General features: G+C 39.2%; 59 protein-coding genes and 2 riboswitches (1 of these 61 running past the window's edge). Of the genes, 49 read left to right on the top strand and 10 right to left on the bottom strand.

The genetic code is table 11. The features are described from left to right. The first annotated feature begins 113 nt into the window (after nt 1-113). Genes LJY09_RS13310 through LJY09_RS13300 form a run of 3 tightly spaced genes read left to right on the top strand, consistent with a single transcriptional unit; the run spans nt 114 to nt 1,732 of the window. Nucleotides 114-644 carry an ankyrin repeat domain-containing protein gene (locus tag LJY09_RS13310; protein WP_154973006.1) on the top strand — a complete coding sequence of 177 codons (531 nt, stop codon included), beginning with the start codon at nt 114-116 and terminating at the stop codon, nt 642-644. 53 nt (nt 645-697) lie between these two features. Continuing rightward, nucleotides 698-1,192 (top strand): hypothetical protein, encoded by a 495-nt coding sequence (locus tag LJY09_RS13305; RefSeq protein ID WP_029322197.1) that lies wholly within the window; start codon nt 698-700, stop codon nt 1,190-1,192. A gap of 27 nt (nt 1,193-1,219) precedes the next feature. Further along, nucleotides 1,220-1,732 carry a hypothetical protein gene (locus LJY09_RS13300; RefSeq protein WP_033579200.1) on the top strand — a complete coding sequence of 171 codons (513 nt, stop codon included), beginning with the start codon at nt 1,220-1,222 and terminating at the stop codon, nt 1,730-1,732. Between the two features lie 34 nt (nt 1,733-1,766). Here LJY09_RS13300 and LJY09_RS13295 read toward each other — a convergent pair whose 3' ends face one another. Then, a complete protein-coding gene (locus LJY09_RS13295; protein WP_045291777.1) occupies nt 1,767-2,642 on the bottom strand; it encodes a glycerophosphodiester phosphodiesterase in 876 nt (291 codons plus the stop codon). A gap of 268 nt (nt 2,643-2,910) precedes the next feature. Here LJY09_RS13295 and LJY09_RS13290 point away from each other — a divergent pair, with 268 nt between their 5' ends. The 4 genes from LJY09_RS13290 to LJY09_RS13275 all read left to right on the top strand — a co-directional run bounded on the left by LJY09_RS13290 (nt 2,911) and on the right by LJY09_RS13275 (nt 5,747). Continuing rightward, nucleotides 2,911-3,630, top strand: coding sequence for an endonuclease V (locus LJY09_RS13290; protein WP_154973005.1), 720 nt, complete (start codon nt 2,911-2,913; stop codon nt 3,628-3,630). Between the two features lie 94 nt (nt 3,631-3,724). After that, nucleotides 3,725-4,318 carry an undecaprenyl phosphate transporter UptA gene (locus LJY09_RS13285; protein ID WP_098249550.1) on the top strand — a complete coding sequence of 198 codons (594 nt, stop codon included), beginning with the start codon at nt 3,725-3,727 and terminating at the stop codon, nt 4,316-4,318. Nucleotides 4,319-4,452: 134 nt separating this feature from the next. Next, nucleotides 4,453-4,737, top strand: a complete 285-nt coding sequence (locus LJY09_RS13280) for a DUF3219 family protein (RefSeq protein WP_014459792.1) — start codon at nt 4,453-4,455, stop codon at nt 4,735-4,737. 14 nt (nt 4,738-4,751) lie between these two features. Continuing rightward, nucleotides 4,752-5,747, top strand: a complete 996-nt coding sequence (locus tag LJY09_RS13275; RefSeq protein ID WP_033579198.1) for an LLM class flavin-dependent oxidoreductase — start codon at nt 4,752-4,754, stop codon at nt 5,745-5,747. A gap of 17 nt (nt 5,748-5,764) precedes the next feature. Here the strand turns inward: LJY09_RS13275 and LJY09_RS13270 are convergent, their stop codons facing one another. Then, entirely contained in the window at nt 5,765-6,682 is a 918-nt protein-coding gene (locus tag LJY09_RS13270) for an aminoglycoside phosphotransferase family protein (protein ID WP_033579553.1), read from the bottom strand. 92 nt (nt 6,683-6,774) lie between these two features. On the opposite strand from LJY09_RS13270, the gene LJY09_RS13265 reads away from it, so the two are divergent. After that, the gene (locus LJY09_RS13265; protein WP_034269118.1) at nt 6,775-6,972 is read left to right on the top strand and encodes a hypothetical protein; all 198 of its coding nucleotides are present in this window, start codon (nt 6,775-6,777) and stop codon (nt 6,970-6,972) included. Between the two features lie 131 nt (nt 6,973-7,103). After that, nucleotides 7,104-7,517: a GNAT family N-acetyltransferase gene (locus tag LJY09_RS13260; protein ID WP_033579196.1), complete on the top strand. Its 414-nt coding sequence runs from the start codon at nt 7,104-7,106 to the stop codon at nt 7,515-7,517. Between the two features lie 40 nt (nt 7,518-7,557). Here the strand turns inward: LJY09_RS13260 and LJY09_RS13255 are convergent, their stop codons facing one another. Further along, on the bottom strand, nt 7,558-9,144 hold the full coding sequence (locus tag LJY09_RS13255; RefSeq protein ID WP_228307228.1) for an MptA/MptB family glycosyltransferase: 1,587 nt from the start codon (nt 9,142-9,144) through the stop codon (nt 7,558-7,560). Nucleotides 9,145-9,298: 154 nt separating this feature from the next. Next, on the bottom strand, nt 9,299-9,835 hold the full coding sequence (locus LJY09_RS13250) for an IseA DL-endopeptidase inhibitor family protein (RefSeq protein WP_014459798.1): 537 nt from the start codon (nt 9,833-9,835) through the stop codon (nt 9,299-9,301). A gap of 292 nt (nt 9,836-10,127) precedes the next feature. Between LJY09_RS13250 and LJY09_RS27650 the strand changes: the two genes are divergently transcribed. The 14 genes from LJY09_RS27650 to LJY09_RS13185 all read left to right on the top strand — a co-directional run bounded on the left by LJY09_RS27650 (nt 10,128) and on the right by LJY09_RS13185 (nt 25,213). Then, on the top strand, nt 10,128-10,250 hold the full coding sequence (locus LJY09_RS27650) for a hypothetical protein (RefSeq protein WP_013057357.1): 123 nt from the start codon (nt 10,128-10,130) through the stop codon (nt 10,248-10,250). 299 nt (nt 10,251-10,549) lie between these two features. After that, entirely contained in the window at nt 10,550-11,785 is a 1,236-nt protein-coding gene (locus LJY09_RS13245) for a Zn-dependent hydrolase (protein WP_033579195.1), read from the top strand. A 167-nt stretch (nt 11,786-11,952) separates the two neighbouring features. After that, nucleotides 11,953-12,591: a response regulator gene (locus tag LJY09_RS13240; RefSeq protein ID WP_028408271.1), complete on the top strand. Its 639-nt coding sequence runs from the start codon at nt 11,953-11,955 to the stop codon at nt 12,589-12,591. Nucleotides 12,592-12,595: 4 nt separating this feature from the next. After that, the gene (locus tag LJY09_RS13235) at nt 12,596-13,717 is read left to right on the top strand and encodes a sensor histidine kinase (protein WP_154973004.1); all 1,122 of its coding nucleotides are present in this window, start codon (nt 12,596-12,598) and stop codon (nt 13,715-13,717) included. A gap of 101 nt (nt 13,718-13,818) precedes the next feature. Next, a complete protein-coding gene (locus LJY09_RS13230) occupies nt 13,819-14,757 on the top strand; it encodes an ABC transporter ATP-binding protein (protein ID WP_028413090.1) in 939 nt (312 codons plus the stop codon). A 19-nt stretch (nt 14,758-14,776) separates the two neighbouring features. Beyond that, the gene (locus LJY09_RS13225) at nt 14,777-15,883 is read left to right on the top strand and encodes an ABC transporter permease (RefSeq protein WP_028413091.1); all 1,107 of its coding nucleotides are present in this window, start codon (nt 14,777-14,779) and stop codon (nt 15,881-15,883) included. Nucleotide 15,884: 1 nt separating this feature from the next. Further along, the gene (locus LJY09_RS13220) at nt 15,885-17,033 is read left to right on the top strand and encodes an ABC transporter permease (protein WP_154973003.1); all 1,149 of its coding nucleotides are present in this window, start codon (nt 15,885-15,887) and stop codon (nt 17,031-17,033) included. Between the two features lie 245 nt (nt 17,034-17,278). Continuing rightward, nucleotides 17,279-18,469, top strand: coding sequence for an iron-containing alcohol dehydrogenase (locus LJY09_RS13215; protein WP_099331073.1), 1,191 nt, complete (start codon nt 17,279-17,281; stop codon nt 18,467-18,469). 34 nt (nt 18,470-18,503) lie between these two features. After that, entirely contained in the window at nt 18,504-19,937 is a 1,434-nt protein-coding gene (locus LJY09_RS13210) for a GntP family permease (protein ID WP_013083445.1), read from the top strand. A 213-nt stretch (nt 19,938-20,150) separates the two neighbouring features. Next, on the top strand, nt 20,151-20,477 hold the full coding sequence (locus LJY09_RS13205) for an IDEAL domain-containing protein (RefSeq protein WP_028413094.1): 327 nt from the start codon (nt 20,151-20,153) through the stop codon (nt 20,475-20,477). 119 nt (nt 20,478-20,596) lie between these two features. Then, on the top strand, nt 20,597-21,169 hold the full coding sequence (locus tag LJY09_RS13200) for a DJ-1/PfpI family protein (RefSeq protein WP_013057347.1): 573 nt from the start codon (nt 20,597-20,599) through the stop codon (nt 21,167-21,169). A 71-nt stretch (nt 21,170-21,240) separates the two neighbouring features. Next, the gene (locus LJY09_RS13195; RefSeq protein ID WP_098113060.1) at nt 21,241-22,353 is read left to right on the top strand and encodes a CdaR family transcriptional regulator; all 1,113 of its coding nucleotides are present in this window, start codon (nt 21,241-21,243) and stop codon (nt 22,351-22,353) included. A gap of 131 nt (nt 22,354-22,484) precedes the next feature. Continuing rightward, entirely contained in the window at nt 22,485-23,897 is a 1,413-nt protein-coding gene (gene glcD / locus LJY09_RS13190) for a glycolate oxidase subunit GlcD (RefSeq protein WP_154973001.1), read from the top strand. Next, nucleotides 23,894-25,213 carry a (Fe-S)-binding protein gene (locus tag LJY09_RS13185; protein WP_099331072.1) on the top strand — a complete coding sequence of 440 codons (1,320 nt, stop codon included), beginning with the start codon at nt 23,894-23,896 and terminating at the stop codon, nt 25,211-25,213. Before glcD ends, LJY09_RS13185 begins: the two co-directional genes overlap by 4 nt. A gap of 27 nt (nt 25,214-25,240) precedes the next feature. On the opposite strand, the gene LJY09_RS13180 is transcribed toward LJY09_RS13185, so the two are convergent. Further along, complete coding sequence (locus LJY09_RS13180) at nt 25,241-26,245, bottom strand: LLM class flavin-dependent oxidoreductase (protein ID WP_074680799.1); 1,005 nt, start codon at nt 26,243-26,245, stop codon at nt 25,241-25,243. Nucleotides 26,246-26,472: 227 nt separating this feature from the next. Between LJY09_RS13180 and LJY09_RS13175 the strand changes: the two genes are divergently transcribed. From LJY09_RS13175 to LJY09_RS13160, 4 genes are all read left to right on the top strand, one after another. Continuing rightward, a complete protein-coding gene (locus LJY09_RS13175; protein WP_224980201.1) occupies nt 26,473-27,114 on the top strand; it encodes a DUF1796 family putative cysteine peptidase in 642 nt (213 codons plus the stop codon). An 88-nt stretch (nt 27,115-27,202) separates the two neighbouring features. Continuing rightward, a complete protein-coding gene (locus LJY09_RS13170; RefSeq protein WP_013083437.1) occupies nt 27,203-27,484 on the top strand; it encodes a hypothetical protein in 282 nt (93 codons plus the stop codon). A gap of 99 nt (nt 27,485-27,583) precedes the next feature. After that, nucleotides 27,584-27,988: a YkvA family protein gene (locus tag LJY09_RS13165; protein WP_013057340.1), complete on the top strand. Its 405-nt coding sequence runs from the start codon at nt 27,584-27,586 to the stop codon at nt 27,986-27,988. A gap of 706 nt (nt 27,989-28,694) precedes the next feature. Next, a complete protein-coding gene (locus tag LJY09_RS13160) occupies nt 28,695-29,651 on the top strand; it encodes an AEC family transporter (protein WP_025751675.1) in 957 nt (318 codons plus the stop codon). Nucleotides 29,652-29,719: 68 nt separating this feature from the next. Here LJY09_RS13160 and LJY09_RS13155 read toward each other — a convergent pair whose 3' ends face one another. After that, a complete protein-coding gene (locus tag LJY09_RS13155; protein WP_154972999.1) occupies nt 29,720-30,589 on the bottom strand; it encodes a LysR family transcriptional regulator in 870 nt (289 codons plus the stop codon). Between the two features lie 113 nt (nt 30,590-30,702). Here LJY09_RS13155 and LJY09_RS13150 point away from each other — a divergent pair, with 113 nt between their 5' ends. The 4 genes from LJY09_RS13150 to LJY09_RS13135 are packed head-to-tail and all read left to right on the top strand — an operon-like array spanning nt 30,703 to nt 33,441. Next, nucleotides 30,703-31,272: a non-oxidative hydroxyarylic acid decarboxylases subunit B gene (locus LJY09_RS13150; protein WP_154972998.1), complete on the top strand. Its 570-nt coding sequence runs from the start codon at nt 30,703-30,705 to the stop codon at nt 31,270-31,272. A 14-nt stretch (nt 31,273-31,286) separates the two neighbouring features. Further along, nucleotides 31,287-32,708 carry a non-oxidative hydroxyarylic acid decarboxylases subunit C gene (locus tag LJY09_RS13145; protein ID WP_028413103.1) on the top strand — a complete coding sequence of 474 codons (1,422 nt, stop codon included), beginning with the start codon at nt 31,287-31,289 and terminating at the stop codon, nt 32,706-32,708. Nucleotides 32,709-32,724: 16 nt separating this feature from the next. Next, the gene (locus tag LJY09_RS13140) at nt 32,725-32,949 is read left to right on the top strand and encodes a non-oxidative hydroxyarylic acid decarboxylases subunit D (protein WP_028413104.1); all 225 of its coding nucleotides are present in this window, start codon (nt 32,725-32,727) and stop codon (nt 32,947-32,949) included. Between the two features lie 21 nt (nt 32,950-32,970). After that, nucleotides 32,971-33,441, top strand: a complete 471-nt coding sequence (locus LJY09_RS13135; protein WP_154972997.1) for a hypothetical protein — start codon at nt 32,971-32,973, stop codon at nt 33,439-33,441. Between the two features lie 17 nt (nt 33,442-33,458). Here the strand turns inward: LJY09_RS13135 and LJY09_RS13130 are convergent, their stop codons facing one another. Then, nucleotides 33,459-35,537 carry a helix-turn-helix domain-containing protein gene (locus tag LJY09_RS13130; protein ID WP_154972996.1) on the bottom strand — a complete coding sequence of 693 codons (2,079 nt, stop codon included), beginning with the start codon at nt 35,535-35,537 and terminating at the stop codon, nt 33,459-33,461. A 169-nt stretch (nt 35,538-35,706) separates the two neighbouring features. Between LJY09_RS13130 and LJY09_RS13125 the strand changes: the two genes are divergently transcribed. From LJY09_RS13125 to LJY09_RS13110, 4 genes are all read left to right on the top strand, one after another. Next, a complete protein-coding gene (locus LJY09_RS13125; protein WP_028413107.1) occupies nt 35,707-36,930 on the top strand; it encodes an MFS transporter in 1,224 nt (407 codons plus the stop codon). Nucleotides 36,931-36,953: 23 nt separating this feature from the next. Continuing rightward, nucleotides 36,954-38,405 (top strand): M20 family metallopeptidase, encoded by a 1,452-nt coding sequence (locus tag LJY09_RS13120; RefSeq protein WP_028413108.1) that lies wholly within the window; start codon nt 36,954-36,956, stop codon nt 38,403-38,405. Nucleotides 38,406-38,628: 223 nt separating this feature from the next. After that, nucleotides 38,629-40,332, top strand: coding sequence for an NAD-dependent malic enzyme (locus LJY09_RS13115; RefSeq protein ID WP_154972995.1), 1,704 nt, complete (start codon nt 38,629-38,631; stop codon nt 40,330-40,332). 12 nt (nt 40,333-40,344) lie between these two features. Further along, complete coding sequence (locus LJY09_RS13110; RefSeq protein ID WP_028413110.1) at nt 40,345-41,301, top strand: AEC family transporter; 957 nt, start codon at nt 40,345-40,347, stop codon at nt 41,299-41,301. A gap of 47 nt (nt 41,302-41,348) precedes the next feature. Here the strand turns inward: LJY09_RS13110 and LJY09_RS13105 are convergent, their stop codons facing one another. Together LJY09_RS13105 and LJY09_RS13100 are read right to left on the bottom strand one after the other, a co-directional pair. After that, nucleotides 41,349-42,527 (bottom strand): NAD(P)/FAD-dependent oxidoreductase, encoded by a 1,179-nt coding sequence (locus LJY09_RS13105; protein ID WP_013057328.1) that lies wholly within the window; start codon nt 42,525-42,527, stop codon nt 41,349-41,351. Nucleotides 42,528-42,560: 33 nt separating this feature from the next. Then, nucleotides 42,561-43,013, bottom strand: coding sequence for a DUF1641 domain-containing protein (locus LJY09_RS13100; RefSeq protein ID WP_013057327.1), 453 nt, complete (start codon nt 43,011-43,013; stop codon nt 42,561-42,563). A 429-nt stretch (nt 43,014-43,442) separates the two neighbouring features. On the opposite strand from LJY09_RS13100, the gene LJY09_RS13095 reads away from it, so the two are divergent. From LJY09_RS13095 to LJY09_RS13080, 4 genes are all read left to right on the top strand, one after another. Continuing rightward, entirely contained in the window at nt 43,443-43,859 is a 417-nt protein-coding gene (locus LJY09_RS13095) for a hypothetical protein (protein WP_028413111.1), read from the top strand. Continuing rightward, nucleotides 43,856-45,139 carry an ammonium transporter gene (locus tag LJY09_RS13090; protein WP_033579177.1) on the top strand — a complete coding sequence of 428 codons (1,284 nt, stop codon included), beginning with the start codon at nt 43,856-43,858 and terminating at the stop codon, nt 45,137-45,139. The genes LJY09_RS13095 and LJY09_RS13090 overlap by 4 nt, the downstream gene beginning before the upstream one ends. Nucleotides 45,140-45,273: 134 nt before the next feature. Beyond that, nucleotides 45,274-45,471 carry an IDEAL domain-containing protein gene (locus LJY09_RS13085; RefSeq protein WP_013057324.1) on the top strand — a complete coding sequence of 66 codons (198 nt, stop codon included), beginning with the start codon at nt 45,274-45,276 and terminating at the stop codon, nt 45,469-45,471. A 296-nt stretch (nt 45,472-45,767) separates the two neighbouring features. Next, nucleotides 45,768-46,145 carry a hypothetical protein gene (locus LJY09_RS13080; RefSeq protein ID WP_154972994.1) on the top strand — a complete coding sequence of 126 codons (378 nt, stop codon included), beginning with the start codon at nt 45,768-45,770 and terminating at the stop codon, nt 46,143-46,145. Between the two features lie 39 nt (nt 46,146-46,184). Here the strand turns inward: LJY09_RS13080 and brnQ are convergent, their stop codons facing one another. Next, nucleotides 46,185-47,540, bottom strand: coding sequence for a branched-chain amino acid transport system II carrier protein (gene brnQ / locus LJY09_RS13075; protein WP_049164898.1), 1,356 nt, complete (start codon nt 47,538-47,540; stop codon nt 46,185-46,187). 387 nt (nt 47,541-47,927) lie between these two features. On the opposite strand from brnQ, the gene LJY09_RS13070 reads away from it, so the two are divergent. The 10 genes from LJY09_RS13070 to cbiE all read left to right on the top strand — a co-directional run. Continuing rightward, a complete protein-coding gene (locus LJY09_RS13070) occupies nt 47,928-49,199 on the top strand; it encodes a cation:dicarboxylate symporter family transporter (protein ID WP_048019195.1) in 1,272 nt (423 codons plus the stop codon). A 107-nt stretch (nt 49,200-49,306) separates the two neighbouring features. Then, nucleotides 49,307-50,344, top strand: coding sequence for a M42 family metallopeptidase (locus tag LJY09_RS13065; protein WP_047750842.1), 1,038 nt, complete (start codon nt 49,307-49,309; stop codon nt 50,342-50,344). Nucleotides 50,345-50,696: 352 nt separating this feature from the next. Beyond that, a complete protein-coding gene (locus LJY09_RS13060) occupies nt 50,697-50,855 on the top strand; it encodes a hypothetical protein (RefSeq protein ID WP_014459832.1) in 159 nt (52 codons plus the stop codon). A gap of 146 nt (nt 50,856-51,001) precedes the next feature. Beyond that, nucleotides 51,002-51,181: riboswitch (cobalamin riboswitch) on the top strand. Nucleotides 51,182-51,298: 117 nt separating this feature from the next. Further along, a riboswitch (cobalamin riboswitch) is annotated at nt 51,299-51,479 on the top strand. Nucleotides 51,480-51,579: 100 nt separating this feature from the next. Next, nucleotides 51,580-51,960, top strand: a complete 381-nt coding sequence (locus LJY09_RS13055) for a (2Fe-2S) ferredoxin domain-containing protein (RefSeq protein ID WP_033579174.1) — start codon at nt 51,580-51,582, stop codon at nt 51,958-51,960. A gap of 13 nt (nt 51,961-51,973) precedes the next feature. Beyond that, complete coding sequence (cobJ, locus tag LJY09_RS13050) at nt 51,974-53,596, top strand: precorrin-3B C(17)-methyltransferase (protein ID WP_228307227.1); 1,623 nt, start codon at nt 51,974-51,976, stop codon at nt 53,594-53,596. A 17-nt stretch (nt 53,597-53,613) separates the two neighbouring features. Continuing rightward, nucleotides 53,614-54,519, top strand: coding sequence for a sirohydrochlorin chelatase (locus LJY09_RS13045; protein WP_228307226.1), 906 nt, complete (start codon nt 53,614-53,616; stop codon nt 54,517-54,519). Further along, nucleotides 54,516-55,283: a precorrin-6A reductase gene (gene cobK, locus LJY09_RS13040; RefSeq protein WP_033579172.1), complete on the top strand. Its 768-nt coding sequence runs from the start codon at nt 54,516-54,518 to the stop codon at nt 55,281-55,283. Before LJY09_RS13045 ends, cobK begins: the two co-directional genes overlap by 4 nt. Nucleotides 55,284-55,288: 5 nt before the next feature. Further along, the gene (locus LJY09_RS13035; RefSeq protein WP_013083415.1) at nt 55,289-55,936 is read left to right on the top strand and encodes a precorrin-8X methylmutase; all 648 of its coding nucleotides are present in this window, start codon (nt 55,289-55,291) and stop codon (nt 55,934-55,936) included. Between the two features lie 3 nt (nt 55,937-55,939). After that, nucleotides 55,940-57,043, top strand: a complete 1,104-nt coding sequence (locus tag LJY09_RS13030) for a cobalt-precorrin-5B (C(1))-methyltransferase (protein WP_228307225.1) — start codon at nt 55,940-55,942, stop codon at nt 57,041-57,043. After that, nucleotides 57,033-57,671, top strand: partial view of a precorrin-6y C5,15-methyltransferase (decarboxylating) subunit CbiE gene (gene cbiE, locus LJY09_RS13025; RefSeq protein ID WP_099331065.1) — the 5' portion only. 558 nt of this gene lie beyond the right edge of the window; 639 of the gene's 1,197 nt are visible here — the first part of the coding sequence; its start codon is at nt 57,033-57,035; its stop codon lies beyond the right edge, outside the window. Before LJY09_RS13030 ends, cbiE begins: the two co-directional genes overlap by 11 nt.

Here is a 57,671-nt window from a genome sequence, read left to right as displayed (position 1 = left end):
CGAGTCTTGCTATAGACAATAAGCTCCCGACACTACAGCGCATTACACCAAGCAGAGAGACGATATATTTTGGAGAGAATTCTACAAGGTAGAAAGTAGAGGGAAAACGAAAAATGGAAATAACTCAAATGACAAAAGCTATTAGAGACGCTATAAAAGGTGGTCACTTAAATAAGGTAAGAGACTTATTTGAGAAAAATCCAGAAATGTTAACATGGATCACACCTTTTGGCACATGGCTACATGTAGCAACAGCTCATAGTCATTTAGAAATCGTACAATACCTTATTCGTGCTGGAATAGATGTTAATGCACAAGGAGGAACTTTTTCTACCAATGCCTTAGAAAGAGCGGCTGCAAAAGGACATATAGATATTGCTAAGTATCTTATTAACCATAATATTGAAATTGATATCAGTGAACCAGATAGAAATCCGCTGTTTGCTGCCATATATAACGGTCATTTTGAGATGGTTAAACTGTTAGTTGAGAATCATATTAATATATCGATTACATACTCTGGTGAAAATATGAAAGAGATGGATGCTTACGCATTTGCGATTGAACGAGGACAAATAGAAATTGCTGAATATTTAAAACGAAAGCTGAATGAAAAAGTACAAAAGAGAGTGCTTAAAGATTAATTAAATCGTATATAACAGGTCACAAAGCTAATAAAAGCAAGGAGGTCCATCTCATGCTAGAACCCATATATGCTGAAAACGTAATTGTCGGAGTAGTACATAAAAAGCAGTTTCAATGGTATGTGACCGATCGAGAGCTATGGTATTTGGATTATGTAAAGTTTGCACAAGCTTTTGAAAATGAAGGTGATTCAGCGGTTAATGAATACATCGAACCTGAACGAAAAGGGATCGAAGTTCTCAGCAATGAAAATGCTGAGCTTTTTTTAAAACGTATAGAGTCGTATCAAGCAGATACAACTACTCTTTTAAAGCTGTTTGAAGATAAAATAGAAAGCGTAGATGAAGAAGACGTATTAGATTTTAGCCCTTCATTTTTGGTGGATTTTGATCAAAAGACGTTTTACTCACTGTTTCCTGAGCCGGCTTCATTTGAAGAATATGTTCCAAGCGATTGGAAAGGAACGTATAAAGACTTTACAGGTTTGATTCCAAAAATAGAAAAGTATTGGGTAAATAAGGACGGAGAAAATTTATTTGAGCTGTGAAAGCAAACAGGGCATGGAGGGATAATGTTGTTTCGTGTTCAAACATTCATTAAGCGTCCAGGTATTTTGATTACGGATTTATCATCTCTATATGAAAAGGAATCGCACTATTTTATCGATATATCGAACGAAGAAGAACTCATTCGTTACGGTAATCAGTTTGATTTTACTTGCCTTGAAGGAGCTATTAAGCTTGAATACTACGGTGAGCCGCTTCTTGATGCATCTGCATGGGATGTTATAGATGGGATGTGGCTTTATTTGTTGGATGCAATGGAGAGTTTAAAAGAGACCGGATATGGAGAGATGAATTTTCCAGATCAACCGTTAGTATTAACCTTAAAATCGGCTTCTGAACAGTTTGTACTGTATACCTTGCATACATCTCCTCCCGTAAAAGCAGTGCTTCCAAAACAAGACTTTTTTATGGTGGTGTTAGGAGGAGCGGAGCAGTTTTTTAAAACGATGGAGAGATGTTTTAAAGGGAACTTTCGGTATTTCAGTGAAATCAAACGTATTGAAGCGTTAAAAAGGCAGTAAGGAAGACGAGGTTACTAGTAAAAGATTACAGGAACTATGGCCACATTGTGACGGCAAGTGTAATTACTCGGCGTGCGCTTCCTTTTTCGAGCTGTTGTCCGATAGCACTTGATGTTTGCACCCAATTCACTTCATCAGGATAATTTGTAATCACTCCGTCACTTTTTGTTTTCCACAAAAATGAAGCGGGAAGCCGCTTGGTTCCAGACCACGGTGATATTTTCATTCCGGCAGAATGGACTTGGTGGATAAGAGCAGGCGTTAGGATGTCATAAGACGGGTTAAAGTAAGTGGCAAAAGCGGCGAATTGCTGGATTGAATTTGGGCTTGCGTCTCGCTGTGAAGAAGTTAGTATGCCTATAGGAACGTTTGGGAGAAGCTCATGCATTTTTTTCATGGATGAAACGTTAAAAGACTGAATGATAACGTGATCGAGCTGTCGCTTGTTGATTTCAAAAGCTACTTTTTTTTCAATTCCAGGATAAAGTTCCGGCGCTTTTAACTCTATTAATATACCGATTTTTCCTTGAAATTCATCTAATACTTGCGAAAGAGTTGGAATTTTTTCATTCGTAAAAGAATCCCCTTTCCAGCTTCCTGCGTCCAAGCGCTGAAGCTCCGCGTACGTTAACTCTCGAATGTGTCCGCTTCCGTTTGTCGTTCGGTCTACGGTACGGTCATGCATAATAACGAGTACACCGTCTTTGCTTTGCTGCACGTCAAGTTCAATGTAATCTGCATTCATTTCTAGCGCTTGGTGAAAAGCAGCCATTGTATTTTCAGGTGCGTAAGCGGAGGCTCCTCGGTGCGCAATATTTGTGAGTTTTTCTTCCGTGCGTGCAAAAGCAGAAGAGGCGATTGAACAACATAACAAGGCGACGGCGCTTAGACCAGCTAAATATTTTTTCATCACGTTTCTCTCCTATGCGTTGGTATAGAAACAGCATAACGAAAAAATGTGATGCTGATATAGAGAAAGTGTGTAGAAAGCGTTGACATTTCGTAAAGAAAAATAGGGATTTTTTCATGGTGATGTTTACAAAAAATGCGTAAACGAATAGGAATTTTAATCAAACGTTAAGGAAACAGCGCTATAATAAAAGGTGTGAAAAAAAGAATAGGAATTTCTTAGAAAATAGTTGTATAATAGGTGAGTCAGTCAATGAAAGGAATGGAACATGGATATTCAGTACATACATACGTTTACGATGCAAACGAAAGAGGAGTGCCGGACGCTTCAGCAAAAGCTAAAAGCACAAATTGATTTAACATCACGCGTCAAAATGACGCATATACATAACTGTGCTGGTGTTGATGTTGCGTACTGGGAAGAAAACGGCATATCTTACGGAGCGTGCAGCATTGTAGTGGTTGATTATCAGACGAAAAGCATTGTGGAAAAAGTGCACAGTGTAGGAGAAGTAACGGTTCCTTATCTTCCTGGGTTTCTAGCTTTTCGAGAGCTTCCTTTAATTCTTGAAGCGGCTAAAAAACTTCAAATAGAGCCCGATGTGTTTTTATTTGATGGCAACGGATATTTGCACTACGAGCACATGGGAGTAGCCACACATGCTTCGTTTTTTCTCAATAAACCTACCGTTGGAATTGGGAAAAGCTATTTAAAGATCAAGGGACATGATTACGTTATGCCTGAAGATACAGCAGGCGCTTATGAAGATATTGTGATTGATGGCGAAGTTTATGGTAGAGTAGTAAGGACAGCCAAAGGGGTAAAGCCTATTTTTCTGTCGTGCGGAAACTATATTGATTTGGACATGTCATATCAGCTTATGATGCATTTTATTTCAAAAGAAAGCAAGCTTCCGATTCCGGTCCGCCTAGCGGATCTGCATACGCATGAGCTGCGGAAAAGGTACCGGCAGTCAACGGGGAAGTAAGCTGTTCATAGTGAGTTCATAGTTTCCTTTTATACTGATGGTTGGAATATAGTAGTAGTGTAAAATTATTAAAGAATGAGTAAGGTGATTAAAGGTGAGTTCATTTATTACGAGTATTTTGGATTTTTTAACGAGCCTTGGCTATTTAGGTATTGCGCTCGGCTTAATGATTGAAATCATTCCAAGTGAAATTGTACTAGCCTACGGGGGGTATATGATTTCTAAAGGCATGATTAGTTTTCCTGGAGCAGTCATTGCCGGAATTATTGGCGGAACGATTGCACAGTGGTTTTTATATTGGATTGGAGCCTACGGAGGACGTCCGTTTCTTCAAAAATACGGCAAGTACTTATTTATTCATGATAAGCATATCGACCTTGCGGAAAACTGGTTTAATAAATACGGCGCGGGCGTGGTTTTCTCCGCTCGTTTTGTCCCGGTTGTTCGACATGCGATTTCGATCCCTGCAGGTATTGCTAAAATGCCGTTTTGGAAGTTTACGTCTTTAACCGTGTTAGCGATGATTCCTTGGTCGATTTTATTTATTTACTTAGGCGGAAAGCTAGGCGAGAACTGGGCGAACATTGAAGACGTAGCAAGCAAATATACGCTTCCGTTTGTAGTTGCGGCATTTGTGATTATTGTTCTTTATTTCGTATTCAAACGCACGCGTACAAAGCGCGTATAAGATCGTTTTTGAACTACAAGCATGGCGAAAAGCCATGCTTTTTTTGCATGCGCAACCAGAAGCTCTTTTATTTGCTCATGACTTCTTCAAGTGCTATTATTTTTCATACGCACTAAAAAAGGAGACGATTTAACGTGGTACAAGAAATTGTATTAAATGATACGCCTATTCAAATTTACAGCTATGAACAAGAAATTGTAAAAGGCAAAACAAAAGTTTCAGTTGATTTTAAGGTAACAAGTGAGGAATATCATGATATTACTACACTTTTATATAAAGGTACTTTTCATGTAAATGTCCCAGAAGAAGATCTGGATTTCCAAGGAACGATTCATCAGTACTCTACGTCTTTTACAAATTTATATGAAAAAGGCCAGGTAGGGGATTTTTCATTAAGTTTAATTGAAGTGAACGAATAAGGAGCAGATGTGTGATGAAAGTAAGTATACTTGACCAATCGCCCGTTTCATCCCATCAGACCCCAGCGGAAGCGTTAGAAGCATCGATGCAGCTGGCCAAGGCTGGTGACAAGCTTGGCTATGAGCGCTACTGGATTGCAGAGCACCATGATTTGTCTGGACTTGCCTGTTCGGCTCCTGAAGTGATGCTTGGCTATATCGGCGCACAAACTAATAGAATTCGAATTGGATCGGGAGCGGTGCTGCTGCCTCACTACAAGCCGTATAAAGTAGCGGAAACGTATAACATGCTCGCAACGCTGTTTCCAGGGCGCGTTGATTTAGGGATTGGGCGCGCGCCGGGTGGATCGGCTGAAGCAACAAATGCGCTGTCGGATAACTTCTTGCAGCAAGTATTTAAAATGCCTGAACTTGTTGAAGAGCTTCTGCAGTTTTTAGACGATAAATTTCCGGCTGAACATGAATACGCCAAGCTTTCAGCTTCGCCGCTTCCGCCTGTCTCTCCAGAACCGTGGCTGCTTGGCACAAGTAAAAAAAGTGCCGAGCTCGCTGCTAGAAACGGAATGGCCTATACGTTTGGACAGTTTATGAGTGAACAAGACGGTTCAGCTATTATTGATCAGTACAAGCAGGCTTTTCAGCCAAGACAGAGCGGGAATCAGCCCTATGCGATTGTCACTGTATCGGTCATTTGCGCTGAAACAACCGAGCAAGCGCATCGCATCGCAACGAGCTCACTCGTATGGAAAATTCAACAGGATAAAATGGAAGCAAAAGGTGTGCCTTCTATTAAAGAAGCGGCCAGCTATCCGCTTACAGAAGAAGAAGAGAAAAAAATGAAGAAGATGAAAGAAGCTATGATTATCGGAAACCCGGAAGAAGTACACGTCCGTCTTCAAGAAGTTCAAGCACGCTACGGAGCGGATGAACTCATGCTTGTCACCATTACGCACGATCCGGCTGACCGATTAAAATCATATGAGCTTGTCGCAGAGAAATGCAAAAAATAAGAGCCAAATGTCGGCTCTTATTTTTTATGCCCGTAATAGTACTCAAATAAGTGCTGAAATGCTTCTATAGCACGTAAAAAAGAAGCGGCGTCTTGGCGGTCTTCTATTAACCAGCACGTGGCTAATACAGAATGAGCGTATCCCCACAGTAAAATGCGTTTTTTACTTACGTTCAGTTCTTTTACAAATATATTGATTCGATGGTCAATTGCCTCTGCTACGTTTGTCTTAGGCAGATGATTTAAAAGAAAAGGGATAATTTCGTACTCTTTTTCTCCAATCAACCCTTTTGGATCAATTATTTTCCACGCTTCACCAGACTGTAAGATGTTATCATGATGCAAGTCTCCGTGAAGCAAAAAAAGCTGCTGAGAAGTCCGGTTTAATTCAGAGAAAACGGCTAGCGCGTGTTGAAGCGTTTCGGAAGAAAGAAAATCAATGCCGCTTGGATACATTTGTGTATACTCTCGAAGCTGCTTCTCTCTTTTAACGGCTGTTTCTTCGATAGTGGAGTCTGATTGAGGCATGCGCCACAGAGATTTCATGAGCCGAGCAGCGATTAACGCAGCCTCTTCTTTAGTTGATAAAGAGGAAAGCGGGCATCCGGGAGACAGCTTTTCAAGCAGTAGAATGCCTTTTTCAGCATCGCTGTCCACTATTTTTACCGTGTTCTCACCAGCTATTGCTGTCAGTGCTTCTTGCTCATGAAGCAGCTCTGAAGGCTCTACAAAGAGTTTTACAACTAGTTCGCTTCCATCTGCTTTGCGCGCAGGAGCAACAAAGTGGTAAGAAAGAGGGAAGTGACTGTGAATGGTGATATGCCATCGCTGTTCGCAGTAGCGAATCAGCTGAGGAAAGTCAGTTAGCCACTTTTGGCCTTTATGAGAGTGAAGGTGAGTAATTGTATCACAAAATGTTTGAGGCAACGTATGCATGCGTTTATCTCCTTTGTCGTTTCCAATTTTTTCTGATAAACTCATCATATACAGCCTACATAGAATCTGTAAAGAAGGAGGAGATCCTATATATGAAGACAAAGAAGGTGAAATCCCCTTGGGCTCTCGTTGGGTTTCCGGTTTATATCATTGGATTTTCACTTTTACTTGCTGAAGGTGCACCGGAATGGGTAGAAACAGTGAGTAAAATCATGATCGCTCTTGGAATCATTTTGCTTATTATTGCAGGAATTGATCTTAAAAAACGAAAAAAATCAGCACAAGCCTAAAAAACTGCCGTTTGGCAGTTTTTTTATTTGGAGAAAGGGTAACAGGATAACTAGATAAAAATGTTGAATTATTATTCTTTTTGATGTATAAATATAATATAGAAAGCAACGGTATTGAGAGGAGAATGAACGTGTCTTACGTAATAAAAAAAGAGGTTCCGTTATTTGAGCAGTTTGCTGCTTTGCATGAAGCGAGCGGATTACATAAAAGTAAAAAAGGCAATTATACAAAAGAACAGCTGTTTGAAGCGGCAGCCAACAGCTGGTTTAGAGTCGGTATTTATGATAATGAACAATTGATTGCATTCGGTCGTATGATTTCAGACGGAATTTACCAAGCGCTTATTTGCGACGTGATGGTTGATCCCTCGTACCAAAACAAAGGACTTGGAAAGCAAATTATTCAAGAGCTGTTGACGAAATGCCAAGAAAGCGGAATTGAATCGATTCAGCTGTTTGCAGCAAAAGGAAAGCATCATTTTTATAAAAAATTAGGATTTCAAGAAAGAGAAGAAGACGCGCCAGGCATGTCGCTTGTTATGTAAAAAAGCTCAGTGATCAATCATACTCACTGAGCTTTTTGTATTATGCCGTTTTTAAAACCGTACTTTTTTGGACTAAATTCCAAGCAACTTTTACTAAATAAACAACAAGCAAGACGTTTAGCATCGACGTAGCAAACATAGAAAACGGGTATGACGTGCTGTTTTGCATATTACTGTCGCCGTATAAAACAAAAAAAGTGTTCATAAAAATACTGATGCTAAATCCAAGGGATAAGTAAAGCAAGTTTTTGTCTTTTAAATAAATATAAGCCACTAAAGCAAGCGCTGCTGCTGGAAATAAGTAGCGTTCATGCATGCTTGAAGAAAACGTAAATACCCCTGAAATTTGAATAAGCGCTGCAAGAGCGGCGTATTTAAAGCTCCGTCCTTTTATATAAATAAGCCAAGAAAAAATAGTTGTCGCGACGATAAAAATAAGTCCCCACGTATGATAGCTGAAAAACAGCAGCGTTGCAGAGCTGTCTTTATAGTTTGCGCCTATTAAACTATAAAAGTTGTAGGCGTTAACAGAAGCATACGGGTACTCTCCGATGGTGGATGAAAATAAATCAATAATCCACGTTGGACTTTTTCCGACTGAAAAAGGCAATAAAATCACCCCAGCAGTGAAAGCCGCCGTTAAAGCAATGCCGAAGAAATGCTTCACTTGCTTCAGGCGAATGAGCTCGAAAAACAAAATAGGCAGGATAATAATCGCCTGCGGCTTCATTAAGACCGCTGCTGTAAAAATAACGGCCGACGCGTAAATTCGTTTTTCCGTAATCATTACAATGGCTAGGACAATAAGTAAAGTGAAAAATGAATCCACTTGTCCCCAAAACGTTGAATTAACTAAAATGGCCGGATTAAATAAATACCCAATTGCTAACAGGTATGCAAAAGAAGGTGCCAAGTATTTACGAGCTAAACGATAGAGTAAATAAGATGTGACAACATCTGCTAAAATAGGCGGAATTTTAATCAACAGCGAAAAATACTGCTGAAAATCCGGTAAACTACCAACTTTCCCAACGATAAACAAGATATAAATATAAAACGGCGGATAATCGCTTCCGCTTTTAGCGTAGAAATTTGAAAAATGATTAGCCGCAACCGATGCCCAGTTTTTGAAAAGCGACGCATCCATATGAGAGCCTATCCACGGAATCAGCGCAATCCGAATAAATAAACCAGTACCAAGTAATGACCATAAAATAACGCGAGAATGCCCTATCGAATGATGCCATTTCTTTTTCTTTACTAATCCGTAAACGAAAGCTGCTGCTATAAAAAAGCCCACCGTATAAAGAGCTAGCGGCGTTTCATAGTCTTTATTAGCTCCTTGACTTCCGGCACCGTTATCCATAGATAGATTATGAAAAGGCGTTACGTGTTCTCCGGAATTGCTGGGTGAAGCAGGACCGTTTCCTGAAGGAAGACGATGATCTCTTGAGTTATTATCAAGAGCAGATATACCATTCGTAATCTTTTTTAACTGATGACTTTCTTGAATTGAAAATAAATGTTCTTCTCCTTTATAGTGTGATAGTGAAACGATACTGAAAACAAATGCTAAAAGAAAAGCTGCCGTTACGATAAAAGCCGTTCTTTTTTGTAGTATGTTCATATAAAATCCTCCGATGACAATGTATCGAATAAGTAGTAGTGTGTCTCCATACTATAAGGAGAGTTGGTGAAAATAAAGTGAAACTTCTTTAATAAAGAGCGGAAGAGAGAGCATAAAAAAACAAGGCCTTAGAAGACCTTGTTTTTTATATTGCTTATAGTACAGCATCAAACTTATTTACTTTCCACTGTGAACCAGATTTATAAAATGTAACGGTGCGTTTTACACTTCCTCCGTCAACTGTTGGAACCGTAAATTGATAAGAGCGAACATCGGCGCGCTGATAAGTTAGTTTTGCTTTTGCTTTGTTCCACTCTAGCATGCTGAATCCGTCACCGACAGGACGAGCAAGCTTTCCGTTATATGTGATGTAGCGATAATTTGTTAATCCTTTTTGAATAGCACTGTTTGTAAACGTTTCAGATAAGTAGCTTACTAGTTTGCTTTTTGTATTAAAATCTTGACAAAGATATGAGTACTGAGTGCCTTTATAATTAAATGTTTTTTGAGTACATAAATTACCTTTAGATCCATGAAGTGCATTCCAGAAATGGTTGCTTGCGTTTGCTGCAATTTTTACCGCATTAGTCGTTGATAGATTTTGTGATGCTGCTTGAGCTGTAACTCCTGTGCTTAGTGAAAAGAAAAGAGCAAGTGATGCTAAGATTATTCCAAATTTTTTCATTTCCATTTCCCTCCTACTCATTCATTGAAATATATGTAACATTCATGCTGTTAATATTACAATTGTTACATTTATATTACAATACTTCTTTAAAGAAATAAAGAGTATTTCTTATATATGTTTGAATTATTCCCGTATTTTCTTAAATAAAACGTAGAATTAAAAGAAAACATATAAACAGTATGTCAATTATGTGTCACATATTTCGTCGCTTTACAAGTTCGTATATAATAGGAATAAATCGATCAATATGCTGATTTAGATAAATAGGTCAGGCACAAAAGGAGAACGTAAACTAATGGGTGTTTCAGAAGTGACATCAGGAATTATTATTACCACTGCCGTAATTGCTATTGTGATTATTACAGTTGGTGTTTTGGCTACAATGATTGCGATTGCGAAGAAAGCAAATAAAAAGTAAGTGTGTAGAGGAGAGTTAGTATAATAACTAATTCTCTTTTTTTTGAAAAAAACCTATCGCTATTTTTATAATAAAAATGCATAAATAACGCGTGCATTATTCATAGAAAAAAGCAGGAAATTTACGTTTTGAAGCTAATAGATACATAAGGCAAGCTGCGCACTTTCATTACAAAAACAATGGAAGGGGTTCTAACAGACTTCAAGTGATATCGCCTATTTTATGTCATAATGAATGATATTCATTAACACAGCATCTTAGACGCACTTTATAACCAAATAATGAGGAGAGTGGTTGAGTTGCAACGACAAAAAGTAGCAGTGAATGGAGAAAGGTTAAAAAATACGCTTGAACGATTTGCCGATTATGGACGAACACCTAATAACGGTGTAACCCGCCTAGCGCTGTCAGAAGAAGATCGCCTAGCACGAGATTATTTTTGCTCATGCTGCCGGGATCTTGGAATGGATATTAAAATCGATGACCTTGGATGTATTTACGCCACGCTTGAAGGACTAGAAGATAAGCCGCCTGTTGTGATTGGCTCACACATGGACAGCGTAAAAAAAGGCGGAAGGTTTGATGGAATCCTCGGTGTAGTTGCAGGGTTAGAGTTAGTAAGGACGCTGGTTGAACATAATATTAAGCCGAAGGTGCCGATTATGATTGTTAACTTTACGAATGAAGAAGGAGCGCGTTTTGAGCCTTCTATGATGGCTTCAGGTATTTTATCGGGCAAGTTTCAAAAAGACGTTATGATGAAGAAGACAGATGTTGACGGCGTGACGTTTAAGCAAGCCCTTCAATCATGCGGATATGAAGGCGATAGAAGTAACCGTCTTACTGAAGCATCGGCATTTGTAGAATTACATATTGAGCAAGGGCCTATTTTAGAAAGAGAAGCCAAATCAATTGGTGTAGTCGAGTGCGTGCTCGGAATGGTATGCTATGAAATTGAAGTTACGGGGGAGTCAGATCACGCCGGGACGACGCCGATGGATATGCGGAAAGATGCGCTATTTGCAACTAATAACCTGATTGCTGAAGCTCGTCATGAGCTCGGCAGATTGGATTCAAATTTAGTCTATACAATGGGTCGTATGAACGTACTGCCTAATATTCATACCGTTATTCCAAATAAAGTGATTTTTTCGCTTGAAGCGAGACATACGGATGAAGATGTCATTGCATCCGTGGAAAAAATTATTCAATCACTGCCTGATCAAGCGGAGCTGTTAGAAGGGTGCGAAGTGCGGGTGACCAAGCTTTGGGGACGCGATACCGTGTGGTTTGATAAAACGGTTTGTGATGAAGTGGAAGAGTCGGTTCGTTCGCTAGGGTATTCCTACAAGCGAATGGTCAGCGGAGCTGGACATGACGCACAGTTTTTAGCTAGCTATATTCCGACGGCTATGATTTTTATTCCGAGCGTAAACGGAAAAAGTCATTGTGAAGAAGAGTTCACTCCTTGGGAAGAATGCGAAAAAGGTGTAAACGTACTTTTAGAGACGGTGATTAAGTTAGCTCAGAAGTAACAGGACGAAAGAGTAAACCTGCGGAGGTTTGCTCTTTTTTAGTGCTTAGAAAGACTGCAAACTATCGCATTGAACTTTTGGTTTATTATGGCTACAATAAATGAGAAGCATCCAGATGGATGTGAAAAAAGGATGTGAAAAAAAGTGAGATCTTCTCACTTGCAGAAATGAAAATTACTATTATTATTGCAGATGATAATTCGTTTATTCGAGAAGGAATGAAAATTATATTAAATACATACGAGGAATTCGACGTTGTCGCTACTTTAAAAGATGGTCAAGAAGCCGTTCAATATTGCAAGAATCACTCCGTCGATATTGCATTGTTAGATGTAAGAATGCCTGTTATGGACGGTGTAGAGGCTACAAAGCTTATTTCAGAGTCAACGAAAGCAAAGCCGCTTATTTTAACTACGTTTGATGACGATGAATATATTATTGATGCTGTAAAAAACGGAGCTAAAGGCTACTTGTTAAAAAATACAGAGCCAGAGCGCATTCGAGACGCAATCAAAAGTGTGTTCAACGGACATACGGTGCTGCAAGATGTTGTGCTTGATAAAATTAAATCAAGTTTAAACGCTGCAACTGAGCGCGAGTCCAAAGCGGATATGACACAGTTTACCGAGCGTGAAACGAGCATTATGACGCTGATTGCCAAGGGGCTTTCAAATAAAGAAATTTCTAAAACGCTTTTTATTTCAGAAGGTACCGTAGCAAACTATATTAGTTCGATTTTAAGTAAAACGGGACTTGAGCACCGTACTCAAATTGCTATTTACTATTTAACCGGTAAAGGGAAGTAGGACTATGGAAGTCGGATTAATGATGACCAAGCTCATCCTCATGCTGTTTTTGGCTATTACGTACATTCAGTTTAATTATGTACACTCGATTTCAGCTATTGTGTTAGCACTGCTTCTTTACAGCTGTGTTAATATCGCCGCGTCTATTGTGAAAAAGAGCGCGTTCAAGCGCATGCTTATTGCTTTTTCAATTGTCCTTATTCTATATTGTGCGTATGAACTTCATCCTTTGTTTTTTCTTCTTTTGCCGCTAAACCTTTGTGAGCTTATTGGAGAATTAGTCATAAAAAAATGGATGCTGCTCCTTGTTGTTTTGCTTCCAGTGATGCTTGTTCCCTCTGATAGTAGCGCTCTGTATGTGTTAGTTGCTGCGTTTACTTTCTTTATTTATACAGGAGCAGCTATCTATCAAAAGCGGACAAACAATTATGAACAAAAGCTTGATGAAATGAGAGTAAGTATGCAAAAGCTGCAAAAGCACGTGAATGAAAATAAAGAGTATGTGAGACAGTCTCAATATGCTTCAAAATTAGAAGAGCGAAATCGACTATCGCAGGAAATTCATGATAAGATTGGTCATTCAATGACAGGAGCGCTTATTCAAATGGAGGCAGCAAAGCACGTAATGAAGCATGATCAAGAAAAATCGCTGTCTCTTCTTCAAAATGCGATTACGATTTCGAAAGAAGGCATTGAAGAAATTAGGTTAACATTAAAAAGTATAAAGCCTCCCGCTGAGCAAATAGGAATCAGCCGTCTTAAATTATTTATTGGTGAATTTGAGGCTAAGCATAGTATCGCAATGCCTCTTGTATACAAAGGGAATTTAGATCTTATCACGCCTCTTCAGTGGAAAATTATTCATGAAAATATAACAGAAGCTATTACAAACGCTTTAAAATATGCAGAAGCAACGATGATTTCTATTGAGCTTCACGTACTAAATAAAATGGTTAAAGTAGAAGTGAAAGACAATGGAAAAGGCGCTCACTTGTTTCAAAAAGGACTTGGCATAGCAGGAATGGAAGAGCGCGCTGCTTCCATTAACGGAACGGTGATTGTTGACGGAGCAAACGGATTTTCTGTTACCACACTGCTGCCGATAGGTGAGAAACTTCATACGTAAATAATGAGATTTCTCATGTGAAAAAGGTGAACTTATGCACTGACGTAAGTTTGCCTTTTTTTCATAAAATAAGGATATACCAACACACTAGAGGTGAAATGATGAACGTATTATCCATTCAAAAATTAACAAAGAAATTTGGAGATTTTATTGCGGTAGATAATTTATCTTTACAAGTAGAAGAAGGAGATATATTTGGGTTTTTAGGAACAAACGGAGCAGGAAAAAGCACAACGATTCATATGGTAGCTAGTCTTCTTCAAAGCAACAGCGGCGATATTGAAGTACTTGGGAAAAATATAAAGAAACACCGAAATTTCGCAAAGATGAACATCGGAATTGTTCCGCAGGACTTAGCGATTTATGAAGATTTGACAGCCTATGAAAATGTGAAGTTTTTTGCAGGACTCTACGGATTAAGAGGATCACTTCTTAGCGAACGAGTCGAAGAAGCTTTAGCGTTTGTAGGGCTTTTAGATAAACAAAAGGCGTATCCGAAAAGCTTTTCAGGAGGAATGAAAAGAAGGTTAAATATCGCATGCGCAATTGCTCATCGCCCTAAGCTGATCATTATGGATGAACCGACGGTTGGCATTGATCCTCAGTCGCGAAATTATATTTTAACATCTGTAAAAAAGCTAAATGAAATGGGAAGCACAATCATTTATACGAGTCACTATATGGAAGAAGTAGAAGAGGTATGTACAAAAATTGCAATTATTGATCACGGCAAAATTATTGCTGAAGGAACAAAAGAGCAGCTGAAAGCGATTATCACCGATACAAAAGATATTTGGATTGAAGTAAAAGAAGCAGACGATATAGATTGCAGCGGTCTAAAGGAAATTCCAGGCGTAACAGCCGTTACGTATGAAGATGGAATCATTAAAATTAATTCAAGCGCCGAAGTGAATAACTTAAACAAGGTCATTCATTATTTAATGACGCATCATATCGAAATTAAAGCAGTTAAAGAACAAGCACCAAATTTAGAGACGGTCTTTCTGACGCTCACAGGACGCAGTCTAAGAGATTTATAAAAGAAAGGAGGAATAACGAATGAATATTATTGCAATTGCTTTGAAAGAAATGAAAAGTGATCTGCGAGATAAGCGTGCATTTATCTTTATGATTCTTTTTCCGCTAGCTCTTGTCCTTATTTTAGGAACAGCTTTGTCCCAAGCCTTTAATAACGACATGACGATAGACGATAGCTATGTTCTCTATAAAATCGATACGAGTAATGAACAATCTGCCGCATTTAAGCAGTTTGCTGCACATGCAGAAAAATCGGGCATTTACTTTAAAGCGTTGAAAAAAGATCAAGATGGAAAAAAAGAAGTAAAAGAGCAGCATTATACAGCTTATGTAGAAGTGAAAGACGGAGGCATTAATCTCTACGGAAATGAAGAAAACAGCATTGAATTTAACGTGGTGCAAGGTATGTTAAGTACATTTGTTGATAAGTATAACGTGGCTATGGAAGTGGCCAAAGTAAATCCTCAGCAAGTCGAGAACCTGCTGCGTGCGTCTAAGCATGACTATATTCAAGAAACATCCCTTCATTCTCAAAAACAGCCAAATTCAATAGACTACTACGCTATTTCAATGACAACCATGATTGTTTTGTACGGATCTATCTCAGCGAGTTATTTAATTAGAGGAGAGCGTATGCGAAATACGGCCAATCGATTAGTAGCCGCACCGATTAAAACCGCTGAAATTTTTGTCGGGAAAATTTTAGGCACTGTTTTGGTTCACGCTATTTGTGTATTAGTGGTCATTATGTCGACTAAATATTTTTTTGATGCGAATTGGGGAGATCATTTACTCTTAGTACTCGTAATGTTAGTATCTCAGATTCTTTTTGCCATTAGCTTTGGATTAGGAGTTAGCTACCTTACGAAGACGGAAGCGGCGTCAAGAGCAATTATTATGGTTGTGATTCAAGTGTCGTGTATTGTGGGAGGAACCTATTTTCAAAATGGATCTGGAGAAGGCTTCGTCAATGTATCACCTTTAACCTGGATGAATAATGGACTTATTAAATTGATTTATACAAATGATATCGGCGCTTCTCTTTCAGTTATCGGGTTGAATGTAGGCTTCTCTATTTTATTCTTGGGCACAGCCATTGTGCTTTTGAGAAAAAGAGAGGGGTTATAACATGAAAAATATCATGTGGCTTGTCACAAATATGCTGAGAAATATGCTGCTTAGAAACAAAAGGACGCTTGTACTTGTTATTGGTTTGCCTATTGCAGGTATTTTGATGTCCGTTCTTATTTATGGAAATACAGCAGGGACTTCGGTGAATATCGGAGTTGTCAATCACGACTCAACGGATATCTCAAAAGACACCGTTCAGTTTTTAAAAGGGCTGCATAAAACAAATGTTAAAATGCTCACTGACAAAGAAGTGGATCATGAGATTACGTCAAAGAAAGTTGATGCTGTTATTACTTTTGAAAAAGGGTTTTTTGAAAGCGTCAAAGCGAACAAACCAGATCATATTACGATTACTTCGATAAAAGGAGCAGAAGTAACGGGCTTTATTAAGTCTTATTTGTATCAATATATTGATAATGTTTCTGCGCTTAATCAAGCAGCAGGCGGCAATGACGCTGCGTTTAAACAAATGTATGAGAGTTATCAAAAAGCGCCATTCCACGTCTCCACGCATGCACTTGAAGACAAAGGAACCGATCAAAACATTGTCAAGCAGACAATTGGGTATTTAATTATGTTTATGCTTTTTTCTGCCGTAAATCTATCGGCTCTTATCACAAAAGAAAAAGAGCAGCGCACGTATTTTAGACTACTAGCTTCGCCAGTCAGTGCAAGGCAATACGTGATATCTAATGTTATGACAAATATGATTTTATTAACTGTGCAAGTAATGATTACACTTGTTTGTATTACGACTCTTTTTCACGTAGATATGAACATTCCTGTGTGGCAGCTATTTTTTATTTTAGTTTTGTTTGGGCTAGTAGCCATCGGCTTGTCGCTTGTAATCGTTGCTTTTACAGAAAGCTCAAAAGCGGCAAACGGCCTTCAAACGCTTATTATTACGCCAACTTGTTTACTGTCAGGGTGCTTTTTCCCTCCTGAATTTATGCCGGATGTGATGCAGAAAATAGCCGACTTTCTTCCTCAAACGTGGGTATTAAGCACGTTGAAAAGTGTTCAACAAGGAGCCGCATTAAGCAGCCTATGGTTAAATATCAGCATTTTACTAGCTTTTGCACTCGTTTTTTTCCTGCTATCGATTTATAAATTAAATCGAAATAATACTGTTCAAAAGTTTATTTAAATGGTAAAGTCAGAGAATACCTCTGGCTTTTTTTGTAATTTTTAAAAAGTTTCAAAAAAAGATTGAAAAATATAAGATGAAATTTTAGAATGAAAGAGGAAAGGGGTATACAAAAAGAGAATAAATAGGGGAGAAAAACGAAGTTCATGTTGGTTTTTTGCACAAATAAATGAAATCGCTTACATAAGTCAGCATGAAAATACGGAAGGAGAGATTGTCAGCGAGATAACAAAGGGGGAAAAACAGTGGGAATTTATGAACTACTTGTACCACGCACGGTTTTATATGGAGAAGGATCATTTTCTAAAATTGGAGAACAAGCTGCACTGCTTGGGACAAAGGCATTGCTTATAAGTGATGACGTTATGGCGAAAGCAGGCAATGTAGAAACTTGTCGTCGTTACTTAGCAGAGGCTGGCATGGACTGTGCCGTGTATACAGGCGTAAATTCAGAGCCGACAGATATTCATCTAGATGAAGCGCTTGCCATATGTAAAACGGAGCAGTGCGATGTGGTTATTGCCTTAGGGGGAGGCAGCTGTATCGATACTGGAAAAGCGGTTGCCATTATGATGACAAATGAAGGGCATCTACGAACGTATTTTCAAAATCAACAAGATTTTCAAGGTAGTCCTCTTCCTTTGGTTGCCGTGCCTACGACTGCCGGAACGGGCTCAGAAGTGACGAAAGCGACGGTTATTACAGACACGGCGTACGATGTAAAAATGATGCTCGCAAGGCCTCAATTATTGCCTGATACAGCCATTGTTGATCCGTTATTAACTCTATCATGTCCAAAACACGTAACGGCAGCTACAGGAATTGATGCACTCAGTCATGCGGTCGAAGCGTATTTATCTAAAAAAGCGCATCCTTTTACGGATTCACTTGCGCTTCAAGCAATTGAGTTAATCATGAAAAATATTCGTCTAGTGTACAGAAATGGAGAAAACGTTCAAGCAAGAAACGAAATGGCCTATGCTTCTATGCTTGCGGGGATGGCGTTTTCAAATTCATCCGTTGCTCTAGTGCACGGTATGTCAAGACCTATTGGCGCGTTATTCCATGTGCCGCACGGTATTTCTAACGCGATGCTCCTGCCTGCGGTTTTGGACTATACAAAAGAGGCTTCAATCGATCGTTTAGGTGAAATAGGACAAGCTCTTTTTCCGAACGTATCATATACAAAAAAAGAAGGAGCAGATGTGTTAATTGAAGCCATCAAGCAGCTTTGTATCGACTTAGAGATTCCTAATCTTCAATCGTGGGGCATTGATCGCCAGCTATTTTACGCGGCGGTTGAGAAAATGGCAGCGGATGCGATTCAAAGCGGAAGTCCTGCTAATCATCCGATCGTACCGACGGCAGAAGAAGTTATTCAGCTTTATTACACGTGCTATGAATATGAGTTTGAGTCTGCACTTTATAAAAAATAAGACAAATTGAATAAGGGATGAAAGGGGAAACGTTATGGATTTGCTGATTATTTTGCTGTCTCTGGGGCTTTTGATGCTGGTTGCTTACCGCGGATTTTCAGTTATTTTGTTTGCTCCACTTTGTGCGCTGCTAGCCGTTATTTTAACGGAACCAAGCTATGCACTCCCATTTTTCTCAAACGTTTTTATGGAGAAAATGGTTGGATTTATTAAAAACTACTTCCCTGTCTTTCTATTAGGAGCAGTCTTCGGGAAGATGGTTGAAATGTCTGGAGTCGCTGAATCGATTGCGAAAACAATTGTTAAAGTCGTGGGGGCTAAACGTGCGATCTTGGCGATTGTTTTAATGGGAGCAATCTTAACCTACAGCGGCGTAAGTTTATTCGTTGTTGCGTTTGCAGTTTATCCGTTTGCGGCTAACTTATTCCGCGAAGCGAATATTCCAAAACGATTAGTACCGGGAACGATTGCATTAGGAGCTATTTCGTTTACCATGGATGCACTTCCGGGTACACCGCAAATTCAAAATGTTATTCCAACGACTTTTTTTAAAACAGACATTTATGCTGCTCCGACACTGGGGATTATCGGATCAGTTATTGTTTTTAGCTTAGGTCTTTGGTATTTAGAAAGCCGAAGTAAAAAAGCAAGAAAAGCTGGAGAAGGCTACTACGGATTTAATAATGAACTAGCAGCTGCTGCAGAGCTAGAAAAAGAGTCTGTACCTTCTACAGAACCTAAATATGAACCTAGCGTAGCAAGACAGATTTTAGCGTTTGTTCCGCTCGTGCTTGTAGGGGTTGCAAACAAATTTTTTACTGTTTCTATTCCAAAGTGGTACCCAGACGGTTTTGATTTTGCCAAAATTGGCCTTGAAGCGTTCGGAAAAGTAGATTTAACCGCAGTTGTTGGTATTTGGTCAGTGGAGTTAGCACTTGTTATTGGAATTATTACGACGATTGCGTATGACTGGAAGAGAGTGACCACCGGTTTCCAAGCGGGTCTTAACGCAAGTATTGGCGGAGCGCTTCTCGCTGCGATGAACACGGGAGCTGAGTATGGCTTTGGAGGCGTTATTTCATCTCTTCCTGGCTTTGCAACCGTTCGCGATGGTATTTCACATACCTTTACAAATCCGCTTGTCAATGGAGCCGTTACGACAAACATTTTAGCCGGTATTACAGGATCCGCTTCTGGAGGTATGGGAATTGCGCTTAGTGCGATGGGAGATAAGTATGTAGAAGCTATTAATCAATACAATATTCCTCCTGAAGTTATGCACAGAGTTGTAGCGATGGCATCAGGCGGTATGGATACGCTTCCTCATAACGGAGCCGTTATTACCCTGCTTGCTATTACCGGGTTAACCCACAAGCAGTCTTACCGAGATATTTTTGCCATCACTGTTATAAAAACGCTTGCATGTTTCTTAATCATTGGAATCTACAGCTTAACTGGACTCGTATAACAAATAAAGAGGCTGAGTGTAGTTGAAGAAAGATCCGAACGATAAATCGTTCGGATTTTTTTATTGTTGCAGTGATTTTGTATATCGAGCCTTTTGCTCTAAAACAGATTCTTTGACTTTCTAAACTGTAAGTATTATGATTACACTACTTTCTAGAATACTATATGCCGTTACATTAATTCTTAGCATGTTTATGAAGAAAGGAGAATGACTGTGAAGCTATTTGAAGGAAATTTAAAAGTAGGCGACTGGGTCAAAGGAAAGTCTCGCGACGGTGAACTTATATACGGATATATAAAAACGATTAATCCATCTAAAAAAGCCGCACTAATCAATGTAGTGAAAAGTGATGATGAAAAAATGGTCGGCACAACCATTGGCATGATGGATGAAAAAATAGAGAAGCTGCCCCTTCAAAAAACGGCGCACGAAGAGCAGATTCTTTCATTGATTGATCTTGCGCTGCTAACAAAAGACGAAGCTTGGTTTATTGAATTAACAGCTGAATTAAAAAGAGTACAAGATAAAAAGCAAGGCTGACATTCCTAGTAAAGGAATGAAGGCCCTGCTTTTTTTATTATTCCTAGGGGAAAAGCAGGAATGGAAAGCAGCTTGCGAGAAGAAGTAAATGACGACATTAAAAGAAAAGGTGATAAAAGATGAGTAAACGTGTCTTGATTTTAACAGGAGATGCCGTGGAGGCTTTAGAAGTTTTTTATCCGTATTATCGCTGTTTAGAAGAAGATATTCAGTGTACCATTGCCTCTCCCGTGAAAAAGAAGCTCCAAACGGTTGTTCATGATTTTCTTCCAGAAATGGAAACATTCACAGAAAAAACGGGATATAAAATTGATTCTCATGCTTCTGTAGATGAAGTGGATCCCGCTGATTTTGACGGACTTATTATTCCTGGAGGACGAGCGCCTGAATATATTCGAATGAACACAAAAGTTCAGGAAATTGCCGCTCATTTTTTAAAAGAAAACAAACCTTTAGGCGTTATTTGTCATGGTCAGCTCGTGTTAACGACGGTTAGAGAGTATCTGCAAGACAGAGAAGTGACAGCGTATCCTGCTTGCCGTCCGGAAGTAGAAGCGGCGGGTGCTGTATTTGTTGAACAGACGCTCCACGTAGACAGAAACTTAGTAACCGGACAAGCTTGGCCGGATTTACCTAAATTTATGAAAGAGTTTTTTAACGTGCTAAAAAAAGCTGAAAAAGTGAACGCATAATAAAAAAAGCGGGCTGAGAGAAAACCATTCTTTCAGCTCTTTTAATTGATGATAGGTGAGGTGTAAACAACGTGCAGCTAGTGTCTGAACTGTCGAAGAAAATTATAAAAGAAGTACAGCTGGTGATGAAAGAACATGTAATTGTAACGGATACACGCGGAATTATTATTGCGTCTACAGAAGAAAAGCGGGTTGGTTTTTTTCATGAAGGCGCGTGGAACGTGATGCAAAAAAAGCAAAAACTATATATCTCTAAAAAAGAAGCAGCAGATTTAAAAGGAGTTAAGCCAGGAATTAATTTGCCTATCAGTTATCAAGGAGACATTATTGGCGTTATTGGCATTACAGGTACCCCAGAAGCTGTTGAGCCTTTTGCAGATATTATTCGAAGATTAACAGAGTTAATTATTCGCGAAGCATACTACATAGAAACAAAGGAATGGGAAAATAAAGGAGTAGAAGCTTTTTTTCGTGAATGGATTTATAGCCAGCAGGTAGATGCAGAATTTATTGAACGAGGTCATATTTTAGGAGTACAAGTAGACAGTCCTTATTGCTGCACGCTGTTTCAAATTGACTCATCTCTTTCGAAAAAGAAGCAGCAGCAGGTACAAGAAACAATTCGCTACTGGTTTGAAAGTCATAAAGGTGAAGGAGATTATATCGCAAATTGGGGATACGATCGCTTGCTTTTACTGAAAGAAGCTGTAGATGAAAAGGCAAGACAAGGATTTAAAGAAGAACTAAAAAAATGTCAGCAGTACATTCAAGCAAATAATCAAGTTATGATTACTATTGGCGTAGGGAAGCCAGCGGAGCAATTTGATTTGCATGCTTCATATGAAGAAGCAAAAAAAGCGCTTAAAGTAGCTTCAAAACGTCAAGCCGTTGTTTTTTATGAGGAACTGCTGATGGACATGATTTTAGAAGACGTTTCTGAACCTGTAAAAAAGGAATTCTTAAGTCGAGTGCTTTCCGCTCTTTTAAAAGAAAAAGAGCTTCTCGAAACGCTGAAATGCTATTTAGCCAATGATCAATCGTTAAAAAAAACGGCGTTTGATTTACATATTCATATCAATACGCTTCATTACCGCTTGAAGCAAATGAAAGAACTAACAGACATTGATCCTAAAAGTGTAAAGGGTCTCACGCTTTTTTACCTTGCGCTGTCTCTACTAGAATAAAGTGCGCTATTCATTAGATAAACATACAAAAAATGAGTTTTTAAAGCGCTTTTTTTTAGTTTTTTATCTATAGTCCCTCGTTGCTTCTGCAACTATAATAAGAGTAAGAGATACATATAAGGAGGAACGTTATGCTTAATGAACGAACAAAAGCAAAGCTCATTGAAGTTGTAGGGTCAGCCAATTTTCAAGATAGCAGTGAAGCAAGACTCGTGTATTCCTATGACGCAACACCTAACTTTCAGTCGCTTCCTGATGCGGTTATTATGCCTGAAAATAAAGAACAAGTGAAAAGAATTTTAACGATATGCAACGAAGATCACGTTCCTATTGTGCCAAGAGGCTCAGGCACAAATTTAAGCGCAGGAACGTGTCCAACGCAAGGCGGAATTGTTCTTACCTTTAACCGAATGAATAAAATTTTGGAAATTGATGAAGAAAATTTAACCGCTACCGTGCAGCCGGGTGTTATTACGTTAGACTTAATTAATGCCGTAGAGGCAAAAGGTTTATTTTATCCTCCTGATCCAAGCTCTATGAAAATATCAACCATTGGAGGAAACATCAATGAATGCTCAGGAGGATTACGAGGCTTAAAATACGGAGTAACAAAAGATTACGTTCTTGGTCTTGAAGTAATTCTTGCAAACGGCGATTGTATTAAGACAGGAGGCAAGCTGGCTAAAGATGTAGCTGGCTACGATTTAACGAACTTGTTTGTCGGGTCTGAGGGAACGCTTGGCGTCGTGACAGAAGCCATTTTAAAGCTCATTCCAATACCTGAAACAAAACAAACTCTGCTTGCGCTGTTTGAAGACATGGACGCAGCTGCTAAGACGGTTTCAGCAATTATCGCCAATAAGATTATTCCGGCTACGCTTGAATTTTTAGATCAGCCGACGTGTGAAGTAGTAGAAGATTTTGCCCAAGTTGGGCTTCCAACTGATGTAAACGCTGTCTTATTGATTGAACAAGATGGCCCGCCAGAAGTGGTGAAGCGCGATATTGAAATGATTTCACGCATCTGCAGCGAAGGAAAGGCTGTATCGGTGAAAGTAGCGGCTTCGCAAGCAGAAGCAGAAGCGTTAAGTACAGCAAGAAGATCAGCTCTTTCTGCTTTAGCACGAATGAAGCCAACGACGATTTTAGAAGACGCAACCGTCCCGCGGTCTAAAATTAGTGAAATGGTCAAAGCGATTAATGAAATTGCTGTAAAATACAACGTTAAAATCTGTACGTTTGGTCATGCGGGAGACGGAAATCTGCATCCGACTTGTTTAACAGATGCGCGTGACGAAGAGGAGCTTCACCGAGTCGAACAAGCTTTTGAAGCAATTTTTCATAAAGCCATTGAGCTTGGAGGAACGATTACAGGTGAACACGGAGTCGGAGAAATGAAAGCACCGTATTTAGCATTGAAGATGGGCGGAGAAGGAGTAGCTGCGATGAAAGCAATTAAGTATGCTTTGGACCCGCAAGGAATTATGAATCCAGGGAAAATTTTTGCTAAAGACACGAGAAAAAGAGTGGTGGTTCGTTCATGACGGCAACAAAAGACATTCAGCAAGCGTTTAAAGAACGGTTAGATTATGACGAGTTAATGAATTGTATGAGATGCGGTTTTTGTTTGCCGAGCTGTCCGACGTATGGCCAAACCAATCAATATGAAGCAGCGTCACCGCGCGGAAGAATTGCTTTGATGAAAGGAGTTGTAGATGGGCTTATTGAACCGGATGAATCGGTTGAAAAGCAATTGAATCTTTGCCTTGGCTGCCGAGCGTGTGAGCCTGTTTGTCCTTCGGGTGTGAAGTACGGACACTTATTAGAAGAAGCGCGTGATATTATTCAGCAGAAAAAACGACATAAATGGCCGGTAAAAGCGCTCAGGCATATGGTGTTCGAACAGCTTTTTCCGCATAAAGAACGATTAAAAAATGTACATTCTCTGCTTGCTTTCTATCAAAGAAGCGGCTTGCAAAAAGCTGTTCAAAAAACAAATATATTAAACGTCCTGCCCGGTAATTTAGCGCAAATGGAAAAAACGCTTCCGCCTGTGCCAACAAAAAAAGAAATGAAGAAACGTCCTTTTTTATTTGAAGCAGAAGGAACAAGAGAGCGTACAGTTGCTTTTTTTACAGGGTGTTTAATGGATACGATGTTTATGGAAACAAACAACGCGACGATTGCACTTTTACAAAAAGCGGGGTGTAAGGTCGTTATACCAGAAGTGCAGACGTGCTGTGGCGCCCTGCATGCGCACGGCGGAGAAAAAGATCAGGCAAAAAAGTTAGCAAAACAAAATATTATGGCGTTTGAATCCATTCAAGCGGATGATATTGTCCTTAATGCAGGCGGCTGCGGTGCGCTGTTAGTGGAATACGATCATCTATTAAAAGATGAGCCGGAATGGAAAGAAAGAGCAGCGGTCTTTTCTGCAAAAGTCAAAGATTTCTCAGAGATTTTATTGCAGCAGCAGTTTGTAGAAAGACAAAAGTTATCGCTTCCAAGTCAAATTATTACGTATCAAGATTCGTGTCATTTAAGAAACGTGATGAAAACGTCCAGCGCACCGAGAAAACTGATCCAAGCGATTAACGGAACGGTGTTTAATGAAATGGAAAATGCGGATCATTGCTGCGGCTCAGCTGGTATTTATAACTTAACGGAACAAGAGATGTCTATGCAAATTTTAGATTATAAAATGGAAAAAGTGAAAGAAGCCCATGCCCATACAATTGTAACAGCAAACCCGGGCTGTCTCATTCAAATGAAGCTAGGCGTAGTCAGAGAAGGAGTAGAAGAAAGTGTAAGGGCCGTTCATCTTGCAGATTTACTTCTTGAAGCAGTAGAAAGCAAATAAAAAGGCCGGACGTGTCCGGCCTTTTTATTATTTGAACAGCTGAGAAACAATTTCGTACGAACGAAGGCGAGCTTTGTGATCGTAAATTTGAGCGTTAATCATCAGTTCATCTGCTTCTGTTTCTTCAATAAACTGTTCAAGCTTGACTTTAATCGTCTCAGGACTTCCGACAATAGAAGAGCCCAGCTGCTGTTGAAGAGAAGCTTTTTCAAAGTCAGTCCATAGTTCATCCATATTATCCACAGGAGCTTTTAGTTTACCCGGTGTGTTTCGAATTAAATTTAGAAACTGCTGTTGCATAGAAGTAGCCAAGCGTTCAGCTTCTCTATCTGTATCAGCAGCGATTACGTTTACACCTAACATTGCATATGGTTTCTCTAACACGTCGGACGGCTTAAAATAACGACGGTACATGTTAAGAGCTGTCATTGTATTATTAGGCGAAAAGTGACTTGCAAATGAAAATGGCAAGCCTAGCTGTGCAGAAAGCTGTGCGCTAAAACCGCTTGAGCCAAGGAGCCAAATCGGAATATTTAAACCTTGACCGGGAACAGCTTTAACACGCATCTGACTTTCTGAAGCAGGTTTAAAGTATTCTTGCAGTTCGGCCAGCTGTTCTGGGAAGTCACTGCCGTCGCTTCTGCGGTCGCGTCGCAGCGCCTGCGCTGTCAGCTGATCTGTCCCTGGCGCTCTTCCTAAGCCTAAATCAATACGTCCTGGAAATAGTGATTCAAGCGTACCAAAATGCTCAGCAATAACAAGCGGAGAATGGTTAGGAAGCATAATGCCTCCAGAGCCTACGCGAATGCGTGACGTGCCAGCAGCCACATGACCAATTACAACAGATGTAGCGGAGCTTGCGATACCTGTCATATTATGATGTTCAGCTAGCCAATAGCGGTTATACCCCCATTTTTCAGCGTGCTGAGCTAAATCTAATGTATTTCTAAGTGAGTCAGATACAGTTCCTCCTTCAACTACAGGAGAAAGATCTAACACGGAAATCGGAATATCTTTTAATGCTTTACTCATCAATTTCATCTTCTTTCTTTAAAGACTTCATAGGCCTTGTTATTTCAATGGAATACAAGTATTTTAACAATAATCTTTCGAGTTCCAAAATATTTTGCTTCGGTTGTTTTTTAAAATTCCTTACTCTTTTATTACACAAGCTCCTAAAACGCAAAAAGCTTGTACGGTATAAGGCAGAAGCCGCCTCTTTCTATAAAAAGCTGTCATATTTTATAGGAGAAGGGAGGATGAACATGGTTACTTTAAATGAACTAAAAAGCAAGCAGTACGATATGATATACAGTTTAGGCTATAACTGTTTTCCAGGGATATACATGAAAAAATATTCTTTGCGAAAACAAGCCGGCGTGATTGATTGGTGTATTAGTATTTCTCTTTCTCATGTTAACCAGCTGTTGAAAAATCGTTGTAAAGACTTATTTGTATATGAACACTTAACCTATATCAGTTCTTTCGGAGATGGTTCCACGCTTAGACTGCGTGATAAGGTGTATCAAATTGATTCTGCTCATGATTTTCCGTCGTCTATTAATACAGAAACTAACTGGCTTTCATATAATGAAGTCAAAGAAAAATATGAACGGAGAACAGAGCGATTTTTAACGTCAATGGAGACCAGTTCTTGTATATTGTTTATTCGTATGGGCGGAACGTATGAAGAAGCGAAAGAATTAGAGCATGTTTTAAAGAGAATGGTCAAAAACGATTTCTATGTACTGCTGCTGACAAACAGTGAAAAAGAGCTTTTATCCGAAGCTAACTGGGACTTGCCTTATACATGTGTTTTACATGCACCTATTTTTTCAATGGACGTGCTGCGCGATGATAAAGTATGGGAAGAGCTCTTAAGCGGGCTTGTTATAAAATAAAAGAAACACTTTTTGTGTAATACGGGAATGAAAAAGCTCGTTTTTTTCATAGACTTTGTTATATCTGTGTATCAAAGGAGATGAAAAGATGGAGTCCAATGTGCGGAAGGCGATAAAAGAAATTGTATGGCTGCTGCTAGAACAAGATCAGCGTTGGAATGAGTATCTAGTACAGCTGGAGGATTTGAAAATACAAGTGGATTTGAATAGTTCCGCATATGAAGTCCTGAGAAAGATGACGGGTAATTACGAAGTGCTGCTTGAACATATGGATCTCATTCAGCAGTTTGAAAATCATTCTAAAAGTGAAACGGCGCTGAATGACTTAGTTACTATCGTTATGAAGCATTACTCATTAAAAAATTCATAAGCCTGCTTTGTGCAGGTTTATGGAGTTTAAGCTCTCAATGGAATTCAGTAGAGATTATCGTTTATAATAAGTACATATGGTGATGAAAGGGTGATCGATATGGAAGAGAAACAAGAAATTGTACCCGTTCGTACAGAGGAAACAGCCAAATATTATTCGGAAGAAAAATTTTGGGACAAGCTTAAAAAGTTTGGTAAAAAAGCGGGAGCAAACGTTGTTTATGCCGTACTGCTTTTATACTACACGCTGCAAAAACCTGATATTCCTCCAAAAGCAAAAGCAGTCATTATAGGAGCGTTAGGTTATTTTATTCTTCCTTTAGATTTAATTCCGGACTTTGCAGCAGGAGTTGGATTTACAGATGATTTAGGAGCTCTGGGGCTCGCATTGATTCAAGTTGCCATGTACATTGATGAAGGTGTTAAACTGAAAGCAAAAGAAAAAATTAAAACGTGGTTTTCAGAAGAACACAATTTTTCCATTATTGATGCTAAAATAAAGTAACATTATGATCTACATGTAATTATTAAATAAAGTAAGCAAAAGAAGGTGATAGATGAATCATCTTCTTTTTAATCGATAATATATAGGTCTTTTTAGCTGTATTAATCCGTTTTATGTAAAAAAACCAGGATTAAAATATTTTTTTCACTAAAAGTTTAAGCAATGTAATTGAATAATTCCCCTACAAATGTTAAGTTAAAACATGTTCATAAATTCGTCACAGAAAGCAATATACAAATAAGTAAGATTGTTTGTAAAAACTTTGTGAAATTATGGAACTTTTTAACTGAGAGTTTCAAACTCTTAGAGATTCTTCCTCATCAATCAGAAGTAGCTTTCTTTCGTCACAAGATTAAGCATCTTTCATTTGAAGGTGTTTTTTTTCAGCCTAAGTAAGCCAACAACATGATTGTATGACAAGTTTTTGCTAAGGTTGTAGAGTTACTGTATTGTATGACAAGTTTTGTGTGATTTGATTTAACTAAATGAACAGCTTCGAAGTAAATAAATGATTGTAGAAAAACAAAGTCCATGCGTTTTCATGAACCATTATACGTTACTTCATATTTGTAGAGATGTTTAGCAAAAAGGGAGATGAATGGCCTGACGTAAACAATATCCATAGACAAGCCTTAGAAGATAATTATCTTTCTAAGAAAGCAAATTTATATGATTGATTCTAATCTAAACAATGGAGTGTTCAAAAATGGAAATTAGTCAAATCTTTATTATTTTAACCCCAATCTTTTTTGTTATTTTGCTAGGTTATTTAGCAGGATATTTTAAAAAGTTTGATGCAACAACATCTAAAGGGTTAAATACGCTTGTAACAAAATTTGCGTTACCTGCACATCTATTCGTTGGTATTACAACAACATCAAAACAAACGCTTATTGAAAAATGGCCGTTTTTACTAGCATTAGTTCTTGGTATTATTGGATTTTATGTTCTTTTCTTACTTGTTGCAAAATATGTATTCAAATACTCACTAACAGGCGCGTCTATGTTCTCTTTAAACTCTACGCAGCCAACGTTTGCGTTTATGGGTATTCCCGTATTAGGTAGCTTGTTTGGCGCGGATGTAGTAGCAATTCCAATCGCTATTACGGGTATCGTAGTAAATGCGATGCTTGATCCTTTAGCAACTATTATTGGTACGGTTGGACAGCGCGAAAGAAGTGAAGGAGATTCTGAAGAAAGCTTATTTAAAGTAACGATTAAATCAATCTTACACGGTCTTTCTGAACCGTTAGCGTGTGTTCCCTTAATCGCAGTAGTATTAGTACTATGTGGGTTCCAATCTCCAGATTTATTGTCAAGCAGTTTAAATCAAATTGGCTCAATTACGTCAGGTGCAGCGCTATTCGCAGTTGGGGTAACAATTGGTATTCGTAAAATTCAATTTAGCCCATCAGCATTTGGTATTGCGATTTTAAAAGTGGCTATTCAGCCGCTTGTAATGTTAGGAATTGCAACAGCAATGGGTCTATCATCAGCTGACATCGTAAAATTAGTGTTATTAGTAGCGTTCCCAGGTTCAGCTGTAGCAGCGATGATTTCAGTGCGCTTTGATAGCCTAGCTGGTGAAACAGCTTCAGCATTCGTACTTAGTGCCATTATGTCACTTGTTACATTACCGCTATTAATTTCTTGGTTAATGTAGTCACATATATCAATATAAAATAAAAAAGGCTTTGCTATTTTAGCAAAGCCTTCTTTGTGCATCTATACTTAAAAAAGCTTTAAAAATTCTTGAGCGATTTTGGGGAGATAACTATCGGTACGCCACGTAACTAAAGGCTCAATTACAAATGGATTATCTTCTATGCTTAAAATTTTAATATGTTCTAGTGAAAAAGAAGATAGCATCGAATAAGGAACAATAGCAGCACCAAGGCCACGACATACTAAATTAAGAAGCATCGCTGAGTCATGGCATTCGCATAAAATGTTAGGTGTTATATCCATCTTTTTAAATTCCTTTATAATGCGATTGTATATGCTTATTTCCCGATTTGAACGAAGAAGAATAAGAGGGAGAGAAGCGATTTCAGCGACTGAAATCTTTTTTGTTGCATAACTACTTTCTTTGGGAACTGCTACAACAAAGACATCTGGTGCAAGTGTTTTTGTTTTTACCTGTTGATAAGGTAAGTCTGTAGTGGTGACTGCTACATCAATCTTTCCATCCGTCAACAACTCGTTTAAATGAGCTGGTTCGTTTTCATAGATATTAAAAGTACTGTTTGGATACTGCTTTTGAATAAGAGCTAGCTTATCGAGAACCGTTGATGCACAGTAGATTGTACATCCGACTTCAAGCTTTTCATTTGTTACGTTTTTACATTCCTGTACTTCCAATACTGATTTTTCGACCCTTTGCACAATTTCTTTCGCTCGTTTTAAAAAAAGCTCTCCTTCTGCCGTTAACAATAAGCGCTTGTTATTGTTTCGTTCAAAAAGCAAAAGGCCCAGCTCATTTTCGAGCTGCTTTAGCTGTCTGCTTAAAGGAGGCTGAGCCATGTGCAGACGCTTGGCTGCTTTAGTTACATTTAATTCTTCAGCTATGACAATAAAATAATGCAGCTGTCTTAATTCCACTATATTCAACTCCATACTTTAAAGGTATTATTATATACTTTATCAATATTTTAATTGTATGGAAAATAAGTGTAAAGTTAAATGTGTAACCAAAGCAGAGAGGAGGAAAAGAAATGAAAATAGCTGTAGGAATAACAGGAGCCACAGGAGCTATTCTAGGTATTCGAATTTTAGAGCTTTTGAAGAAGGCTTCTGTTGAAACGCATTTAGTCATGTCGTCTTGGGCTCATGCCACAATTAAGCTGGAAACACCGTATAGCGTTAGGCAAGTAGAAGAGCTAGCAGATTATTGTTATTCATATCAAGACCAAGCAGCAAAAATTTCGAGCGGTTCATTTCGTATAGACGGAATGATTGTAAGTCCTTGCAGCATGAAAACATTAGCATCTATTCGAATGGGACTAGCAGATAACTTAATAGCAAGAACGGCAGATGTGATGTTAAAAGAAAGAAAGCCACTGGTGCTACTTCCTCGAGAAACGCCTTTGAATACGATTCATTTAGAAAACATGCTGGATCTCTCAAAAATGGGAGCTATCCTCGTGCCTCCTATGCCAGCTTTTTATAACAAACCTGAGACAATTGATGATATTGTCACACATATTGCTGTTCGAACGTTAGATCAATTAGGAATTGAGCTTCCTGAGGCAAAAAGATGGAATGGAATTAAACATTTATCATAAGGAGGAAAATAAACATGGCTTATAAAGACTTTAGAGATTTCCTTGATACGCTACATAAAGAAGGGCAGCTGCTGACGATTACAGATGAAGTGCAGCCAGATCCGGATTTAGGTTCAGCAGGTCAAGCCATCAGTAATTTAGGAGATCAAACGCCGGGATTATTATTTACAAATATTTATGGATATAACAACGCAAAGGTAGCCCTAAACGTAATGGGTTCCTGGTCAAATCACGCGTTAATGATGGGACTGCCTAAATCAACTCCTGTAAAAGAACAGTTCTTTGAGTTTGCTCGGAGATATGAAAAATTTCCTGTTAAAGTGAAAAGAGAAGAAACAGCGCCATTTCATGAGTGTGAAATTAAAGATGATATTAACTTATTCGACCTTTTGCCATTGTTTCGCTTGAATCAAGGAGACGGAGGCTACTATCTAGATAAAGCGTGCGTTATTTCTCGTGATCAGCATGATAAGGCGCATTTCGGCAAACAAAACGTAGGTATATATCGTATGCAGGTCAAAGGGAAAGACCGTCTAGGCATTCAGCCCGTGCCACAGCATGATATTGCCATTCACTTAAAACAAGCCGAAGAAAAAGGTGAAAACCTCCCTGTATCAATTGCTTTAGGATGTGAACCCGCGATTGTCACAGCAGCTGCTACGCCGCTTCATTACGATCAATCAGAGTATGAAATGGCAGGAGCTATTCAAGGTGAGCCGTACAGAATTGTGAAGTCTCAGCTTTCTGATTTAGATGTACCTTGGGGAGCAGAAGTGATTTTAGAGGGAGAAATCTTAGCTGGTGAACGTGAGTATGAGGGTCCTTTTGGTGAATTTACAGGTCATTACTCCGGTGGCAGAAGCATGCCTGTTATCAAAATCAATCGCGTATACCATCGCAAAGATCCTATTTTTGAAAGTCTATATATCGGTATGCCTTGGACAGAAACAGATTATTTAATTGGAATCAATACAAGCGTTCCTTTATATCAGCAGCTAAAAGAAGCATATCCTGAAGAGATTGAAGCGGTGAACGCGATGTATACTCATGGTCTCGTTGCTATCATTTCAACGAAAAGCCGATACGGAGGATTTGCTAAGGCGGTTGGTATGAGGGCATTGACTACGCCGCATGGATTAGGATATTGCAAGCTAGTTATTTTAGTAGACGAAGATGTGGATCCGTTTAATTTACCGCAAGTCATGTGGGCGCTATCGACAAAAATGCACCCAAAACATGATGTTATAACAGTGCCTAATCTCTCAGTTCTGCCACTTGATCCAGGATCTGATCCGGCTGGTATTACAGATAAAATGATTTTGGATGCTACAACACCGGTTGCACCAGAAACAAGAGGCCACTACTCGCAGCCTTTAGATACACCACTTGAAACTGAAAAATGGGAAAAAATCTTAACGAATATGATGCAAAAATAAACAAGGAGGAATCGACATGCATACTTGTCCAAGATGTGAAGCCAAACAAGCGAACTTAGTATCTAAATCACCAGTTGAAGGAGCCTGGGAGATTTACTTATGCAACGTGTGTTTGTTTACCTGGCGTTCTTCTGAACCTGAGACGATCACCAATCCTGAAAAATACCCTCGACCATTTAAAATCAATCCAAAAGACGTACCGCTGGCAACGCATGTGCCTCCTGTGCCACCCCGATCTTAATCAGCAAAGGTGGTAAGTAAAATGAATAAAGCAGAGCTGCCAAAAGCCGTGCGCGTATTTTTAAATGGAAAAGATCTAGAAAGGAAACAGCATGCTGCGATGCTGCTATCTACAGTGACATCCGAGGGGTTTCCTCATGTAGCAATGATTAGCGCAGGAGAGCTGGTAGCTATTAGCTCTTCGCGCGTCAAGCTGTTAGTATGGAAAGATACCACGTCTTCAAAAAACATGATACAGAATCATAAGGCAACCGTTACATTAGTTGTTGAAGGCAAAGCTTATTACATTAAATTTTGGCTAAAAAAAGAAGCTCCTGTGTTATCAGGCTATGAGCTATTTACGGGAGAAGTAGCCGCTGTTAAAGAAGATTACGCAAAATATGCAGTTTTAACATCGGGCATTCAATTTCAGCTTCATGATTCCAAAGAGGTACTGAGCCGCTGGGAGCAATCAATTAAGGCTGTTCTTTCTACTGAAAAAACCGATTCTTAAAAATAAGAATCGGTTTTTTAGCTGTAGTGAAATTTTTTCAAATAGCACGCTAGCTGCACTTTTAATAGATGTTCACTATTTGTAAATGATATGTTCATTTTATCTTCGATTTTCTTCAACCGCTGATAGAGTGTATTAACGTGAATATGAAGCTGCTTAGCTGTAAGTGAAGCAGAACGGTTGTTATCAAAATACGCTTCTAGCGTTTTCTCTAAAGGTTCATCATTCAAATGATTGTTTTTAAGAGGGACAAATACTTCATCAATAAAGGTTTTGACTTCTTCTTTCGATTGATTAATAAATAACCGGTTAATTCCTATTTCCTCATACAACATGCATCCATCTTGCTGCTGAGACAGAAGGTAAGAGACAGCTTTTTCAGCTTCACTATAACTTTTTTCTATTTGGGTAAAGTGAGAATAACGACTTCCAATCCCTATTTTTACATGACATTCATTGTAGTAACGCCATTTTGAGAGTGAATCTTCTAATTGTTTGATAATAGCATGATGGTCTTCATAAGAATCAAGCGTGAATACAATGGTTACTTTCGTGTCGAATCCGTATACGACCGGCGCTTTTGAACTGAAAACCGATTTGATGTCAGATACAAGGCGATGAAGATGTAAGTTTAAGAGCTGCAGGTCCGCCTGTGAACGAATGGTAATAAGAGCGACTAGAATATGCTTTTTTGTATCAATATTTAGCTCACTTGCTTTTTGATACAGTAAAGTGGTGTCATAACATGATAAGTATTCACTAAATAGTTCATGCGTTCGCTTGTAAAATAAATCGACTAACGTTTGTTTTTTCAGCATTTCTAGTGCAATAACAGAGCTGCTTTGTTCGAGTGCCACTTGATCTAGAGAGGAAAGATCTTCTTGATTTGTCTGCAGAATAACTAACCCTAAGAGCGTATCAATGCCGTGTATCGGTTGAATGTAGACGCTGTGCTTCTGGTTGTGTGACTCAATAGTATAAAAGCAAGCTTTTGTATGTAAAACAAAATGCGTGTGAAATTCAGCTGTTTTTGTGTCTATATCAAAGGATTTCAAGAAGCCATAGGTCTTATTATCAACAAAATCTACAATGGTGACAGGAGATGTAACCATTCGGCGTAATTCGTTAAGTATCGGTTCAATTCCTTTACTTTGAAGGGAAACATTCATGAAGGTGCGATGAATTTGATCGCGGCGTATTAAAAGTTCATTTTGTTTTTTTACATCTTCAAAAAGCGCTGAGTTTAAGAGAGCAATCGATACTTGATCGGAAAAGCTTTCTAACAATTCTTTATCCTCTTCATTTAAAAGAGGGGTTGTACCATTTTGATAAATAATGAGTACGCATACCGTCTGTTCTTCCATACAAATGGGGACAGAAATAATAGATTGAATGTTTGTAAATGTATAGGACTGATTAAGATAGTGAATATTATCGTCAGTCATAGTAGAAGAATCGTGTATTATATCCTCTAAGTTCGTATACGTATAGCTTTTATTATGCTGAAATGTCTTTCCGATAATTCCTTCGCCAACTTTCATTTTCATGTTTTGAATTTCATTGTTTGGCCCCCCGGACCAGGCGCGAGGCAAAAGAAATTCAGTGGAAGAATCAAACATCCACAGCACGCCCATATCCGCAACAGAAATAACTGAAAGAGCATTTTCTAGAATTCTTGTTAATAGATAGTCAGAGTCTTGTAAAAGCGAGATTTCCTTAATGCTTTTCATAAGTACGTTCAAAATGTGCTCATGCCGCTCTAGCTTTTTTTGCAGCACATAAGGAGAAAAGTTAGCGGATAGCTTCTTTATTTGTTGTGGTGTCCATTCGTGCTTAGCAAATATGCGAACAACAAACGCATACCGGTTTGGAAAGGATAAGTAAATTTCTTCGAACTCTTCATATGCGATATGCTTTTGAAAGGAATCACTGCCGTTATGTAGGCTAGTGGGAGGCGTGTAAGTCAGGGATGAGCATGAAGAACTGGAAAAAATCATGTTAAAATTTGCAGAATCAATACTTGTCCAAATTTGATAAGAACTGTTTTTAATAATAGATGTAAGATAACCTTTCATATTAGCTAATAAATCACTCATATTAACAACCCCTTATAGACTACTTAATGTAAAAAAATACATAGTTATAGTTCTTATTATATAGAAATGCACATTGAAAAAATAGTCAGAATTTTTTAATATTTATGTAACGAATCGATTTGTTACAAAACATTACATTAAATGGAATAAAAAGGAGTTGAGTGCATTTATGCTAGCAAGGTCGAACTGGAAATACATCATTTTATTTTTATTATTTTTAGGCTGGTCGCTTGGAAACTTAGATCGTTTTATTATTAATTACGCTATTTTAGATATCTCGAAAGATCTACACCTTAATGCTTCTTCTACAGGTATCATCTTAAGCAGTTTTTTTGCAGGATACGCACTGATGCAAATACCTGGTGGGTGGCTGGCAGACCGCTTTGGGTTTAAAAAAGTCATTACAATTGCCGTGCTTTTATGGTCTTTGTTTACAGTTTTTACCGGAATGGCCTGGTCTTTTGCTTCTATTATTATCATTCGCTTTTTATTTGGATTAGGGGAAGGGAGCTATTTTCCATCTGCGTCAAAAGGAATCGCAGGGTGGTTTCCTCAGCAAGAACGCAGTAGAGCCATGTCCTTTTTGTTATCGTCAGGTACGATCATGGGCGTGGTGACACCGATTCTAGCGACGCAGCTGATGCAAACGATAAGCTGGAGAAGTATCTTTTATATCATAGGAGCCATCGGGCTTGTTATTACAGTTCTGTTTGTTTTTTTACTAAAAGAAAAGCAGCAGGGGGAAAAAAGAGAGGCTTCTGCTATTCCTGCTAAGCAGATGACATTAAAAGAAATTATCAAAACCCCGATGATTTGGAATTTATTTATTGCCTATTTCAGTATTTACGCTATTAACTGGGGGCTCATGTCGTGGATGCCTACATATTTAGCCGAAGTAAGACATTTGAATTTAACAGACATCGGTTTTCTTTCCGCTATCCCAGCATTTGTAGGCATTATAGGAATGTTTGTTAGCGGCTTTATTTTAGATAAGCTTCCAGATGGAAAAGACAAGATGATAGCGGCGGTTTTTGGTTTACTGATGGGCGTTTTTCTTTGCTTAATGGCTATTTCACCTAGCGTAGGCATGTTTATCGTTTTTCAAAGCGCAGTAACTTTACTGTTTTCATTTAATGTGATTTTAATCGCTTCAGCTCCTTTAAAAATGTTGCCTGAATCAGTGGTCGGTTCAGCAAATGGTTTTATTAATACAGGGGCTCAAGCAGCCGGCGTATTAACACCAATGCTTATTGGTTTTTTAGTACAATCGTTTGGCGGGTCGTATAATGCAGCGTTTGCTTTATTAATTATCTGCGCTCTTGTCTGTGCTATTTCGTTGTTTTCGATTCGACCTGCAAAAGTGGTAGTGAACGCACAAAATGCTGTTAAATAATAAGGGAAAAAGGAGAGTGTCTCATGGGTATTGTCAAAAAAGTCGAACAACTTATTGAACAAAAGCGACACGAGCTAACTCAAATCAGTGATCAAATATGGGAATATGCAGAAACGAGGTTTGAAGAGTATAAGTCGGCACAGCTAATTTGCGACATGTTAGAAAAAGAAGAGTTTACGCTTCGTACACATATTGCTAACCTTGAAACAGGTTTTATTGGAAGTTACGGGCACGGTTATCCGATTATCGCTATTCTTGGTGAATATGATGCGCTTACCGGGCTGAGTCAAAAAGATAAGTGTGCAGTAGCAGATCCAGTCAAAAAAAATGGAAATGGCCATGGGTGTGGACATAACCTACTTGGCGTAGGCTCACTAGCAGCTGCGCTTGCAGTCAAAGAATACTTAAAAGAAAAAAATGTTCCGGGAACCGTTCAATACTATGGATGTCCAGCTGAAGAAAGTGGCTACGGAAAGACGTATATGGTACGAGAAGGATTTTTCCAAGATGTAGACATCGCGTTTTCGTGGCATCCGGCTACCGTTAATGGTGTCATGCATACGTCATCGAATGCTGTTATGCAAGCAACTTTTAAATTTAAAGGAAGAAGCAGTCATGCAGCTGCTAGTCCTCACCTTGGCAGAAGCGCTTTAGACGCTGTAGAGTTGATGAATATTGGTGTGAATTATATGCGTGAACATATGATAGATGAAGCGCGCGTACACTATGCCATTACAAACAGCGGAGGCATTTCTCCTAATGTTGTTCAAGCAGAAGCGGAAGTCATGTACTTAATTCGTGCTCCGAAGCCATCTCAAGTAAAAGAACTTTATGAACGGGTTGTGAAAATTGCAAAGGGAGCGGCTTTAATGACTGAAACACAAGTGGAACAGGAAATTCAAGGAGCCTGCGCTAATCTAATTCCAAATCAAACAATGGAGCAGCTGATGCATAAGCAAATGATGCAGATAAATTTGGCTGAAGTGAAACAAGAAGACATGGCTTTCGCCAAAGCTATTTACGAGTCTACATCCGCTGAAGACAAAGAAGCAGCAAAAAAACAAGTCGGTTCACTGCTAGACAGAGCTTTAGCAAATCATCCAGTCTTCAACCAAATTGCTCCTATGTCTAAAAATGTTTCCTTCATGACGGGATCAACCGATGTCGCAGACGTTAGCTGGAATGTTCCAACTGCACAGTGCGTGACCGCAACGTGGGCTTATGCTACGCCGTTTCATACATGGCAAGCTGTTGCTCAAGGGAAAACAGAGTATGCTCACGATGCGATGTTGTTAGCTGGAAAAGCCATTGCGGCTACGGCGATTGAAATGATAGAAAATCAAGAGCTGATTAGTCAAGCGAAACAAGAGCTAGAGGATAGGCTAGAAGGGGAAAGCTATGAATGTCTTGTGCCTTCCCATATACAGCCGCCTAATTACTCAGAAAGTGAGCACGAAGACTATAGCATGGTGTAAAAAACGTATTTTCGTGTAAGGAAAATCCGAACGATGAATCGTTCGGATTTTTTTATTGTTAGGTTGAACGTAGATTTCATTTATACCGTTTGGTCGTCTTTAGATTGGATTGATGTAGTTATGGCTCAATCTCTTTTTTGTTTTCATTAAAAATAAATGGTTAAAAATATATCTCTTTGCTGAACCTAACCCTATCTAATTGTTCAAGAAAAGAGGTAAAAACATGAGAGCGTATAAAGTAGAAAGAGATGGGTCAATTTCAACTTCACTAAAAGGAAAATCAGTTTTATCCACTTCTTATTTAAATAAAGGTTCTGCTTTTACTGAAGAAGAAAGAAAAGAGTTTCATCTGCAGGGACTTCTTCCTCCAACGGTCTTAACGTTAGAAGAGCAGGCAAAAAGAGCATATGAGCAGTTCAAAAAAGCACCGAATGATCTTCAAAAAAATAATTCGTTAAATGATCTGCATAACCGGAACGTTGTGTTGTTTTATCGTTTATTAACCGATCATTTAAGTGAAATGCTTCCCATTATTTACACGCCTACTGTAGGTCAATCTATTCAAGAATACAGCCATGAATACCATCGTCCTGACGGCTTATATTTATCCGTAAATGAAGCGGACAGATTAAGTGAGGCGATTGAAAACTTAGGGCTCGACAGCGAAGATATTGATTTGCTTGTAGTCACGGATTCAGAAAGTATTTTAGGAATTGGGGACTGGGGAGTAGGAGGGATCAATATCGCAGTTGGAAAGTTAGCGGTCTACACAGCTGCAGCAGGAATTGACCCAAGCCGCGTACTGCCTGTTGTTCTTGACATGGGGACCAATAATAAAAAGCTTCTTGAAGATCCTTTGTATTTAGGAAATCGTCATGAACGAGTAAAAGGAGAAGACTATAATCGTTTTATCGCTCAATTTGTAAAAGAAATAACGGCCAAGTTTCCTAAAGCGCTTCTTCATTGGGAGGATCTTGGGAATATTAATGCGCGTCACATTATGAAAGAATACGGAGATAAAATTTTAACATTTAATGATGATATTCAAGGAACGGGAGTAATTACTCTTGCAGCCGTTTTAACAGCCGTCCGTATTACAGGTACGCCTTTAAAAGATCAGCGGGTTGTTGTATTTGGACCGGGATCTGCTGGAATTGGGAATGCTGATCGTATTCATAGTGCGATGATGCTTGAAGGGTTATCTGAAGAAGAAGCATATGATCGTTTTTGGGCATATGATTACAGAGGTCTGTTAACGGAAGATATGGAAGATTTAGCTCCTTTTCAACAGCCATATGTTCGCCAAAATGAAGAGATTAAAGAATGGGAAAAGGGCGATGAAAATAAAATTTCACTGTTGGAGCTTGTCAAGCAAGTGAAGCCAACGATTTTAATTGGAACATCAGGCGTCACGGATGCTTTTACCGAAGAAATTATTAAAGAAATGGCAAAGCATGTAGAGCGCCCGGTGATTATGCCGCTTTCAAACCCAACTAAACTTGCTGAAGCTGTTCCAGAAAATATTATAAAATGGACGGAAGGAAAAGCCCTTATTGCAACGGGAAGTCCATTTGAACCCGTTGAATATAACGGGCACACTTACGAAATCGGACAGGCTAATAATGCATTTGTGTTTCCAGGTCTTGGTTTAGGTGCAATTGTGGTTCGCGCTCAAAAGTTTACTGAATCTATGTTTGCAGAAGCAGCCAATGCAGTAGCGCGTATAGCAGAAACAGATACAAAAGGAGATACGCTTCTTCCAAATATTAAAGATCTTCAAAAAGTATCAAAGGCGGTTGCTGTGGCAGTTGCCGATGCTGCTGTAAAAGATAACGTAGCAACTGTTACCGAAAAAAATGTAGCTGAACTTGTAGAAGAAGCGGTATGGCAGCCTGTTTATAAACCTGTTAAGGCAAGAAATGAATGAGGTGAATGATAAATGAGCATAGGTCAAATTTTTCTCATTCTCGCGCCTATCTTTTTTGTCATTTTGCTTGGTTATTTAGCAGGGCATTTTAAAAAATTTGACAAGCAAACGTCTAAGGGGCTTAACACATTAGTAACGAAGTTTGCGCTTCCTGCACACTTATTTGTAGGTGTGACGACAACGCCAAGAAAAACACTCATAGATGAATGGCCGTTTTTAGTTGCGCTGATTTTAGGCATCGTCGGGTTTTATCTCATTATATTGCTCATCGTGAAGTATGCAGGGAAGCATACGCTAACTTCTTCTTCTATGTTTGCTCTAAACTCAGCTCAGCCAACGTTTGCTTTTATGGGCATTCCGGTACTTGGAGGCTTGTTTGGTGCAGGTGCAGTAGCGATTCCAATTGCCATCACAGGAATCGTGGTGAACGCGATTTTAGATCCGTTGGCAACGATTTTGGGAACCGTTGGCCAAAGGGGACGAAAAGAAGGGGAAGAGAAAACAAGTTTATTCAAAGTAACGGTTCATTCTATTTTGCATGGTCTATCTGAGCCTTTGGCATGCGTCCCGTTAATTGGAGTGATTTTAACGCTTTGCGGCTTTCAGTCACCTAAACTGTTACAGGATATGCTTGATCAAATTGGAAGTATCACATCCGGAGCAGCTTTGTTTGCGGTAGGAGTAACGATTGGAATTGGAAAAATTAACTTCAGTAAAGGCGCGCTCGGGATCGCTGTCTTAAAAGTAGCAGTTCAACCGATCGTTATGCTTGGAATTGCAGTATGGATAGGGTTGTCTTCAGATGAAGTGACAAAAGCTATTTTACTGGTAGCTTTTCCTGGATCTGCTGTAGCTGCGATGATTGCTTTGCGGTTTGAAAGCATGGAAAACGAAACGGCCTCTGCTTTTGTTATTAGTGCTATTTTATCGCTGGTTACGCTGCCGCTTCTTATTTCTTGGCTTATGTAAATAAAAAAAAACGAAAGAGGAATTTCCCTCTTTCGTTTTAAGACGGATTAATAAGCTAATGCGAATAATCCTTTGATATGAGATAAGTAACGAACGTTACTTGCTTCTTTCATAAGTGATGCTGGTAAACCTTTTAATTGCGTTTTGTTTCCGCCGATTGTACCAATTGCATCTTTGCGTCCAAGACTTCCTAGTGTACCAGAGAAGACAGGAACGAATGATTCCATTGCTCCGCCGCGAATAGCTACTGCTAAGTTCACGCCTACAACTTCACCCATTTGCCAAGCTAATTGAGCAGTAGGTGGGTAAGGGCGACCTTCTGGACCCATTACAACCGCTGAGTCACCAGCAAGGAATACATCTTTATGAGATGTAGATTGTAAGAATTCATTTACAAGTGCACGACCGCGGTTTACTTCGATACCTGAGTTAGCAACTACAGAGTTACCTTGAACTCCGCCAGTCCATACCATTGTTTTTGTTTCAATTTTGCTGCCGTCTTTAAGTTCAACAGTTGTAGCATCCATTTTTGTTACAGGTGTACCAGTAACAAATGTAACGCCACGTTTTGTTAAGCTTGATTGAGCACGCTCTACTAATTCAGCAGGGAAGCCTGGAAGAACTGTAGGAGCTGCTTCTACACAGTATAGAGAAATTTCTTTTGGATCCACACCGTGTTTTAGGCATAGGCTTGGCATTAAGTCAGCGTATTCACCAACAAGTTCGATACCTGTTAATCCGCCACCGCCAACTACGATTGTACCGTCAGCTTTATTTTTTGTTTTGCTGTATTCAGCGATACAAGCTTCTACGTGTGCACGTAAACGGTTTGCATCATTTACTGATTTAAGAACGAAGCTGTGCTCTTCTAAACCAGGGATACCGAAGTAAGCAGTTTCACTACCTAAAGCTGTAACAAGGTAGTCGTAGCTTAATTTTGTACCATCTTCAAGAGATACTTCACGTTGATCTGGTGAAATTTCTTTTACCGTTGCAATTTTTAAATCAACGTTGTAGTTTTTAAGTAATTTATCAAGTGGTAAAGCTACCGCTTGTTCAGAAACGCCGCCTACAGCTAGACGGTGTAATTCTGTAATGATTTGGTGAGTAGCAAAACGGTTCACTACTGTAATTTTTGCTTCATCCGCACTTAGGTGTTGGCGAGCTGTCATTGCAGTTAATAAACCACCGTAACCGCCGCCTAAAATTAAAATATGTTTTGACATAGTCGATCCTCCGTCCACACTTTTTAATGAAAATTATTTTTGTTTTTCGTTTGTAATGTCTAAATACGCTTGTGCAAAGCGGAATAGTTTTTGAGCTTGTGGATCTTTAAGCATGCGTAATAAACCGAATAAACCGATTGAATTAGAAGCATTTGCTTCTGCACGATCGTTTGCTTCGATTGCAGTAGCTGCAAGACCTTTTACTGTTCCTTCTACTGGCTCGATAAATTCTTTTACTCCACCAAGTAGATCTTCTTTTAATACGTCGTCAGTTAATAATGATTGCGCAACGTCGTAAGTTTTTGTAAGCACCGTTACCATTTCAGATAATTTTGGTAAATTATCTACAAGAACAGTAAGAGCTTCTTGTACTTCAGGCTTTAACAATTGATCTAACACATCCGCTTGACCTTTGTTAACCGCCGCTTCTGTTTGTACAGCAGCATTTTCCTCTGCAGCTGATTTTTGAATAGTTGATTGAGACATGAAAAGTCCTCCTTTGCTGGATACTGTTGCATATGTAGTTCCTAGTTATCTGCTAGACTTTCAAACTACATTGTGAAGTTGTGAAATCTTGCACATAATTCTATTTTAATTTTAATACGAGATAAAATCAACTCATTTCGTTGAAAAAATAAGTGAAGAACCTCGTAACCCTTTGTTTAATAAAAGTTTATAAAAAATAAAGCGAATAATTGCCTAGGTAAATAAAATTAAAATAGGGAACTAACATAATTCCTCTTCCTACGATAAAACAAATAACGTCATATTTCAACACATACGAACTTAATATTCTATAAGTAGTAAAAAGATAGGGCGCATTTACTATTTAAAGAGTTTTCAAAAAATTACATTGACTTACTATAGTGTTCTACATATAATCTAAATATAACATCTTATGTAAGGAGATATAACATGGTTATAGTGGATGAACTTTATCATAATGTGGTCATTACATTGCCTCAATTAAAATTAATTGAATTTATAATGAAGTTAAAAGAAGCTAAAGCACAAGAAATAGAAGATATAAAAGCGAAAATTAGTAAATACGAAGAGAAGAAACGTGCTGAAGAAGCTTGGTACCAATCACTATCACCGTTTCGTAAATTTTTTACCGGGCGTCCTTTAAGTCAGCATCAAGCGGTCGAGTATATGGTATACGTAAAGGAACGCTTTAAAAAAATTGATCACCTTAAAGCACAAATGCGAGAACTTCATGAAGTTCTTGAATTAATAAAAGCGGAAAATGAAGAAACAAGTGAAATTACGCTTTCGCCTGCTATTGTACAAGAAATAAAACGACTAAAAAGCAGTGGAGGCGTTGGGATATGAGTGTTAATGAACTAAGTTTAGGTATAAATACGACGTGGGTTGTATTAACAGCGGCGATGATTTTGCTAATGGAAGGCGGCTTTGCCTTGCTAGAGGCAGGTTTTGTCCGCTATAAAAATAGCGTCAATATTATTATGAAAGTATTCGCTGATATTACAATAGGAACGCTTTGTTTCTATTTAATTGGGTTTGGATTAATGTACGGAGATGATTTAGGCGGAATCGTCGGTAAAAGCGGTTTTGCGCTCTCAGGTAATTTATCGCACCTTGACATTCCAATTGGGCTTGAAACATTTTGGCTGTTTCAATGTGCGTTTGTTATTGCGGTCATTTCTATCGTTTCTGGAGCGGTGGCAGAACGAATTAATTTCCGCGCATATCTTTTATATGCGATTTTAATGACTACATTTATTTATCCTATAGCCGGCCACTGGATTTGGGGAGGCGGATGGATTAGTAAGTTAGGGATGCTTGATTTTGCCGGTTCGGCAGTTATCCATGCTCTTGGCGGTTTTTCAGCTTTAGCAGCTGCAATAATGATTGGACCGAGAAAAGGGAAGTTCACGAAAAATGGAATTAGTTCTGTTTCTCTTCCAAGCAATTTGCCGCTTGCATCAGTGGGTGCTTTTTTATTATGGTTTGGATGGTTCGGGTTTAATGCAGGAAGTACGCTAAGTGCCACTGACGTTAGAATTGGTCACATTGCTATTGTCACAATGTTATCAGCAGCAGCAGGCGGAGCAGCTACTTTATTTTATACTTTATTTCGCTACAATCGTTCAGATGCACCTTCTGTAATAAATGGATCGCTTGCCGGACTTGTTGGCATCACGGCCGGGTGCGCTTTTGTTAATACACCATCTGCTATTTTTATTGGAGCTGTATCTGGCTTATTAATGATGGCAGCTACAAACTGGCTCGAAGCACGTCAAATCGACGATCCTGTAGGAGCTTTTCCTGTACATGCAGCTTCGGGAATATGGGGCACGTTGGCTGTTGGCTTGTTTTCTACAGACGGCGGAGTGTTTACAGGAGGGAGCTGGACGTTATTAGGTGTTCAACTTCTCGGATTAATTGCTCTATGCGCTTGGGGATTTGTTACGACGTGGATAGGGTTAAAGGTTATTTCCTTGGTGGTTCCGCTTCGATCTACGGAAGAAGAAGAAGAAGTGGGCTTAGACATCAGTTACCACGGTATCATGGCAGCTCATCAAGCTCCTGAATTTATTGAATATGAAAACTACTATGCGGAAGTAAAAGAAAAAGCCGCAGATTCGTAATAAAAGGCCGCGCCTTATAACAAAAGGGCGGCCTTTTTATGTGGAAAAAAATAGATGTAAAATACTTGGTTTAAATGATTGAAAAGTCAGAATATTTGTGTTATATTATAAAAAAGCCAAGGAGTTGATTTCTTATGAAAAAGAATTTACTTAATTCACCGCAAAAATCCAACGGAAAGGTGCTTGATGCATTATTCGCTGAGATGATTTTAGACAAGGCGATTGCAGAATTTCGTAAAGCACAGCTAAAAGAAGAAATCGACCGCACGCTATTGATGAAAAATAAAGAAGAGTTTTTAAAACTCTCATCAGAACTTAAACAAATTTCTTAATTACTTACTATACTTCACACACCATCTATTTTAGATGGTGTGTTTTATTTTTGAGACCTACTAAAAGGGATTAATTAGTAATAATTATGGACCTCCATGTACGCTTAATGGGTTTACAGGATCTCGAAACGGGGAAACCGTTCCAGAGTTCAAATTTGATAACTATTATCCACCAGCAAACGGAGCGGAACTATATCAAGTGGTAAATGGGGAAGAAGTACTTTTAGCTACCTATGTGGCAGAAGAAAAACGATTTGTACCAGCGGTTGCTAAACCAATGTAAAGGAATGTTTTTTATGATTCGAAAAGGTTTGTATGCAGCATATAATGAACGAGACTACGAATGTTATGAAACGGAAAACGGGTGTGTAAAGCTGATTAGCTATGATAAAGGCGATGTAGCAAATGGATTCATTCCATACAATGACACGACTTTTACAAAAGAAGTTCCTCGTGATGCTGTTGAAGACGTGTTTTTTGTAGCTCCGTATGCTACTTATCAAAATGAAACGTTTGGTGTGTCAGCTGCTTCTGATGGTCAAGTGCTTTTGACCACATCTGAAAAAGAAAAAGCTGATAAATATCATTTTCAACGAACGGATAAATATCTATATGAAAAACGTGTGTTAAAGGAAGAAGTGAAGTTAACGGAGAAAAAAACTCCTTATTCATAAGACGCCAAAATAAAAAGAGGATGCACTCGCATCCTCTTTTTATTTAATCAATTTTCTTGAAGTGTTTCTGTTCGTATTATCATTTGTACGAAGGAAGGTAATGCCAAGACCGATTAATCCTCCTACAATAGCAGGAACTACCCAGCCGAGACCCACTCCATACATAGGTAGAATCGATGTAAACAGATCGTTTACTGCGGCAATTTTGAATCCAGCAGCATTTAAGCCATCAAATAAACTAACGATAAACGTGAACAGAAGGCTTACTTGGTAAACTTCAGAACGTCCTTTAAATAAAGGATGTAAGAATGTTAAAGCAATTAACACAATAGCTAACGGATAAATAGCTGTTAAGACTGGAACCGAAATAGCGATTAATTCCGTTAGGCCAAAATTTGCTACAACGGCACTGAAAGCTGATAAAATGACAGCAATCAACTTATAAGAGACCTTTGGAAACAGCTTATGGAAAAAAGATGAACAAGATGTTACAAGACCTACACTTGTTGTTAAACAAGCAACGGTAATCATCAGACCTAAAAGAATTCCTCCGTAAGAGCCAAAGTAGTAATTTGATACTTCAGCCAAAACCGTACCTCCGTTATCAAGACGTCCAAGCTCTGATACGCTTGAAGCACCCATATAGGACAATGCGCTATAAATAAGAGCTAAAATAACGGCAGCGATAGCCGTAGCTTTTGCACAAATTGTAATAATTTGTCGGTTGGTTTTTGCCCCTTTTTCTTTAATTGCATTAATAATAATAATTCCAAAAACAAATGATGCTAATGTATCCATTGTTAAGTAGCCTTCTTGGAAGCCTTTGAAAAATGAGTGTGTTGTATAAGCTTCGCTTGGTGCTTCGAACTTTCCAATTGGGTTCACAACGGCTACAACTACCAATATTCCAATAAACGTTAATTTAATAGGTGTTAAAACTTTTCCTACTAAATCGACAATTTTCGCAGGATTTAGCGAAAAAAAGCACGTAATCGTAAAGAAAATTACCGTGAAAATGATAAGGGGAAGGTGACCTGAATTTTCTGATAAAAAAGGCTTAACGCCAATTTCAAACGAAACACTTCCCGTTCTTGGCATTGCAAAAAGCGGTCCGATTGCCAAGTATAAAATCGTAGTAAAGATAATACCGAAAGCTGGGTGTACGCGACTAGCTAAAGACTGCAGATCCTCTTTTCCGGAAAAACCAAATGCGAGAACGCCTAGCAGAGGCAGACCTACACCCGTTACTAAAAATCCAGCATTTGCTGACCAAATATTGCTTCCAGCAGACTGACCTAACATCGCAGGGAAAATTAAATTACCTGCGCCGAAGAATAGGGCAAAAAGCATAAAGCCAATAACCACTATAAATGAAAAAGGAACTTTGTTTGACACATTAAAACCTCCAAAATTATAAATGCTTTTTATTATCGTGTTGAATAATTAAAATTTTCAGAATTTTATATTCGAATAATAAAAATAAACATGTATCGTATTATACTAACCTAAAATGCATATTTCAATATAAAATTTTATTTTTTTTATTTATTCGCTGAAATAGCAAAAATAGAAAAATACTTAGCAAAAAAATCTCAGTGTACAACAATTATTTGATATGATAAAACAGAACCGTAGCTTTTAAAAATTTGCATGTGCGGCCTTACATCCTTATTAGTAAAGAACTGTTTACATAAGGTGCTGTAAGGATGTATATTTATACACGGTTCGTTGAACCGCATATGCTCGATAGGTGAAAGTCAACTGTGCGAAAGGAGCAAGAAAGTGAAAAGGTTAGGTCTAGCAACTCAGATTCTAATTGGACTGATCTTAGGCGTAGCTGTAGGTGCTATCTTTTACGGAAGCGATACGGCCATTTCTATTTTACAGCCAATTGGAGACATATTTATTCATTTAATTAAGATGATTGTCGTACCGATCGTGATTTCAGCATTAATCGTAGCGGTCGCAGGAGTAGGCGATATCAAAAAATTAGGTAAGCTTGGCGGAAAAACAATTCTTTATTTTGAAATTGTTACAACCATTGCGATTGTAGTGGGGATTATTGCCGCTAACTTATTCCACCCTGGTGCAGGGGTTGATATGGGACATATTGCAAAAAGCGATATTTCTCAATATGAGGCAACGGCAAAAACGTCTGAAAGTACAGGGATTGCTCAGGAGCTTCTTCATATTGTTCCGACAAACGTCTTTCAGTCGGTAGCAGAAGGCGATCTTTTACCAATCATTTTATTTTCCGTACTGTTTGGTGTAGGCGTAGCTTCGATTGGACAGAGAGGAAAACCTGTTTTAGCCTTTTTTGAAGGCGTCTTGGATGCAATGTTTTGGGTAACTAATTTGGTGATGAAATTTGCTCCAGTAGGTGTATTTGCACTTATTGGTGTTAATATTATAAAGTTTGGTGTCGGATCACTTATTCCATTAGGGAAATTAGTGTTCGCCGTTTACTTCACCATGATTTTCTTTGTGCTTGTGGTTCTTGGAATTATTGCTAAAATGGCTGGAACAAGCATGTTTACGCTCATAAAAGTGTTAAAAGACGAGCTGCTTCTTGCTTTTACAACAGCAAGTTCAGAAGCCGTTTTACCATCTCTTATCAAAAAGATGGAAGACTTCGGTTGTTCTAAATCGGTTACATCGTTTGTTATTCCAACAGGCTACACGTTTAATTTAGATGGTTCAACCATTTATCAGGCGCTGGCATCGCTGTTTATTGCTCAAATGTACGGCATTGACCTTTCCATTATGGATCAAATTCAGCTCCTTCTTGTGCTAATGTTAACCTCAAAAGGGATGGCTGGTGTACCAGGGGCATCGTTTGTAGTTGTACTTGCTACGCTTGAATCTATGGGCTTCCCTCTTGAAGGCATGGCATTTATTGCAGGAATTGACCGCATTCTTGATATGATGCGTACCACAGTTAACGTAGTAGGAAATGCTTTAGCTGCAATTGTAATGTCCAAGTCTGAAGGCGAGTTTGATAAGCAAAAATCATTAAATTACACAAATGAATTAAAGAAATCAAACATAGCTTAAAACAAAAAAGCCGGGCAGCTGCCTGGCTTTTTTGTTTGGAGCTGCCTGTTATCTTTTTTGAAACATATGGTAAAATAAAAGAAATGAGAGACAAAGGAAGTGTCATAATGACGGAAACTGTTCAGTTAATTAAAAAGCTTGTTTCGATTCCCAGTCCTTCTGGAAATACAGAAAAGGTGATTTCATTTGTCGAAGACTATGTAAAAGAGCTAAATATTCAAACGTATCGCAATCGAAAAGGAGGCTTAGTCGCTACTATTCCCGGTAAAGATACGGATCATCACCGCATGCTGACGGCTCATGTCGATACATTAGGTGCTATGGTAAAAGAAATCAAACCGAGTGGACGTCTGAAAATCGACTTGATTGGAGGGTTCCGCTACAATTCCATTGAAGGAGAATATTGTGAAATCGAAACGTCAGCAGGAGAAGTATTTACAGGGACCATCCTTATGCATCAAACATCTGTTCATGTGTATAAAGATGCAGGTAAAGCTGAGCGAAATCAAGATAATATAGAAATTCGATTGGATGAAAAAGTACATAGCGCAGAAGATGTTCGCAGTCTTGGAATTGAAGTCGGCGACTTTGTTTCGTTTGATCCTCGTGTAGAAATAACAAAAAGCGGTTTTATTAAATCTCGTCATCTCGATGATAAAGCAAGCGTAGCTTTATTGCTTCAGCTCATGAAAACAATTCAAGAAGAGCAGATCGAACTGCCATACACTACGCACTTTCTTATTTCAAATAATGAAGAAATTGGATACGGAGGAAATTCTAATATTACGCCTCAAACGGTAGAATACTTAGCGGTTGATATGGGTGCCATGGGAGATGGACAATCTACTGATGAATACACCGTGTCTATTTGTGTAAAAGATTCAAGCGGCCCATATCATTACGGTTTGAGAAAGCATTTGGTGGAGCTAGCTAAGCAGCATGATATTCAGTACAAATTAGATATTTATCCGTTTTACGGATCAGATGCTTCTGCTGCTATTCGTGCCGGGCATGACATCGTACACGGCTTAATTGGTCCAGGAATTGATTCTTCTCATGCGTTTGAGAGAACGCATCAAGATTCATTAAACCATACGTACAAGCTTCTTTACCACTATGTGCAATCGAACATGGTTCTGCTTTAAGAAAGGAATATTTAATTAGTGTATTTTTATGCAAAACAAAGAGCAGGACGGGACTGTGATGTCTGTACTTTCCTTTCCTAAAAAAGAAGCCGGCTGTCCGGCTTCTTTTTTTAATAAATACTATATATTTTTTTACTGATGAAGCAACAGTTGGTAAAAAAAGCACCTTTTTTAAAGAGGTATAATACGGCTTAAACCTTTTGTACATTTTGTTCATTTACAGAAGTTAAAATGTTTTTAAATTTTTAAAAGTTTCTTGTGACAAGTTTTGTAGAATGGGTTTTCAAAAGGATATGGTTTCGTCATAATGTGGATATAGCGATCACTACAATAATCGGAGGCGAATCTTTTCATGTGGGTACTGACGGTATATGCTGGAAAAGAAATGAAAATGTTTGAATTTGAAACTGAAACGCAGGCGAGAGAAGCTTTTGCAAAAACAAATGGCTGTAAAGTTCTTTCAGAAGTCGTGTATTATAATGATCCTCATTTAACATTAGTAGCTATATAATAAAAAAACAAGAGCTGACTTTATGCTCTTGTTTTTTTATAGCTTCTTGTATCTTACGAAAAGAATAGAGTTGAAATAAAAAAAAATGTACGCTATGATATGGTAGTTACTTCTATTATTCTGATAGTTTAAAAGGTTCATATATATCAAACAGCAACAGTAAAGATGCCAAGAAGGCTTAATAGGGAAACTGGTGAAAGACCAGTACTGTCCCCGCAACTGTAAGTGTGGACGAACGAGTATAACCACTGTGGAAAAATCACGGGAAGGTTCTCAAGTAGAATGATACACAAGTCAGGAGACCTGTCTTTATTGTGAAGTTTCTATTTCTCCGGGGAGCGGGAAGGGAAACGTTGGCTTAAAGTGGCATTCGTGTACACTTTTATTCTGACGTTTTACCCGCTCGCATATTAGCGAAGCGGGTTTTTCTCGTAGCACAAAACTACATATCGTGCAAAAAAGGTGCGCAATGTTCACATTGCGTTAAATGGGAAGTCTGGTGTGAAGCCAGCGCGGTACCCGCCACTGTGAAGAGGAGCTGATTGCATATGCCACTGTATTCGGGAAGGCGCAATCAAGTGATGAATCGAAGTCAGGAAACCAGCCTTTTTCTAATGCGAAGCTTACCCTACGGGATATAGGTGGAAGTGCAAAAACTTAGTTTGAATTTTTCTGCGCCTCTATCATTGATAGAGGCGTTTTTTTAGTAAAGGAGCGAATAAGTGTGACGACGTGGAACTTAAATGGAACAAAACATCACGTATTGATTTGTAATGGAAGCAGCTGTATGAGAAAAGGTGGAGAAGAAGCCACGCAAGCTATTCGAAATAAAGTGACTGAACTGAATCTAGATGAAGCGGTTCACACAACCCGTACGCGCTGTAACGGAAGATGCAAAGATGCTCCTGTAGCTATCGTGTACCCTTCAGGAGATTGGTACAAGCAGGTCACTGAAAACGTAGCTCATCGAATTGTTGAAGAACATTTAGCAGGAGGCTGCAGTATAAAGGAATCACTTATTTATGAATATGATCAAAACGGTTTTGTTTCTCCGGAAAAGAGTGACTCCATAGAAGGAATTGACAAAGTAAAAAGTAACGCATAAAGGAGGAGCTAGCATGAAAGGTAAACTGTTAGTTATTGGATTCGGCCCAGGAAGCTTTGAACATATTACACAGCGAGCAAGAGAAGCCATTCAAGAAAGTGATATGATCATTGGTTATAAAACCTATGTGGAATTAATTCAAGGACTATTAACGAATCAGCAAATTATTAGTACAGGAATGACCGAAGAAGTAAGCCGTGCACAAGAAGCCGTAAAGCAAGCTGAAGCGGGAAAAACCGTGGCGGTCATTTCAAGCGGAGATGCAGGAGTATACGGAATGGCCGGCCTTGTGTATGAAGTGTTGATTGAAAAAGGATGGAAAAAAGAAACGGGCGTAGAGCTGGAAGTGATTCCTGGCATTTCGGCTATTAATTCATGCGCATCCCTCCTTGGGGCGCCCGTGATGCATGATGCCTGTACGATTAGTTTAAGTGACCACCTTACGCCTTGGGAGTTAATCGAAAAACGAATCGAAGCAGCTGCACAAGCAGATTTTGTAGTAGCTTTTTATAATCCGAAAAGCGGAAGACGCACAAGACAAATTGTGGAAGCGCAAAGGATTTTATTAAAATACCGTTCCCCCGATACGCCTGTTGGTCTTGTGAAAAGCGCTTATCGTGACCGTGAAGAAGTGGTAATGACCAATTTAAAAGACATGTTAAATCATGAAATAGGCATGCTGACTACCGTTGTTGTCGGAAATTCATCTACGTTCTTTTACGATGACTTAATGATTACACCGCGCGGGTATCAGCGGAAATATACCCTCAACCAAACAGAGCAGCCGCTAAGACCGCATCAGCGACTTCGAAAAGAAGCAGAACCATGGGCTCTTGATCAAGAGGAGACTGTAAAGCAAACGGCTTCAGCTATTGAAGATGTTCAGAATACAAAAGAAGAAAAAGCAGCTTCACGAGCTCTGGCAGAAGAAGCGCTTCAAGCAATTTTAGGTGAAACTACTTCACCGGTCGTACACCAGCCAATTGAGTCTATTTTTGAAGTGGCAGTTAGTCCAGGGCTTGCAAATAAGAAGTTTACGCCCGTTCAAATGACAATACTAGCAGAAGTTGTTGGTGAAAAAGGTACGATGGAGTATACGCCTGACCATCAAATCAAACTGCAAATTCCAACGGCTCAGCCAGATGTGATTATTAAAAAGCTCCAATCAGCTTCCTTTTTACTATCTCCAGTCGGAGACGTGTTTACAATTAAAGCGTGTGATTTTTGTGATGGAGAAAAAAGTGACGCCATCCCGCATACGGAACAATTACAAAAGCGTCTCGGTGGAATGGACATGCCAAAAGAGCTGAAGCTTGGTATTAATGGATGCGGTATGGCCTGTTACGGTGCTGTTCAAGAAGATATCGGCATTGTCTACAGAAAAGGTGCGTTTGACTTATTTTTAGGGGCTAAAACGGTTGGACGAAACGCCCATTCAGGTCAAATTGTGGCGGAAGGCATAGCGCCCGATGACATTGTTGAAATAGTGGAGAACATTGTCCATGAATATAAAGAAAAAGGTCATCCAAATGAGCGGTTTCATAAATTCTTTAAGCGTGTGAAGAATGTTTATGGATTCGACTATCAAGATATAACACCAAAAATAAAAGTAGAACCAGCTCCGTGTGGAGATTAAAAATGGGAGGGCATTATATGAAATCAGTTTTATTTGTCGGTCATGGAAGTAGAGATCCTGAAGGGAACGATCAAATTCGCGAGTTTATCTCGACTATGAAGCATGATTGGGACCCATCTATTTTAATAGAAACGTGTTTTCTAGAGTTTGAACGTCCGAATGTAAGTCAAGGCATTGATACATGTGTGGCAAAAGGAGCGACAGATGTAGTTGTAGTTCCAATTATGCTCTTGCCAGCTGGCCACTCAAAAATACATATTCCGGCGGCTATAGATGAAGCTAAGGAAAAATATCCACACGTAAACTTCGTGTACGGACGTCCCATTGGCGTTCATGAAGAAGCCCTTGAAATTTTAAAAACGAGATTACAAGAATCAGGAGAAAATTTAGAAACTCCAGCTGAAGACACGGCTGTTATTGTCTTAGGACGAGGAGGAAGCGATCCTGATGCAAACAGTGATTTATATAAAATTACGCGCCTTCTTTGGGAAAAAACAAACTACAAAATCGTCGAAACTTCTTTTATGGGCGTGACCGCTCCATTGATTGATGAAGGAGTGGAACGATGTTTAAAACTGGGCGCTAAAAAAGTGGTTATTCTCCCGTATTTCTTATTTACAGGAGTACTAATTAAGCGTTTGGAAGAAATGGTGAAGCAGTATAAAATGCAGCATGAAAACATTGAGTTTAAGCTAGCCGGCTATTTCGGTTTTCATCCAAAACTGCAGACAATTTTAAAAGAACGTGCTGAAGAAGGATTAGAAGGCGAAGTGAAAATGAACTGCGATACATGTCAATATCGCCTCGGCATTATGGAGCATATTGATCACCATCATCATCACGATCATGATCACGGGCACCATCACCACGATCACCACCATGACCATCACCACCATGAAGATAAGGTCGGCGAGTTAAAATGATTTTATTGTTAGCGGGAACTAGCGATGCACGTGCATTAGCTGTTCAAGTGAAAAAAGAAGGTTACGACGTTACGGCGACGGTTGTAACCGACAATGCAGCAATCGAATTACAGCGAGCAGAAGTGAAAGTGAAAATTGGACGTCTCACACAAGAAGATATGATGACTTTTATAAACGAACATGGTGTAAAAGCTATTGTGGATGCAAGTCACCCCTTTGCCGAAGAAGCATCTAAAAACGCCATCGGTGCGGCTGCTGAAACATCGATTCCTTACATACGCTATGAGCGGGCTTCGCAGGCTTTTACCTACGACAATATGACGATGGTTTCTACGTATGAAGAAGCAGCTGAAGTAGCAGCTGAGAAAAAAGGAGTTATTATGCTGACAACAGGCAGCAAGACGCTGCAGGTTTTTACAGAAAAGCTCCTTCCTCTTTCAGATGTACGGCTTGTTGCTCGTATGCTTCCAAGGCTGGATAATATGGAAAAGTGTCAGCAGTTAGGATTGCCGCAAAAAAATATTATTGCTATTCAAGGTCCGTTTACAAAAGAGTTTGATCAAGCGCTTTATAAGCAATACGGAGTGACGGTCATGGTCACAAAAGAAAGCGGAAAAGTTGGATCTGTGGATGAAAAAGTGGAAGCAGCTAAAGAGTTAGGATTAGATATCATTATGATTGGGCGACCGAAAATTGAGTATGGGACCGTGTATTCCACGTTTGAAGAAGTGGTTCATGCTTTAGTAAACCAAACTAGGAGTTGATTGAGATGGATTTTCGTACAGAATTTAAACCGTTAACTGTTCAGCCTCAGCAAATTGAAGGAAAAAGTTTTGAAATGATTACAGAAGAGCTTGGACCTCATCCGTTTACAGATGAACAGTACCCAATTGTTCAGCGGGTAATTCACGCGTCTGCAGACTTTGAGCTTGGACGCAGTATGCTGTTTCATCCAGATGCGATTCAAGCAGGAATTAAAGCCATTCGCAGCGGCAAGCAAGTGGTTGCAGATGTACAAATGGTGCAAGTAGGAACAAACAAGCAGCGAATTGAAAAACACGGCGGTGAAATCAAAGTTTATATTTCAGATCCGGACGTAATGGAAGAAGCAAAGCGCTTAAATACAACGCGTGCAATTATTTCTATGCGAAAAGCAATTAAAGAAGCAGACGGCGGGATTTTTGCAATTGGGAACGCACCGACAGCGTTACTTGAGTTAATTCGTTTGATTAAAGAAGGAGAAGCGAAGCCTGGGCTTGTTATTGGTCTGCCGGTAGGGTTTGTTTCAGCGGCTGAATCGAAAGAAGAACTTGCCAAACTTGACGTGCCGTTTATTACAAACATCGGGCGAAAAGGCGGCAGTACGGTAACGGTTGCTGCATTAAATGCAATTTCAATTCTTGCAGATCAGGTGTAACGCATGAAGGAAGTACCAAAAGAACCTAAGAAACTCAGAGAAGGCTATACGACGGGCGCTTGTGCAACGGCAGCTACGAGAGCAGCTCTGCTTACGCTAATTTCAGGAGAAGTGCAAGAGGAGTCAACGATTTACTTACCTGTTGGTCGCTTTGCTACGTTTCATCTTGAAGAATGCGAGTATCGCACAAGCAGCGCTGTAGCCAGCATCATTAAAGATGCTGGAGATGATCCCGATGCCACGCACGGAGCGCTGATTATTTCTGAAGTTTCGTGGTGTAATGGTGCAGACATTATCATTGATGGAGGAGTGGGAGTAGGGCGTGTGACAAAGCCCGGTCTCCCAGTTCCTGTCGGTGAAGCAGCCATTAACCCTGTGCCAAGAAAGATGCTGAAAGAAACGGCTGAACAGCTTCTAGCCCAATATAACATACAAAAAGGCGTTAAGATTGTCATCTCGGTTCCTGAAGGAGAAGAAATGGCGAAAAAGACATTAAATGCGCGTCTAGGTATTTTAGGAGGCATTTCGATACTGGGGACGCGGGGAATTGTTGTTCCGTTCTCAACAGCTGCTTATAAAGCAAGTATCGTGCAGGCCATTAGCGTTGCTAAAGCGAGTAATTGTGAGCACATTGTCATTACGACAGGGGGACGAAGCGAAAAATATGGAATGAAACAGTTCCCAGAACTTCCGGAAGAAGCATTTATCGAAATGGGAGATTTTGTTGGATTTACGTTAAAACAATGTAAAAAGCAAGGAATGAAAAAAGTGTCGCTCGTAGGCATGATGGGAAAGTTTTCAAAAGTCGCCCAAGGCGTTATGATGGTTCATTCAAAAAGTGCACCTATTGATTTTAATTTTTTAGCAAAAGCAGCTTCTGAGTCAGGCGCTTCTGCTGAACTGGTAGAGGAAATAAAAGGCGCAAACACAGCTTCTCAAGTGGGAGATTTAATGACGCAAAGCGGTCATCATCAGTTTTTCGAAAAACTGTGCGAGTACTGCTGTTTATCAGCATTAAAGGAAGTAGGGGACGGAATCGATGTCGATACGTCTCTTTACACATTAAAAGGAGATTTTTTAGGACAGGCGGTGCAACATGGCAATTAAAATTATTGGAATTGGTGACGACGGGAAGTTAAGTCTACTTCCTATGTATGAACAGTGGGTGTATGAAAGCAATGTGCTAATTGGAGGAAAGCGTCACCTTGACTTTTTTCAAGATTTCGAAGGAGAAAAAGTAGCCATTGAAGGAGGTCTTTCTTCCCTTGTTGAACGTTTAAAAAACGAAGAAGGAAATGCGGTTGTGTTAGCCTCAGGCGATCCGTTATTTTACGGAATTGGAAGCTATCTTTCTGCGAAGCTAGACGTTGAAATATATCCTTATTTAAGTTCTATTCAGCTTGCATTCTCACGTCTAAAAGAGCGATGGCAAGACGCTTATTTTACAAGCGTGCACGGCAGAAGTATAAAAGGGCTGGCTCAGCGCATTGACGGTTATAAAAAAGTGGCGATTTTAACCGATGAGCAAAATTCTCCTAGTGCTCTGGCAAACTACTTGTTATCATTCGGCATGACAGAATACAAGATGTTTGTGGCAGAGAATCTAGGTGGAGAGGCCGAGCGCTGTCAGCTGCTTTCGCTGGAAGAGGCGGCGAATCAACTCTTTTCTCCGCTTAATGTCGTGATATTAAAGCAGGTAGAAAAAAGCCCAGTCTGGCCTCTTGGAATAGAGGAC

The sequence above is a fragment of the Priestia sp. J2 genome (assembly GCF_020790095.1).
Taxonomy (GTDB): Bacteria; Bacillota; Bacilli; order Bacillales; family Bacillaceae_H; genus Priestia; species Priestia zanthoxyli.
Note: the sequence above shows the minus strand (reverse complement) of the source record. Positions and strands in the feature narration are given on the sequence as shown.

Excerpts from the sequence above, each read along its gene's own strand:
- LJY09_RS13060 (WP_014459832.1), top strand. The coding sequence starts at position 50,697 with ATGTGGGTACTGACGGTATATGCTGGAAAAGAAATGAAAATGTTTGAA.
- LJY09_RS13085 (WP_013057324.1), top strand. The coding sequence starts at position 45,274 with ATGAAAAAGAATTTACTTAATTCACCGCAAAAATCCAACGGAAAGGTG.
- LJY09_RS13100 (WP_013057327.1), bottom strand. The coding sequence starts at position 43,013 with ATGTCTCAATCAACTATTCAAAAATCAGCTGCAGAGGAAAATGCTGCT.
- LJY09_RS13110 (WP_028413110.1), top strand. The coding sequence starts at position 40,345 with ATGAGCATAGGTCAAATTTTTCTCATTCTCGCGCCTATCTTTTTTGTC.
- LJY09_RS13130 (WP_154972996.1), bottom strand. The coding sequence starts at position 35,537 with ATGAGTGATTTATTAGCTAATATGAAAGGTTATCTTACATCTATTATT.
- LJY09_RS13090 (WP_033579177.1), top strand. The coding sequence starts at position 43,856 with ATGAGTGTTAATGAACTAAGTTTAGGTATAAATACGACGTGGGTTGTA.
- LJY09_RS13160 (WP_025751675.1), top strand. The coding sequence starts at position 28,695 with ATGGAAATTAGTCAAATCTTTATTATTTTAACCCCAATCTTTTTTGTT.
- LJY09_RS13080 (WP_154972994.1), top strand. The coding sequence starts at position 45,768 with ATGATTCGAAAAGGTTTGTATGCAGCATATAATGAACGAGACTACGAA.
- LJY09_RS13225 (WP_028413091.1), top strand. The coding sequence starts at position 14,777 with ATGAATATTATTGCAATTGCTTTGAAAGAAATGAAAAGTGATCTGCGA.
- LJY09_RS13045 (WP_228307226.1), top strand. The coding sequence starts at position 53,614 with ATGAAATCAGTTTTATTTGTCGGTCATGGAAGTAGAGATCCTGAAGGG.
- LJY09_RS13305 (WP_029322197.1), top strand. The coding sequence starts at position 698 with ATGCTAGAACCCATATATGCTGAAAACGTAATTGTCGGAGTAGTACAT.
- LJY09_RS13145 (WP_028413103.1), top strand. The coding sequence starts at position 31,287 with ATGGCTTATAAAGACTTTAGAGATTTCCTTGATACGCTACATAAAGAA.
- LJY09_RS13120 (WP_028413108.1), top strand. The coding sequence starts at position 36,954 with ATGGGTATTGTCAAAAAAGTCGAACAACTTATTGAACAAAAGCGACAC.
- LJY09_RS13295 (WP_045291777.1), bottom strand. The coding sequence starts at position 2,642 with ATGAAAAAATATTTAGCTGGTCTAAGCGCCGTCGCCTTGTTATGTTGT.
- LJY09_RS13220 (WP_154973003.1), top strand. The coding sequence starts at position 15,885 with ATGAAAAATATCATGTGGCTTGTCACAAATATGCTGAGAAATATGCTG.
- LJY09_RS13180 (WP_074680799.1), bottom strand. The coding sequence starts at position 26,245 with ATGAGTAAAGCATTAAAAGATATTCCGATTTCCGTGTTAGATCTTTCT.
- LJY09_RS13210 (WP_013083445.1), top strand. The coding sequence starts at position 18,504 with ATGGATTTGCTGATTATTTTGCTGTCTCTGGGGCTTTTGATGCTGGTT.
- LJY09_RS13235 (WP_154973004.1), top strand. The coding sequence starts at position 12,596 with ATGGAAGTCGGATTAATGATGACCAAGCTCATCCTCATGCTGTTTTTG.
- LJY09_RS13170 (WP_013083437.1), top strand. The coding sequence starts at position 27,203 with ATGGAGTCCAATGTGCGGAAGGCGATAAAAGAAATTGTATGGCTGCTG.
- LJY09_RS13165 (WP_013057340.1), top strand. The coding sequence starts at position 27,584 with ATGGAAGAGAAACAAGAAATTGTACCCGTTCGTACAGAGGAAACAGCC.
- LJY09_RS13115 (WP_154972995.1), top strand. The coding sequence starts at position 38,629 with ATGAGAGCGTATAAAGTAGAAAGAGATGGGTCAATTTCAACTTCACTA.
- cobK (WP_033579172.1), top strand. The coding sequence starts at position 54,516 with ATGATTTTATTGTTAGCGGGAACTAGCGATGCACGTGCATTAGCTGTT.
- LJY09_RS13310 (WP_154973006.1), top strand. The coding sequence starts at position 114 with ATGGAAATAACTCAAATGACAAAAGCTATTAGAGACGCTATAAAAGGT.
- LJY09_RS13290 (WP_154973005.1), top strand. The coding sequence starts at position 2,911 with ATGGATATTCAGTACATACATACGTTTACGATGCAAACGAAAGAGGAG.
- LJY09_RS13250 (WP_014459798.1), bottom strand. The coding sequence starts at position 9,835 with ATGGAAATGAAAAAATTTGGAATAATCTTAGCATCACTTGCTCTTTTC.
- LJY09_RS13105 (WP_013057328.1), bottom strand. The coding sequence starts at position 42,527 with ATGTCAAAACATATTTTAATTTTAGGCGGCGGTTACGGTGGTTTATTA.
- LJY09_RS13230 (WP_028413090.1), top strand. The coding sequence starts at position 13,819 with ATGAACGTATTATCCATTCAAAAATTAACAAAGAAATTTGGAGATTTT.
- LJY09_RS13255 (WP_228307228.1), bottom strand. The coding sequence starts at position 9,144 with ATGAACATACTACAAAAAAGAACGGCTTTTATCGTAACGGCAGCTTTT.
- LJY09_RS27650 (WP_013057357.1), top strand. The coding sequence starts at position 10,128 with ATGGGTGTTTCAGAAGTGACATCAGGAATTATTATTACCACTGCCGTA.
- LJY09_RS13150 (WP_154972998.1), top strand. The coding sequence starts at position 30,703 with ATGAAAATAGCTGTAGGAATAACAGGAGCCACAGGAGCTATTCTAGGT.
- LJY09_RS13135 (WP_154972997.1), top strand. The coding sequence starts at position 32,971 with ATGAATAAAGCAGAGCTGCCAAAAGCCGTGCGCGTATTTTTAAATGGA.
- cobJ (WP_228307227.1), top strand. The coding sequence starts at position 51,974 with ATGAAAGGTAAACTGTTAGTTATTGGATTCGGCCCAGGAAGCTTTGAA.
- LJY09_RS13095 (WP_028413111.1), top strand. The coding sequence starts at position 43,443 with ATGGTTATAGTGGATGAACTTTATCATAATGTGGTCATTACATTGCCT.
- LJY09_RS13185 (WP_099331072.1), top strand. The coding sequence starts at position 23,894 with ATGACGGCAACAAAAGACATTCAGCAAGCGTTTAAAGAACGGTTAGAT.
- LJY09_RS13265 (WP_034269118.1), top strand. The coding sequence starts at position 6,775 with ATGAAGACAAAGAAGGTGAAATCCCCTTGGGCTCTCGTTGGGTTTCCG.
- LJY09_RS13270 (WP_033579553.1), bottom strand. The coding sequence starts at position 6,682 with ATGCATACGTTGCCTCAAACATTTTGTGATACAATTACTCACCTTCAC.
- LJY09_RS13240 (WP_028408271.1), top strand. The coding sequence starts at position 11,953 with ATGAAAATTACTATTATTATTGCAGATGATAATTCGTTTATTCGAGAA.
- glcD (WP_154973001.1), top strand. The coding sequence starts at position 22,485 with ATGCTTAATGAACGAACAAAAGCAAAGCTCATTGAAGTTGTAGGGTCA.
- LJY09_RS13035 (WP_013083415.1), top strand. The coding sequence starts at position 55,289 with ATGGATTTTCGTACAGAATTTAAACCGTTAACTGTTCAGCCTCAGCAA.
- LJY09_RS13125 (WP_028413107.1), top strand. The coding sequence starts at position 35,707 with ATGCTAGCAAGGTCGAACTGGAAATACATCATTTTATTTTTATTATTT.
- LJY09_RS13065 (WP_047750842.1), top strand. The coding sequence starts at position 49,307 with ATGACGGAAACTGTTCAGTTAATTAAAAAGCTTGTTTCGATTCCCAGT.
- LJY09_RS13175 (WP_224980201.1), top strand. The coding sequence starts at position 26,473 with ATGAACATGGTTACTTTAAATGAACTAAAAAGCAAGCAGTACGATATG.
- LJY09_RS13200 (WP_013057347.1), top strand. The coding sequence starts at position 20,597 with ATGAGTAAACGTGTCTTGATTTTAACAGGAGATGCCGTGGAGGCTTTA.
- LJY09_RS13275 (WP_033579198.1), top strand. The coding sequence starts at position 4,752 with ATGAAAGTAAGTATACTTGACCAATCGCCCGTTTCATCCCATCAGACC.
- LJY09_RS13140 (WP_028413104.1), top strand. The coding sequence starts at position 32,725 with ATGCATACTTGTCCAAGATGTGAAGCCAAACAAGCGAACTTAGTATCT.
- LJY09_RS13030 (WP_228307225.1), top strand. The coding sequence starts at position 55,940 with ATGAAGGAAGTACCAAAAGAACCTAAGAAACTCAGAGAAGGCTATACG.